At 72.8% G+C, this 56387-nt stretch carries 51 protein-coding genes and 2 tRNA genes (1 of these 53 running past the window's edge); 28 read left to right on the forward strand and 25 right to left on the reverse strand.

From position 1 onward, the window contains the following. The first annotated feature begins 2550 nt into the window (after positions 1–2550). The 3 genes from G339_RS0113330 (at position 2551) to G339_RS33570 (ending at position 5202) form a co-directional block, all read left to right on the forward strand. Positions 2551–2772: a hypothetical protein gene (locus G339_RS0113330; protein ID WP_019631582.1), complete on the forward strand. Its 222-nt coding sequence runs from the start codon at positions 2551–2553 to the stop codon at positions 2770–2772. Beyond that, a complete protein-coding gene (locus G339_RS0113335; RefSeq protein ID WP_019631583.1) occupies positions 2729–3601 on the forward strand; it encodes an AraC family transcriptional regulator in 873 nt (290 codons plus the stop codon). Before G339_RS0113330 ends, G339_RS0113335 begins: the two co-directional genes overlap by 44 nt. Before the next feature lie 692 nt (positions 3602–4293). Then, positions 4294–5202: a DMT family transporter gene (locus G339_RS33570; RefSeq protein WP_019631584.1), complete on the forward strand. Its 909-nt coding sequence runs from the start codon at positions 4294–4296 to the stop codon at positions 5200–5202. Positions 5203–5220: 18 nt separating this feature from the next. Here G339_RS33570 and G339_RS0113345 read toward each other — a convergent pair whose 3' ends face one another. Beyond that, positions 5221–5433, reverse strand: a complete 213-nt coding sequence (locus G339_RS0113345) for a hypothetical protein (protein ID WP_019631585.1) — start codon at positions 5431–5433, stop codon at positions 5221–5223. Between the two features lie 213 nt (positions 5434–5646). Here G339_RS0113345 and G339_RS40400 point away from each other — a divergent pair, with 213 nt between their 5' ends. Both G339_RS40400 and G339_RS0113355 read left to right on the forward strand, forming a co-directional pair. After that, positions 5647–5766 (forward strand): DLW-39 family protein, encoded by a 120-nt coding sequence (locus tag G339_RS40400; RefSeq protein WP_240489804.1) that lies wholly within the window; start codon positions 5647–5649, stop codon positions 5764–5766. 205 nt (positions 5767–5971) lie between these two features. Then, a tRNA-Ala gene (locus G339_RS0113355) sits at positions 5972–6044 on the forward strand. Between the two features lie 4 nt (positions 6045–6048). Here the strand turns inward: G339_RS0113355 and G339_RS0113360 are convergent. Then, on the reverse strand, positions 6049–7020 hold the full coding sequence (locus tag G339_RS0113360; protein WP_019631587.1) for a zinc-binding dehydrogenase: 972 nt from the start codon (positions 7018–7020) through the stop codon (positions 6049–6051). Positions 7021–7162: 142 nt separating this feature from the next. Here G339_RS0113360 and G339_RS0113365 point away from each other — a divergent pair, with 142 nt between their 5' ends. The 4 genes from G339_RS0113365 to G339_RS0113380 all read left to right on the forward strand — a co-directional run bounded on the left by G339_RS0113365 (position 7163) and on the right by G339_RS0113380 (position 12206). After that, complete coding sequence (locus G339_RS0113365; protein ID WP_019631588.1) at positions 7163–7732, forward strand: TetR/AcrR family transcriptional regulator; 570 nt, start codon at positions 7163–7165, stop codon at positions 7730–7732. Between the two features lie 48 nt (positions 7733–7780). Beyond that, positions 7781–8422, forward strand: a complete 642-nt coding sequence (locus G339_RS0113370) for a Crp/Fnr family transcriptional regulator (RefSeq protein ID WP_019631589.1) — start codon at positions 7781–7783, stop codon at positions 8420–8422. 90 nt (positions 8423–8512) lie between these two features. After that, positions 8513–9268, forward strand: a complete 756-nt coding sequence (locus tag G339_RS0113375) for a hypothetical protein (protein ID WP_019631590.1) — start codon at positions 8513–8515, stop codon at positions 9266–9268. 1 nt (position 9269) lies between these two features. Continuing rightward, entirely contained in the window at positions 9270–12206 is a 2937-nt protein-coding gene (locus G339_RS0113380) for a hypothetical protein (protein WP_026341411.1), read from the forward strand. A 22-nt stretch (positions 12207–12228) separates the two neighbouring features. Here G339_RS0113380 and G339_RS0113385 read toward each other — a convergent pair whose 3' ends face one another. Beyond that, positions 12229–13515, reverse strand: coding sequence for an ArsB/NhaD family transporter (locus G339_RS0113385; protein WP_019631591.1), 1287 nt, complete (start codon positions 13513–13515; stop codon positions 12229–12231). 13 nt (positions 13516–13528) lie between these two features. Further along, positions 13529–13984: a CBS domain-containing protein gene (locus G339_RS0113390; protein ID WP_019631592.1), complete on the reverse strand. Its 456-nt coding sequence runs from the start codon at positions 13982–13984 to the stop codon at positions 13529–13531. Between the two features lie 201 nt (positions 13985–14185). Here G339_RS0113390 and G339_RS0113395 point away from each other — a divergent pair, with 201 nt between their 5' ends. After that, positions 14186–14833 (forward strand): response regulator, encoded by a 648-nt coding sequence (locus G339_RS0113395; protein WP_019631593.1) that lies wholly within the window; start codon positions 14186–14188, stop codon positions 14831–14833. Here the strand turns inward: G339_RS0113395 and G339_RS0113400 are convergent. Beyond that, positions 14830–15780 carry a sensor histidine kinase gene (locus tag G339_RS0113400; protein ID WP_019631594.1) on the reverse strand — a complete coding sequence of 317 codons (951 nt, stop codon included), beginning with the start codon at positions 15778–15780 and terminating at the stop codon, positions 14830–14832. The genes G339_RS0113395 and G339_RS0113400 overlap by 4 nt on opposite strands. Positions 15781–16271: 491 nt before the next feature. Here G339_RS0113400 and G339_RS0113410 point away from each other — a divergent pair, with 491 nt between their 5' ends. Further along, entirely contained in the window at positions 16272–17792 is a 1521-nt protein-coding gene (locus tag G339_RS0113410) for a DEAD/DEAH box helicase (protein WP_019631596.1), read from the forward strand. 378 nt (positions 17793–18170) lie between these two features. Here G339_RS0113410 and G339_RS33575 read toward each other — a convergent pair whose 3' ends face one another. Together G339_RS33575 and G339_RS0113420 are read right to left on the reverse strand one after the other, a co-directional pair. Continuing rightward, entirely contained in the window at positions 18171–19058 is an 888-nt protein-coding gene (locus G339_RS33575; protein ID WP_019631597.1) for an acyltransferase, read from the reverse strand. Between the two features lie 123 nt (positions 19059–19181). Next, complete coding sequence (locus tag G339_RS0113420) at positions 19182–19601, reverse strand: hypothetical protein (RefSeq protein ID WP_157407642.1); 420 nt, start codon at positions 19599–19601, stop codon at positions 19182–19184. A gap of 209 nt (positions 19602–19810) precedes the next feature. Between G339_RS0113420 and G339_RS0113425 the strand changes: the two genes are divergently transcribed. Together G339_RS0113425 and G339_RS0113430 are read left to right on the forward strand one after the other, a co-directional pair. Next, the gene (locus G339_RS0113425) at positions 19811–20341 is read left to right on the forward strand and encodes a peptidylprolyl isomerase (protein ID WP_019631599.1); all 531 of its coding nucleotides are present in this window, start codon (positions 19811–19813) and stop codon (positions 20339–20341) included. 41 nt (positions 20342–20382) lie between these two features. Beyond that, positions 20383–21279, forward strand: coding sequence for a rhomboid family intramembrane serine protease (locus tag G339_RS0113430; protein ID WP_026341412.1), 897 nt, complete (start codon positions 20383–20385; stop codon positions 21277–21279). 168 nt (positions 21280–21447) lie between these two features. Here the strand turns inward: G339_RS0113430 and G339_RS0113435 are convergent, their stop codons facing one another. Further along, entirely contained in the window at positions 21448–21705 is a 258-nt protein-coding gene (locus G339_RS0113435) for a cell division protein CrgA (RefSeq protein WP_026341413.1), read from the reverse strand. A 285-nt stretch (positions 21706–21990) separates the two neighbouring features. Here G339_RS0113435 and G339_RS33580 point away from each other — a divergent pair, with 285 nt between their 5' ends. Genes G339_RS33580 through G339_RS0113450 form a run of 3 tightly spaced genes read left to right on the forward strand, consistent with a single transcriptional unit; the run spans position 21991 to position 23408 of the window. Then, entirely contained in the window at positions 21991–22620 is a 630-nt protein-coding gene (locus G339_RS33580) for a class E sortase (RefSeq protein WP_240489805.1), read from the forward strand. 9 nt (positions 22621–22629) lie between these two features. Next, on the forward strand, positions 22630–22818 hold the full coding sequence (locus tag G339_RS0113445; RefSeq protein WP_019631604.1) for a hypothetical protein: 189 nt from the start codon (positions 22630–22632) through the stop codon (positions 22816–22818). Then, the gene (locus tag G339_RS0113450) at positions 22818–23408 is read left to right on the forward strand and encodes an anthranilate synthase component II (RefSeq protein WP_019631605.1); all 591 of its coding nucleotides are present in this window, start codon (positions 22818–22820) and stop codon (positions 23406–23408) included. Before G339_RS0113445 ends, G339_RS0113450 begins: the two co-directional genes overlap by 1 nt. 265 nt (positions 23409–23673) lie before the next feature. Here G339_RS0113450 and pknB read toward each other — a convergent pair whose 3' ends face one another. From pknB to G339_RS0113485, 7 genes are read right to left on the reverse strand one after another with little or no spacing between them, the layout of a single operon-like run. Then, on the reverse strand, positions 23674–25491 hold the full coding sequence (gene pknB, locus G339_RS0113455; RefSeq protein WP_019631606.1) for a Stk1 family PASTA domain-containing Ser/Thr kinase: 1818 nt from the start codon (positions 25489–25491) through the stop codon (positions 23674–23676). Between the two features lie 22 nt (positions 25492–25513). Then, entirely contained in the window at positions 25514–26854 is a 1341-nt protein-coding gene (locus tag G339_RS0113460) for a serine/threonine-protein kinase (RefSeq protein ID WP_019631607.1), read from the reverse strand. Further along, the gene (locus G339_RS0113465) at positions 26851–28317 is read right to left on the reverse strand and encodes a penicillin-binding transpeptidase domain-containing protein (RefSeq protein ID WP_033323116.1); all 1467 of its coding nucleotides are present in this window, start codon (positions 28315–28317) and stop codon (positions 26851–26853) included. The genes G339_RS0113460 and G339_RS0113465 overlap by 4 nt, the downstream gene beginning before the upstream one ends. A gap of 16 nt (positions 28318–28333) precedes the next feature. After that, positions 28334–29920: an FtsW/RodA/SpoVE family cell cycle protein gene (locus G339_RS0113470; protein ID WP_019631609.1), complete on the reverse strand. Its 1587-nt coding sequence runs from the start codon at positions 29918–29920 to the stop codon at positions 28334–28336. Beyond that, positions 29921–31459, reverse strand: coding sequence for a PP2C family protein-serine/threonine phosphatase (locus tag G339_RS0113475; protein WP_033323068.1), 1539 nt, complete (start codon positions 31457–31459; stop codon positions 29921–29923). Further along, positions 31456–31950 (reverse strand): FHA domain-containing protein FhaB/FipA, encoded by a 495-nt coding sequence (locus tag G339_RS0113480; RefSeq protein ID WP_019631610.1) that lies wholly within the window; start codon positions 31948–31950, stop codon positions 31456–31458. Before G339_RS0113480 ends, G339_RS0113475 begins: the two co-directional genes overlap by 4 nt. 11 nt (positions 31951–31961) lie before the next feature. After that, positions 31962–32717 (reverse strand): FhaA domain-containing protein, encoded by a 756-nt coding sequence (locus G339_RS0113485; protein WP_019631611.1) that lies wholly within the window; start codon positions 32715–32717, stop codon positions 31962–31964. Positions 32718–32843: 126 nt separating this feature from the next. Here G339_RS0113485 and G339_RS0113490 point away from each other — a divergent pair. Next, positions 32844–32926: transfer RNA gene (locus G339_RS0113490), tRNA-Leu, on the forward strand. Positions 32927–32980: 54 nt separating this feature from the next. Here G339_RS0113490 and dapA read toward each other — a convergent pair. From dapA to G339_RS0113505, 3 genes are all read right to left on the reverse strand, one after another. Beyond that, the gene (dapA, locus tag G339_RS0113495; protein WP_019631612.1) at positions 32981–33850 is read right to left on the reverse strand and encodes a 4-hydroxy-tetrahydrodipicolinate synthase; all 870 of its coding nucleotides are present in this window, start codon (positions 33848–33850) and stop codon (positions 32981–32983) included. Between the two features lie 74 nt (positions 33851–33924). Then, positions 33925–35751, reverse strand: coding sequence for a sensor histidine kinase (locus G339_RS0113500; RefSeq protein WP_019631613.1), 1827 nt, complete (start codon positions 35749–35751; stop codon positions 33925–33927). Next, entirely contained in the window at positions 35748–36434 is a 687-nt protein-coding gene (locus G339_RS0113505; RefSeq protein ID WP_026341415.1) for a response regulator transcription factor, read from the reverse strand. The genes G339_RS0113500 and G339_RS0113505 overlap by 4 nt, the downstream gene beginning before the upstream one ends. Positions 36435–36576: 142 nt before the next feature. On the opposite strand from G339_RS0113505, the gene G339_RS0113510 reads away from it, so the two are divergent. From G339_RS0113510 to G339_RS0113520, 3 genes are all read left to right on the forward strand, one after another. Then, on the forward strand, positions 36577–37308 hold the full coding sequence (locus tag G339_RS0113510; RefSeq protein WP_019631615.1) for a L,D-transpeptidase: 732 nt from the start codon (positions 36577–36579) through the stop codon (positions 37306–37308). A 10-nt stretch (positions 37309–37318) separates the two neighbouring features. Next, the gene (locus G339_RS33585) at positions 37319–37606 is read left to right on the forward strand and encodes a hypothetical protein (RefSeq protein ID WP_019631616.1); all 288 of its coding nucleotides are present in this window, start codon (positions 37319–37321) and stop codon (positions 37604–37606) included. Between the two features lie 296 nt (positions 37607–37902). Continuing rightward, entirely contained in the window at positions 37903–38379 is a 477-nt protein-coding gene (locus G339_RS0113520; protein WP_019631617.1) for a hypothetical protein, read from the forward strand. A 10-nt stretch (positions 38380–38389) separates the two neighbouring features. Here G339_RS0113520 and G339_RS0113525 read toward each other — a convergent pair whose 3' ends face one another. The 3 genes from G339_RS0113525 to G339_RS0113535 all read right to left on the reverse strand — a co-directional run bounded on the left by G339_RS0113525 (position 38390) and on the right by G339_RS0113535 (position 42094). Further along, positions 38390–40162, reverse strand: a complete 1773-nt coding sequence (locus G339_RS0113525) for an ABC transporter substrate-binding protein (protein ID WP_240489806.1) — start codon at positions 40160–40162, stop codon at positions 38390–38392. A 153-nt stretch (positions 40163–40315) separates the two neighbouring features. Next, complete coding sequence (locus G339_RS0113530) at positions 40316–41395, reverse strand: inositol-3-phosphate synthase (RefSeq protein ID WP_026341417.1); 1080 nt, start codon at positions 41393–41395, stop codon at positions 40316–40318. A gap of 72 nt (positions 41396–41467) precedes the next feature. After that, complete coding sequence (locus tag G339_RS0113535) at positions 41468–42094, reverse strand: PadR family transcriptional regulator (protein ID WP_019631620.1); 627 nt, start codon at positions 42092–42094, stop codon at positions 41468–41470. A gap of 1419 nt (positions 42095–43513) precedes the next feature. On the opposite strand from G339_RS0113535, the gene G339_RS33590 reads away from it, so the two are divergent. The 4 genes from G339_RS33590 to G339_RS0113555 all read left to right on the forward strand — a co-directional run bounded on the left by G339_RS33590 (position 43514) and on the right by G339_RS0113555 (position 52009). Beyond that, on the forward strand, positions 43514–46099 hold the full coding sequence (locus tag G339_RS33590) for a transglycosylase domain-containing protein (protein WP_051107835.1): 2586 nt from the start codon (positions 43514–43516) through the stop codon (positions 46097–46099). An 816-nt stretch (positions 46100–46915) separates the two neighbouring features. Beyond that, the gene (locus G339_RS33595) at positions 46916–49072 is read left to right on the forward strand and encodes a transglycosylase domain-containing protein (protein ID WP_019631621.1); all 2157 of its coding nucleotides are present in this window, start codon (positions 46916–46918) and stop codon (positions 49070–49072) included. Between the two features lie 232 nt (positions 49073–49304). After that, a complete protein-coding gene (locus G339_RS0113550) occupies positions 49305–50723 on the forward strand; it encodes a glycosyltransferase family 87 protein (protein ID WP_019631622.1) in 1419 nt (472 codons plus the stop codon). Positions 50724–50815: 92 nt separating this feature from the next. Beyond that, the gene (locus tag G339_RS0113555) at positions 50816–52009 is read left to right on the forward strand and encodes a D-alanyl-D-alanine carboxypeptidase family protein (RefSeq protein ID WP_240489821.1); all 1194 of its coding nucleotides are present in this window, start codon (positions 50816–50818) and stop codon (positions 52007–52009) included. A 118-nt stretch (positions 52010–52127) separates the two neighbouring features. Here G339_RS0113555 and G339_RS0113560 read toward each other — a convergent pair whose 3' ends face one another. Beyond that, the gene (locus G339_RS0113560) at positions 52128–53060 is read right to left on the reverse strand and encodes a MerR family transcriptional regulator (protein ID WP_019631624.1); all 933 of its coding nucleotides are present in this window, start codon (positions 53058–53060) and stop codon (positions 52128–52130) included. Positions 53061–53197: 137 nt separating this feature from the next. Here G339_RS0113560 and G339_RS0113565 point away from each other — a divergent pair, with 137 nt between their 5' ends. Further along, the gene (locus tag G339_RS0113565; protein WP_019631625.1) at positions 53198–53644 is read left to right on the forward strand and encodes a guanyl-specific ribonuclease; all 447 of its coding nucleotides are present in this window, start codon (positions 53198–53200) and stop codon (positions 53642–53644) included. Then, positions 53641–54099, forward strand: coding sequence for a barstar family protein (locus G339_RS33600; protein ID WP_019631626.1), 459 nt, complete (start codon positions 53641–53643; stop codon positions 54097–54099). The genes G339_RS0113565 and G339_RS33600 overlap by 4 nt, the downstream gene beginning before the upstream one ends. A gap of 25 nt (positions 54100–54124) precedes the next feature. Here G339_RS33600 and G339_RS0113575 read toward each other — a convergent pair whose 3' ends face one another. The 3 genes from G339_RS0113575 to G339_RS0113585 all read right to left on the reverse strand — a co-directional run bounded on the left by G339_RS0113575 (position 54125) and on the right by G339_RS0113585 (position 55798). Then, complete coding sequence (locus tag G339_RS0113575) at positions 54125–54496, reverse strand: DUF4190 domain-containing protein (RefSeq protein WP_019631627.1); 372 nt, start codon at positions 54494–54496, stop codon at positions 54125–54127. Positions 54497–54681: 185 nt separating this feature from the next. Continuing rightward, complete coding sequence (locus G339_RS0113580) at positions 54682–55452, reverse strand: deoxyribonuclease IV (protein ID WP_019631628.1); 771 nt, start codon at positions 55450–55452, stop codon at positions 54682–54684. 46 nt (positions 55453–55498) lie between these two features. After that, on the reverse strand, positions 55499–55798 hold the full coding sequence (locus G339_RS0113585; protein WP_019631629.1) for a hypothetical protein: 300 nt from the start codon (positions 55796–55798) through the stop codon (positions 55499–55501). 200 nt (positions 55799–55998) lie between these two features. On the opposite strand from G339_RS0113585, the gene G339_RS39410 reads away from it, so the two are divergent. Together G339_RS39410 and rpsF are read left to right on the forward strand one after the other, a co-directional pair. Next, a complete protein-coding gene (locus tag G339_RS39410; protein WP_019631630.1) occupies positions 55999–56172 on the forward strand; it encodes a hypothetical protein in 174 nt (57 codons plus the stop codon). Positions 56173–56358: 186 nt separating this feature from the next. Further along, positions 56359–56387: the 5' end (the start) of a 30S ribosomal protein S6 gene (rpsF, locus tag G339_RS0113595; RefSeq protein ID WP_026341419.1), read on the forward strand. Its footprint extends 262 nt past the window's final position; only the first 29 of its 291 coding nucleotides appear in the window; it begins with the start codon at positions 56359–56361; its stop codon lies beyond the right edge, outside the window.

A 56387-nucleotide genomic window follows, 5' to 3' on the forward strand; every position in this document is an offset into this window, starting at 1 on the left:
AGCGGGCAGCGGGCAGCGGGCAGCGGGCAGCGGGCAGCGGGCAGCGGGCAGCGGGCAGCGGGCAGCGGGCAGCGGGCAGCGGGCAGCGGGCAGCGCGTGGGGTCGGCGGATGGAGATCGGCGTGCGGAGGCCAGCGCGCGGCTCGGCGGCGCAGCTCAGCGAGTGGGGAATGGCGGTGTGGAAGGCGCAAGGCGCGAACCCAAAGGCGCGAACCAGAAGCTAGAAGGCGTGGGCGCGGGAGTTGGGGAGTTGGCGGACGCGATGTGCAATGCGTGGCAGACGTAGCTCGGGACGACGAGCGGAAGCAACGCACGGAGTCCGGCAGCGCAGGCCAGCAAGCGGAAGTCGAGAGCCCGAGGGTCGGGGACGTGCGCGCGAGGACCTGCACGTTCACGTGCGGGTGCGGTCGATCACCGCACGCGGGCCCGGCGGGTGTCTGTCTGCGGGACGCTCGGCTTGCTGCGCTTGGTGAACGCGCTGCCGATCGTGCAGACGTCTTCGCTTCGGGCGGTGCGTCGCGAGCAAGGGACGTGTGCGGTCGGTGTCGCAGTCCGTCCTCGGCTCCGGCGGGCGCGTCGCGAAGGCTCATCAGATGTTCGGGCTCCGCTCGGCGTTGCCGCCGGATCATGCGCTCGGCACACGTACAGGCCCGGCGCCCGCCAGGCCGTCGAGCGTGAGGTGTCCGTCGCCGGCTGCAAGCACGTCGGGAGTTGGTGGTGTCTCGCTTCGGCGTCGCGTTCGCGGAACTCGAGGTCGTCGTCGGCCGGTCAGCGTGGATCGACAGGGCCTGGTGGGCTGCATGGATCGGCAGGTCTTCGCCGGTGGGCGTTAGATCCGGATTGTGGTGTGGCGGTGGATGGTGGCGTCCGGCGGCGTGGCGCGTGGTCGGGAGAGGGCGCGTCCGTGATCGTGATGGGGACGATTTTCTGGGGACAGCTCTGGGGACGAGCGGTGGACAGCCGTTGTCCACTGTTTGTCGATGCTGTGGACGTTCCTTGTCCACACCCTGTGGGCTACGCACGGTGACTGATCGTCACGGCTCATGTCGTTGCTGGTCAGATGGTTATCCACCGGGTTTCCCCACTGGTCGATGTCTTGGGATGAACCTGGGGACGAGCAGTGGACAGCGGTTCGGAGGGCGATGCACAGTCCTGTGCATCGAGTTATCCACAGGGTGTGGATGGCGTGGGTGGTGCCGGGACTGCTCCACAGGCTGGTGTCGGGCAGCGCCCAGATCGGTGTCTCGGCTGCGGAAAGCCCGTCCAACTGGGGATATCGCTGTGGAACGGCACGCCGTAACCGGCCGCTCAGCAGCACCGATGGATGTGGGCGAAGAAACACACAGCCTGTGGATAAAGTCGTCCACCGTCGCGGATGTGTCCCCGCTCTGGTGACGCCGCGAGCAGGCCGCCCGCTGGTCGAGTTGTCCCGGAGAGTCGATCATGCCGGAAAGGGGGAATCCTTCGGTGTGCCGTCCCCGACTCCCGCGCGGTCGGCCGTCCACCGAATCGGCCATCCACCGAACTTGGGAACAGAGGCTCGGCGGTGCATTGATCAGGACGCGGACGATCGGCTCACCCGTTGCCTCGGGCAGATGAGCCGCGCGCCGGTTTCCGGGGTCCGCGCGGTTTCACTGCGCGGAGTGGGCGCTTGCGTGCGTCGGGCTGTGCTGGACAGCGTCGACGTTCGTGTGCGCAGGGCCCTTGCCGGGCGAGGTCGGCGTTCGCGTGCGCGATGCTGTGCCGCACGGGGCGGATGTTCGCGTGCAAGGCTGCGGGCGGGCGGGGGGCTGGCGTTTGCGGTCGCGGGGCCGTACCGGACGGCGGCTGGGTAGTGGTCGACTCGAACGACTGACGCCAGCGCGCGAGTTTGCGCGGCTCGCCGAGAACGCGCAGTCCTCGTGCTTGTCCCGACGCGCGTGCGCAAGGTCGTGCAGGTCCGGGGACGGGTGCGGGTCGGAGGCGGAACGCGCCGCTGGTCCTGGCCCGACGCTCGCGCGTGCGCCGGGGAAGTAATGGCCAAAGGCCGGAAGTAATGGCCAAGGCCGAGCACCCCGTCCGGCATCTGTGGTTACGCGCGCGCTGCGGGCCGAGGGTGGGGACAGCGCCGGGGCGCGGGGGAATGGTGCGCGGGCAGGGCCGGGGCCGGGCCGGAACGGTGCGCGGGTGGGGGCGGGGAAGCTGTTCTCGGCGTGGTGCTGCTTCAGTCGGGCGGTGTGCGGGCGGGGGCAAGGCGGCGGTCCTGGCCGGGTTCATGACCCACATGCGCGTCGCGTCCACCGTCCAGGGCGCGTTCAACCGCGGGGCGGTTCGCTGCCTGTCACGGGTGTGGAGGTTGTTGGCTCTCCTGGGGAGAAGGTTGTCGGCGGTGGTGGGAGTCTTGGATGAGATTCGGTGGGTGGTGGGGTCGATGGCTCCTGGGGGTGTTGGTTTCCTTGGTCGGGTGAAGGGTGGAGCGGCGTCTTGCCGGTGGCGGCCCGAGGTGGTGACATGGCTCTGACCTCGTCAAATAGCGAACATATGTTCGAGTCGGTGGTAGGGTCACGGACTCATGGGGCAGCTTCTGAACGAGCCGGTCATCGCGGAGCACGACCCGGCCGGGCGGCTCACCGCGTATCGCTGGCGGGGCGCGCGGTACACGGTCGACGGCATCGTGAAGTCCTACGGGTCCGGTGTGTACCGGGTGCGGATCAGCGGGGCGAGCGGGCGCGCCATCGCGGAGCTCGGCCGTGACGCCGACCATTGGCGGCTCCGCCACGTCTTCCCCGCCTGACCGGGCGGTCTGGACGCGCGTCGCCGCGCTGCGCGGCGGTGCGCCCCTCGACCTGCTCGCGGCGCGCATCGGGCGGCGGCACTACGCGCCGCACGTTCATGACGAGTACGCGATCGGGGTGTGCGTCGAGGGCCGGGAGACGATGCGCTACCGGGGGGCGCGGATCTGCGCCGAGGCCGGATCGCTCGTCGTCGTTGAACCGGGCGAGACGCATACCGGTGGCCCGGCGGACGCGGCCGGGTTCGCCTACGTCGCGCTCTACCCGGACGCGGCGCTCCTGCGCGAGGCGCTGCCCGGACGGTATGCGCCGCATTTCCGTGACGGCGTGATCCGCGACCGCGGCCTCAGCGCCGCGCTGCGACGCGCGCACCTCGCCCTGCGGCGCGGCGACGATCCCCTTGAAGCGGAAGATCGTCTCCTCGCGATGCTCAACGCGCTCATAGGTCGGCACGCGGACGCCGGGACGGGGCCGACGACCTCGCCGGGACGGGCGCGCGCCGACACGATCGCGCGCGCCGTCGCCGAACGCCTCGCCGACGAGCCCGCGACGCCGCCGACGCTCCAGACGCTCGCGGCCGACCTCGGCCTGTCGCGCTACCAGGTGCTCCGGGCGTTCCGCGAAGCGCGGGGGATGCCGCCGTACGCGTGGCTCGCGCAGCACCGCGTCGCGCGCGCCCGCGCCCTGCTCGACGCGGGCCGCCGCCCCGCCGAGGCCGCCGCCGAGGCGGGCTTCGCCGACCAGGCGCACCTGACCCGCTGGTTCCGCCGCACCCTCGGCGTGACTCCTGGCGCCTACCGCGCCGCCGTCCTGAACCACGCCAGCCACTGACCCCACCGACGCCGCTCCGGGCGGGTCGGGCCGTCGGATGCTCGTGACGCCCGGTTGGGCGTCTGGGGTGCGCGGTCGCGTACTCGGGCCAGCGGTCGGCGGCCCCCTCGTGTCGGGTCAGCGACCCGCGAAAGCTGGTCCGGGTTCTCGCTCGCGTGACGCTTACGCCGACGCGTTGCACGACCGCGCCGGAACCGACCGGGTTCTCGCGGGCGCGTGTGACGTTTGCTCGGGTGCTCAGGCTGAGGGACCGCAGGCTCGGGTCAGCGGTGCGTGACGTCCCGGCCAGGTTTCTCCGGTCGGCGGCCCTTCGTGTGTCCGGGCCAGCGACCCGCGAGGGCCAGTCCGGGTTCTCGCGGGCGCGTGTGACGTTTGCTCGGGTGCTCAGGCCAAGGGGCCGCGGGTTCGGGCCAGCGTGTGTGACCGTCCCGGCTGGGTTCCTCCGGTCAGCGGGGCGGATCGGTGGTCCGGGACGACGGTCGCGGCGTTCGAGTGGATGACCCTCCAGGAGCCGCCCCCGTAGTTCGTCCGCGGGGGAAGTCGCGCGGTATCCGGTCCGCTGTGCTGACTGCTTCCGTTGGGGGATTTGGTGGGGAATGGGTGGTTGAGGGTTGCAATTGCGTTCAAGACTGGGTGGGCGTGGGGTGTGAGGGTTCGTCCTGGATGTGGAGGCTTGGTCTAGGAGGCGTGCGGTGAGTCGGCGCGGGTGGGTCCTGTTCTCGGTGATGTGCGTGCTGTGGGGGATTCCCTACCTGCTGATCAAGGTCGCGGTCGGTGAGGTCTCCGTGCCGATGGTCGTCTTCGCGCGCACGGCGATCGGCACGGTGCTGCTCCTGCCCGTCGCGCTCCGGGCCGGGGGCTTCCGGAAGGTGCGGGAGCACTGGCGGTTCGTGCTGCTGTTCGCGGTGCTGGAGATCCTCGGGCCGTGGGCGCTGCTGTCGGACGCCGAGCGGACGCTGTCGAGTTCGCTGACCGGGCTGCTGATCGCCGCGACACCGATCGTCGGCGTGCTGATCGGCCGCGCCACCGGCGACGCCGAGCGGCTGGGCCCCGTCCGGTGGGGCGGGCTGCTGCTGGGCCTGGCGGGCGTCGCGCTGCTGGCCGGCCCGCGGCTCGGCGGCGGGGACGTGCGGGCGCTCGGCGAGGTCCTGCTCGTCGTCATCGGCTACTCGACCGCGCCGATCGTCATGACGCGCCGCCTCGGCGACGTCCCGAGCCTGGCGATGACGACGTCGTGCCTGGGGACGGCCGCGCTCGTCTACGCGGCGCCCGCCGCGCTGACGCTGCCGGACGCGCTGCCGGACGGGCACGTCCTGGCCGCGCTCGGCGCCCTCGGCGCGGTCTGCACGGCGGTCGCGTTCGTCGTCTTCTTCGAGCTGATCCGCGAGGTGGGGCCGTCCCGCGCGCTGGTGTTCACCTACGTCAATCCGGCCGTGGCGGTCGTCGCGGGGACGGTGTTCCTCAGCGAGACGCTGACGGTCGGCATGGGCGTCTCGTTCGCGCTGATCCTGTGCGGCTCGGTGTTCGCGACGGTGCGGTCGGCACCGCGTCAAGCCGCGGCGGCGGCTGTGGGCGAAGCGCCGATCGAGGCCGGCGGCTGAAAGGCGTGTCGCTGCCCGCTACAGCCCGCAGCGCCATAGGACGATGATCAACGTGGCGACGACCAGCCCCGCCACGCCCGCGACGGTGCCGCCGAGCGCGATGAGCACGGCGCAGCCGGCGGCCGTGAGCAGCGCGGCCGACAGCATCTCGCCGCCGCCGCGGTCGTGTTCGGGCCGGTCGGGCGCGGCGATTTCCCGCTCCCAGAGTCGGAAGTCCTCGTGCGTGCCCACCCGTGGATTATCCGTTGGACGCCGGGGTTCGCGGAGGTGTCCGCGGCGCTACAGCACTGTCCGGATTGGACGTTCGGTCCGATAGTGCCGAGCGGGTGCGGAGCCGCGCGCATCGGTTGCTAGGCTGCGGAGAACCTGGGGGCGAAACTCGCGAGTGATCTCATCGAGATCCTCAGGATGGACTTCATAGTCGAAGGTGAAGGGGTCCCAATCGTGAAGAAGCTGCTTGTTCTCGCTGTGGTCGCTCTCGGTGGGTTCGCCGTCTGGCGCCGGCTCCAGCAGGACCGCGCCGAGCTGGACCTGTGGACCGAGGCGACGTCCTCCGACAACTGATCACGGTTCCGCCGAGAACCGAGGTCGAGGAGAGCGGCCCCGGCGTGACCGGCGCAGCGCGCGCCTGCCCGATCCCGCCGGGTCCTCTGCTCCGGTCTCGCGCGCGTTCCGTCCGACCGAGCCGCGCCGCCGGGTCCGCATCGCCGGATCAAGCCGCGCGGCCGGTTTCCGGTGCCGTGAATCCGGTACGCTGTCCACGTTTTCCGGGGCCATAGCTCAGTTGGCAGAGCACTGGCTTTGCAAGCCAGGTGTCCGGGGTTCGAATCCCCGTGGCTCCACCGATCAGGGGACGAGCTGGAGCGCGCCGACGACGGAGCGGTCCTCGATCCGCCGATGCGCCTCGGCGGCCTCGTCCAGCGCGTACGTCGCGTCGACGCGGGCGGTCACCGTTCCGTCCGCCGCCGCGCGCAGCGCTTTTTCGGCGACGGCGTGCCGTTCGTCCGCCGGGCCGTAGACGATGTTCCAGATGGGGCCGCTGACGGTGAGGCCGCGCGCGAGCAGGTTCATCGTGTCGAGCGGCGTCCACTCCCCGGACGCGAACCCGTAGATGCCGACGCGGCCGCGGCCCGTCGCGGCGGCGGCCAGGGCCTGTTCGCCGATGGTCCCGCCCACGGCGTCCACGACGACGTCCGCGCCGCCGCCCGTCGCGTCCTGGACGCGCTCGACCCAGTCGGGCCGGGAGTAGTCGACGGTGACGTCCGCGCCCGCGTCCGCGGCGGCCGCGAGTTTCGCGGCGTTCGACGCGGCCCCGACGACCCGCGCGACGCCCGCCGCCTTCGCGAACTGGACGAGCAGCGAGCCGAGCCGCCCGCCCGCGGCCGTGACGAGCAGGGAGTCGTCGGGCCGCACCCGCATCGCGTCGAGGATGCCGAGGGCCAGCGCCCCGGCGGACAGCACCGCGACGGCCTGCTCGGCGCCGAGGCCGTCCGGGAGCGCGTGGAGGTCGGCGGCGTCGGCCAGCGCGCGCTCGGCGTACCCGCCCCGGTCGCCGTGGGCGGCGGTCGCGACGCGGCGGCCGAGCCACGACGGGTCCACGTCCGGCCCGACCGCCGTGACGCGCCCGCCGACCTCGAACCCGGCGACGTAGGGCAGCTCCACCGGGAAGCGCCCGGACCGGATGATGGTGTCCGCGTAGAGGACTCCCGCGCGCTCGACGTCCACGACGACCTGGCCGGACGACGGCTCGGGCTCGGGCGCGTCCGCGAGCCGCAGCACGTCCGGCGATCCGTATTCGGACACTCGCACGACCTTCATGGTGACTCCTTCGCTGGATGGGCGGGGAGCCAGGCTGGCCCGCGCCGGGAAGCTCCCACAAGCGGCAGAGTCGAGCATCTGTCTCCATCGAGACACATCGCCGAAAATGGCTCGGTTCCGGCGTCCGGTAACGTCCAGCACCATGACGGCCCGGCCGGACGGACTGCGCGCCCGCCGCACGCGGAAACTGCTGCGGGACGCGCTGATCGAGCTGATCGAGGAGCGCGGCTTCGACCGGATCACCGTCAACCGCCTCACCGAGCGCGCGATGGTGAGCCGCGCGGCGTTCTACCGCGCGTACCGCGACAAGTACCACCTGGTCGAGCAGGTGTTCGAGGAGGCGCTGGACGTCCTGGTCGCGGCCGTCGCCGAGGACGACTGCGTGGACACGCGCGTCGAGCGCTGGATCGGGTTCTTCGAGCACGTCGGGGAGTACCGGCGGCTGTACGGCGCGCTGCTCGGCGACCGGGGGAGCCCGTGGTTCGCGGCGAAGATGCGCGCGACGCTGGAGCGGACGGTCGCGGGGCACTTCCCGGACCCGGCCGCCGACACGCTGACCCCGGCGCTCGTCGCGGCGATGTTCGTGCAGGCCATCACGTGGTGGCTGGAGAACGACCGGCCCGTCTCCGAACGCGAGATCGCCCTGCGGACGATCCGCGTATCGGCGGCCCTCCTCGCCGACGCGGGAATCGGCCGCCCGATAAACGGCTGACCTCCCGATTCCGATGGTGCGGTCCGGACCGCCGAGAGACAGTCGGGTGTGGTCCTCAGCGCGGAGACGTGGCGGCGGCTCACCGCGGACGCGCCCGCGCGGCGCTTCGCGGCGAACGACGTCCTCATGGCCCAGGGCAGCGAACCGGGCTTCGTCCTGTTCCTGGAGGCGGGCCGGGTGAAGGTCGCGCAGCACTCGCCGGGCGGCGACGTCGTGGTGCTCGCCGTGCGCGGCCCGGGGGAGATCATCGGCGACCTGTCCGCGCTCGGCGGCGGCGCGCGCTCCGCGACCGTCACGGCCATCGACGCCTGCGCGACCCGCGCCCTCACCGCCGAGCGGTTCCGCGCCCGCGTCACCGCCCTCGGCCTGCACGGCGAGCTGCTGCGGGGCACCATCGAGCGGTTCCGCGAGGACGAGCGGTGGCGCGCCGAGGCGGCCGCGCTGCCCGCCCGGCCGAAGGTCGCGCGGGCGCTGCTGCGGCTCGCGCTGCCGAACCCGGACGGCGGACTCGACGTCGGCCTCGACCAAGCCGAGCTGGGCCGGACGGTCGGCCTGTCGCGCGGCGTCGTCGCGGCGCAGCTCCGCGCGCTGCGCGCGGCGGGCGTCGTCGCGACCGGGCACCGCCGGATCGTCGTCCACGACCTGGACCGGCTCCGGGCGCTGGCCGCATCGGGTCAGGGGGATGTCTGATTTCGGACAGTCCCCGATCCGGAACCTTTGCAGAGTGGGCGGGCGCGGTGTCCCGGCCGCGCGTCCCCTGGAGAGCCACCGGAGAGCCACGTGGAAACGTTTCGCGCCCTGCTCGCGGTCGACGCGCGCGAGTTCAGCCGCCACCGCGACGTCCAACTGCCCGAACTGAACACCGAGATCTGGAGGATCGTCGAGGACGCGTGCGAGCGCGGCGGGATCGGACCGGTGTTCGCCGCCGCGCCGTTCCGGCAGGACACCGGTGACGGGCTGCTCGCGATCCTGCCGCTGGAGGCGATGGCCGCGCTCGCGGACTCGTTCCCGCGGCACCTGCAGAACGTCCTGGACGAGTCGGCGCCGGACCTGCGGACGCGGGAGATGCGGCTCCGGCTGCGCGCGGCGCTGCACGTCGGGCTCGTGGACGACCGGCGCCCGCGCTCCCCCGGCGTCTCCACCGCCGTCGTGGACGTCTGCCGGCTCCTGGACGCGCGCCCGCTGCGGGACGCGCTGACGACCAGCGACCCCGACGTCACCTACACGGCGTTCCTGTACTCCGCCGAGGTGTTCGCGAACTACGTGCGGGGCGGCCGGACGGGCCTGCGCGAAAGCCAGTTCGCCGAGGTCGGGGCGAAGGTGAAGCAGTTCGACCGGCCCGCGTACCTGTACGTCCCGAAGCCGTCGCGGCGCCCGGACCCGGGGGACTCGCCGGGGGACGGCCCCGGCGAGCCCGCGCCGACCCGGCCCGGCGCGGGGCCGGTCGTGGAGAACGTGCGGAACAGGAGCAAGAACTCCCAGGTCTTCATGGGCAACATGACGGGCGGCAGCATCGAGATGAACGGGCGGTCCTGACGTGGACGGCCCGTGGGTCGGCGACGTCCGCGTGGAGGCGGAAGGCTCGCAGAGCGTCGTCGGCAACTTCATCGACAGCACGGTCGTCCAGAACCTCAAGCAGTACGTGTTGCGCAAACCGTCGATGGTTCTGTCGAACGAGGCGATCGAGGACGGCCTGGCGTCCTACGTGCCGACGGCGAACCACGACGTGATCGTCGCCGCGCTGGCGGACCGCCGCGCCGTGGCGCTGGCGGGGCCGGACGGCTCCGGCCGGACCCTGGCGGGCATCGCCGCGATGCGGCAGCTCGTCCCCGGCCTGCGCGTCCGCCGGTTCGAGACCGAGGGCGAGGACGTCGAGACGATCCCGGACGAGCCGTGGGGCTACCTGCTGCGCGCGGCCGACGAGGATCCCGGCCGGGTCGGGCGCTTCCTGGAGGTCATCGAGGAACGCAAGGGCTACCTCGTCCTCGTCGGCGGCGAGGACGAGCAGCGGCCGTTCGCCGACGTGCTCCCGCCGCTGGCGGTCGAGCCGCCGCCCGCGCTGGAGGTGTACCGGCGGCGGCTGCTCCGGCACGCGCTCGGCGGCACCGGCTGGCCGGAGTGGCCGGCGGCGGCGCGGCTGCTCGCCACCGCGCCGCCCGCCGAGGGGCGGCGGCTGGCGGACGTCGTCGAGGCCGTCCACCGGAGCGGCGGCGACGCCGGCGAGGTCGAACAGGCGTATTCGAGCTGGACCGACCGCTTGGACATGTGGTTCAGGGAGAACCCGGACCCGCAGGACCGGGCGCTGCTCATCGTCGCGGCGGCGCTCGCCCCGGCCGACGAGACCAGCGTCTACACGGCGGCGCGGTCGCTGGCCCGCCACCTGGACGTGCGGCCGCCCGGCGGCGGACTGGCGTGGCGGCCGGCGAAGGGGCTCGCCGCGCTGCTCGACATGGAGAAGCGCGACGGCGAGCTGGAGTTCACGCGGTACGGGTTCGCAGAGTCGGTGATCCCGCACGTCCTGGACGAGTATCCGCTGACGCACTCGGACCTGTTCTCCTGGCTGGCGGAACTGCCGACGATCGACGTGACGCTGCCGAAGCGGCTGCGGCAGCGGCTCGCCGGGGTCTTCGCGGACCTGGCCGCCGACCACGGGCACGTCGAGGCGGTCCTCGACGCGATGCCGCGCTGGGTCGGCGCGGGCGGTTCGGACCTGGCGTTCGTCGCGCTGTCGCGGATCTGCGTGCATCCGCGCGCCGGCGGCCGGGTGCGCGGCCGGATGTACGACTGGTCGCGGGACGAGCAGGCGTCGGACCAGTTCCGCGCCGTCCTCGCGGAGACCTGCGGGGTGCTCGGCGAGGCGCTGCCGACGGTGGCGCTGACCCGGTTGAAGCATCTGGCGGCGTTCGGCGGCGCGGAGGTCCGCCGCATCGTCGCGGGCGTCGCGCTCGGCATCGCGGAGAAGGAGCCGGAGACCGTCCTGAACGCCGCGCTCGACTGGTGCGGGAGCGGCTGGAGCGCCGCCCCGCAGGCCGCGCGCCGCCGCGCGGTCGGCGCGCGGCTGTTCCTCGAACTCGCGGGGCGGGCGGACGAGCGCGGCGTGCCGGTGCCGCTGTCCCGCCGCCACGCGCCCCCGCGCCGCCTCGCGCGGGGCTGGCGCGCGGCCCTGACCGAGTGGGAGGCGAACCGCGACCCGCTGTTCTTCGACGTGGTGAACGCGTGGCTGGACGCGGCGGTCCTGGTCCCCGCGCTGGCGGAGGACGTCGTCGCGCCGATGCTCGCGGTCGAGGGCGGCGACCCCCGGCACGCTCGCGCCGAGACCGCGCTGTTCCTGACGGTCGCCCGCCGCATGGACGCGCGCGGCGCGCCGGTCGCGCTGCTCGGCGGCACCGCGGACCGCGCGCGGCTCGCCGCCCGGTGGCGCGCGGCGGCGGACGCGATGGACGACGACGTGCCGGTTCTGCCGGTGGCGGACTCCTGGACGGCCGCGGCCGCGGCGGTGCCCGACAGCGGCGCGCTCATCGTCGACGTCCTGCTGACGGCCGCGGAGTCGGCCGGGACAGCGGCGGGCGTCCGGCTGTTCCTGGCCGTGGCCGGGCGCGCGGACGCGCGGGGCGTCCCGGTCGTGCTGTTCGGCGGGGCCGCGGACCGCTCACGGCTGATCGCCCGGTGGACGGCGGCGCTGGACGCGTGGCCGCGGGACGCCCCGGTGCTGTCGGCGCTGGACGTGTGGGCGGCCGGGACGGCGTCGCCCGAAGCGGGTCCCGTCGTCGTGGACGTCCTGCTCACGGCGGCGGCGTCGGCGTCGAAGGTCGCGGGCGCGCGGTTCTTCCTGGCGCTCGCGCGGCGGACGGACGCCAACGGCGTGCCGACCGTGCTGGCCGACCCGTCCGCGGCGACGCAGGCCGGACGGGCACGGCTCGTCACGGCGTGGCGGCTCGCGCAGCGGAACTCCGGCGGGGAGTTCTTCGACACGGTGCGCGACTGGCTGGACGCGGCGGTGCGCGTGCGGGCGCTCCACCGGGTCGTCGTGAACATCCTGCTGACGGCGGCGTCGGGCGGCCCGGCGGCGAGTCCCGGCGGTGCGGCGCTGTTCCTGGCGGTCGCCGAACGCGTCGATCCGCAGGGCGCGCCGCTCGCCCTCGTCCACGACGCGGACGCGCTGACGGACGCGTGGCGCGCCGTGCTGGCGGACGACGCCGGGTCCGCGGCGGCGTCGCGGGTCCTGACGACGTGGTTCGGCGCGGGGGCCGCCGTCCCGGCGGTGCTGGAGACGGTCACCGACGTCCTCGTCGGCGCGGTGGCCGGGGACGTCGCGCGGGAACTCGCGCTGGTCAGCGCCGTGTCGGCGTGGGCGGGCCGCAGGCGGGACCGCCGGGCGGCGAAGGAGGCGGTCCTGGTCCGCCTCCTGCAGCCCCGGTGGAAGCGGTACGCGCTCATCGCGTGGATCACGGTGCGGGACGCCGCCGGGGGATGATCCCCGGCGGCGCCCCGCCGCGCTACGTGAAGTAGCGCAGGGCCACGTAGGCCCAGGCCATCGTCGTGCTGAGGAGGGTCACGACGATTCCGTAGCGGGTGAACTCCCAGAAGGAGATCCGGTTGCCGGTGCGGGCCGCGATGCCGAGGGCGACGACGTTGGCGCTCGCGGCGACGGCCGTGCCGTTGCCGCCGAAGTCCGCGCCGAGCGCGAACGCCCACCACAGCGCCTCGCCGGTCGCGGCGTCGGGCGCGCCCGCGACCAGGTCCTCCACGATGGGGGCCATCGTCGCGACGTAGGGGATGTTGTCGAAGAACGCGCCGAGCAGCGCCGAGCCGAACAGCAGGCCGGTCGCGGCGGCGAAGTGGTCGTCGCCGACGAAGTCCACCGTCCAGTCCCCGACGGTCCTGATGACACCGGTGTGCGTCAGGCCCGCGACCATCGCGAACAGTCCGGCGAAGAAGACGAGCGTCGGCCACTCGACCTCGGCGAGGGCGTCGGAGACGTCCTCGCGGGCGACGAGGATCATGACGCCCGCGCCGACGAGCGCGACGATCGACGGCTCGACGTGCAGGACCGAGTGCAGCGCGAACGCGGCGACGACGCCCGCCATGACGACGAGGCACCGCGCGAGCCGCGCCGGGTCGGTGATGGCGCGCCGCTCCTGGAGCGCCATGACCTCTTCGACGTTCGTCGCGTCCACCCGGAACGCCGACCGGAACAGCAGCCGCGTCAGCAGCACGAACGCGATGAACACGAGCACCACGACCGGCGCCATGTGGACGAGGAAGTCGTTGAACGTCAGCCCCGCGCGGCTGCCGATGATGATGTTCGGCGGGTCGCCGATGAGCGTGGCCGCGCCGCCGATGTTCGAGGCGAGCACCTCGGCGATGAGGTAGGGCTGCGCGGGCAGGCCGAGCCGTTTGCAGACGACGACGGTCACGGGCGCGACCAGCATGATCGTCGTGACGTTGTCCAGGAACGGCGACGCGACGGCGGTGATGGCCATCAGCATGACCATCAGCCGGTACGGCCGGCCGCGCGAGCGCTTGGCGGCCCAGATCGCGAGGAAGTCGAACGCGCCGGTCCGCCGCAGGATTCCGACGATGATCATCATCCCGAAGAGCAGGAAGATGACGTTCCAGTCGATGCCCGCGTGCTCGGAGAAGAAGATCTCCGCGCCGGGGACGAGGCCGAGGACGGCCATCGCCCCGGCCGCGACCAGCACGACCTTGACCTTGTCGACCTTCTCGGTGGCGATGAACGCGAACGCGACGACGAAGATGCCGAGCGCGAGCCCGCCGCTCATCGCGGCGCCCCCGTCAGCCGGGCTCGACCAGCGCGAGCTGCGCGACGAGCCGGTCCAGCAGGATCGCGCCGGTCAGGACGCCGGTCGCGTCGACCACCGCGACGAGCGGGCTGCGGGCGCTCGCCATGAGTCCCGCGACCTCCAGCAGCGTCGCGCCGCCGCGCACCGTGACGGGCCGGGTCTTGGGCGAGGCCAGGCAGTCCCCGACGGTCATCTCGCCGATCTCCTGCCAGAAGCGGTCGGCGTGGGCCTCGTCCACCGTCCGCGTCAGCGCCGCGTCCTCCTGATAGGCGCGCGGCACGACGAGGCGCAGGACCTGCGTGCCGGGCAGGACCTGGACGGGCCGGCGGGATCGGTCCACGACGATCAGTCCGGGCAGTCGGCCGAGCCCCATCACCCGGACGGCCCGCGCGACGGGGTCCGCGAGGGTCACGGTGGGGATCTGGACGGCGATGTCGCGTGCCTGCATGGCGTCCTTTCGGGCGGTGCCCGGTCTCAACGACGAGAATGACGGTGTCCTCCCAGGAGATTTCTCCCTTTCAAGCCTGGGTGAGACCGCTTCGTCCTTATATCGGGGCTGACACCCATATCCGCCGGTCGCGGGCATGCAGACGGCGCGGGGAGCGTTCCTGATGGACGGACGCCCGCCGCCCGACGAGACTGGGGGAGCATGAGCCCGACCCGCATCCTGCTCGCCGACGACCACGCGCTGGTCCGGCGCGGCCTCCGGCTGATCCTGGACGCCGAGCCCGACCTGACCGTCGTCGGGGAGGCCGCCGACGGGGCCGAGGCCGTCCGCGCCTACGACCCCGAGGCGGTCGACCTGGTCGTGATGGACATCGCGATGCCCCGGATGACCGGGCTCCAGGCCGCGCGGGAGATCACCCGGACGTCGCCGGACGCGCGGGTCCTCATGCTGTCGATGTACGACAACGATCAATACTTTTTCGCCGCGCTGAAGGCGGGCGCGTGCGGCTACGTCCTCAAGTCCGTCGCGGACCGGGATCTGCTGGAGGCGTGCCGCGCCGCGACGCGCGGCGAGCCGTTCCTGTACCCGGGCGCGGTGACGGCGCTGATCCGCGAGTACCTGCGCCGCGACTGGGCGGGCGACGCGCCCGACAGCGTGCTGACGCCCCGCGAGGAAGAGGTCATCAAGCTGATCGCGGAGGGCCACTCGGCCAAGGAGATCGCCGCGACCCTGTCGATCAGCGTGAAGACCGTCGACCGGCACCGCGCGAACGTCCTCGCCAAGCTGGGCCTGCGCGACCGGGTGGAGCTGACGAAGTACGCGATCCGCGTCGGACTCGTCGAGCCCTAGATCGGCACGGCCAGGCGGACGCGGGTGCCGCCGCCGGGCCGCGCGTCCACGGTCAGCCGCGCGCCGACGAGCAGCGCGCGCTCGCGCATCCCGCTGATCCCCGCGCCCTCGCGGCCGGGCGGCCCCGAGCCGTCGTCGGCGACGGTCAGCACGGCCGCGCCGTCCTCGACGGCCAGCGCGAGTTCGGCGCGCCGCGCGCCGGAGTGCCGGGCGACGTTCGTCAGGCTCTCCTGCGCGACCCGGTAGACGACCAGTTCCGCGTCCGCGCCGAGGTCCGGGACGTGCTCCAGCCGCCGCTCGACCGCCAGCCCGCCGGTGGAGAAGTCGCCCGCGAGGGCCGTGAGCGCGCTCGTCAGCCCCAGGTCCTCCAGCACGCCGGGCCGCAGCCGCCGCGCGACGCGCCGCACCTCGACCAGGCTCGCCCGGACCTCCTCCTGGACGGCGGCGAGGTCGTCGGACAGGTCGGCCGGGGCGCGGTCGGCCAGCGGTTTCAGCGCGAGCAGCACGACGGTGAGCGTCTGCCCGATCTCGTCGTGCAGCTCGCGCGCGATGCGGCTGCGCTCGCTCTCCTGCGCCGCGAGCACGTGGGCGGTGCGCGCGCCGCGTTCGGCCTCGACGCGGTCGAGCAGCGCGTTCAGCGTCGCGACCAGGTCCGTCAGGTCGCCCTGGCCGCCGACCGCGAGCCGGTCCCCCGAGTGCAGCGCGCCGACCCGCGCGACCAGCGCGTTCAGCCGGACGAGCGGCGCGAGGCTCGACCGCAGCAGCAGCGCGTTCGCCGCGACCATCAACGCGAGGCCGCCGGTGAGGACGGGCAACTCCCCCGCCAGCACCGGCGACGACACGGTGGCGGGGGACAGCGCGAGGATCGTCGTCCCGGCGACGAAGATCACTCCGTTGCTCGCCAGGATGCGCCAGAACAGCGCGGACGCGGGGGTGCGGGTGCTCATGATCTCCCCACCGTACGCGCGGGGTCAGGGCCGCCCGCGGCTCCCGAGGACGCGTCTGGCGAGCCGGTACGCGGTCAGCAGCGCGACGAGGAGCACGACGATCAGCGCCGTGCTGATGGCGACGTCCACCACCCGGACCTCCCTTCCCTGCGGCGGTTGCGCGGTTCGCCGGGCCGGGAGGGAGCGCGGCTGATCTCGGGTATGACGGTCGAACGGAACGTACCCGTAGGTTCCGCACGCGGAACCGAACCGATCGTCAAGACCGGGTCGACGGCTGCTCGAAAAGAACGGTCGTACCGCCCCAAAATGGGGCCGCGCGCAGCGGGAAGCACGACTTTCCGCCGGGACGGGGCATAACCAGACCCCGCCCCGACGTTAGACTGGACGAATCACTCTTACGACGCTGAACGCGTCCGGCTCGTCCTTGCGGCCCACAGACACTCGGTCGTGGTGCCTTTCGAGAGACGTGCCCCCCTCTCGGAAGGTATTGCGTGACCAACGTTCCTGCTGCCCGTGACCTCGACGCGTCCACCGACGCCACGGTCCCGTCCTTCGCCGAGCTCGGCCTGCCCGCCGAGCTCATCGCCGCGCTCGCCCGCCAGGGCATCGACGCGCCGTTCCCGATCCAGGCCGCCGCCATCCCCGACGTCCTGGCCGGCCGCGACGTGCTCGGCCGCGGCAAGACCGGCTCCGGCAAGACCCTCGCCTTCGGGCTCCCGCTGCTCGCCCGCCTGTCCGGCCGCCGCGCCGCGGCCAAGCGCCCCCTCGGGCTCGTCCTCGTCCCGACCCGCGAGCTGGCCCAGCAGGTCCAGACGAACCTGGAGCCGCTCGGCCGGTCCCTCGGCCTGCACTTCAAGACCGTCATCGGCCAGACGTCGATGTTCAAGCAGATCGACGCGCTGCGCCGCGGCGTCGAGATCCTCGTCGCCACGCCCGGCCGCCTCAAGGACCTCATGCGCCAGGGCGCGTGCGACCTGTCCGACGTCGAGGTCGTCGTGCTGGACGAGGCCGACCACATGGCCGACATGGGCTTCCTGCCCGACGTCACCGACATCCTCGACCAGGCCAAGCCCGGCGGGCAGCGGCTGCTGTTCTCCGCGACGCTCGACCGCGACGTGGACGTCCTGGTCAAGCGGTACCTCAACGACCCGGTGACGCACGCCATCGGCCCGGTGGACGAGTCCGTCGACACGATGGACCACCACCTGCTGCTCGTCGCGCCCAAGGAGAAGGGCACGATCACCGCCGAGATCGCCAACCGCGAGGGCCGGACGATCCTGTTCGCCCGCACCAAGCACGGCGTGGACCGGCTCGCCAAGCAGCTCACCGACGTGGGCGTCCGCGCGGCGGGCCTGCACGGCGGCAAGAGCCAGGGGCTGCGCACCCGGACGCTGCACGAGTTCCGCGAGGGCTCCATCAACGTCCTGGTCGCGACGGACGTCGCCGCGCGCGGCATCCACGTGGACGACGTGTCGCTGGTCATGCACGTCGACCCGCCCGCCGACCACAAGGACTACATGCACCGCGCGGGCCGCACGGCGCGCGCGGGCGAGAAGGGCACCGTCGTCACGCTGGTGCTGCCGCACCAGGTCCGGTCGACGTCCGCGATGACGCGCCGCGCCGGGATCGAGGCGCCGCGCACCCGCGTGGCGTCCGGCGACGACCGGCTGGTCGCGCTGACCGGGGCGCGCATCCCGTCCGGCGTGCCGATCGAGGAGCCGCTGATCCCCGAGCGGCCGCGCCGCGCCGAGGGCCGGGGCGGGCGTCCCGGCGGACGCCGCGGCCGGTACAACGGCGGCGGGCGGCGCGGCGAGCGCCGCGAGGGCGGCTTCGACGGCCACCGCGACGGCGACCGGCAGGGCTCGGGCGACCGCCAGGGCTCCGGCGAGCACCGCGCGTACGGCGGCGACCGGCGAGGCTCCTACGGCGAGCGCCGCGGCGGCGGCTTCGCGGGCCGCCGGAACGGCACCCGCCGCGAGGGCGGCGACCGCAGCCCGGCCCGCTCCAGCTAAGGAACACCCCGAAGCCCCGGCCACCCGGCCGGGGCTTCGGCATGTCCGCGCTCGGACCGCGCCCCGCAGCCGCCGTCCGTCCGCGCGCCCCGCGTCCGCGTCGGGCACGGCGTGCGGCCCCTGCCTGTCTTCCACAGCGTCGCGCGTGTTCCGCCCGTGTCAGGCGTCGCGCGGTTCCCGCCCGTCGGGCGGCGCCGTCCGGCACTGCGCCGCGTCCGCGTCCGGCGCGGCGTGCGGCTGCGCTGTGTCGCCACCGCGTCGAGCGTGCTGTGCGGGTGGCGGCGACCGCGTCGGGTGCGCGGTGTTCGGGCCGCGCTGAGTTCGCCAGGCGCGGGGCGATGGTTCAGGAGCGGCGCGCGGGGTTCGCGGCGGGCCGGGTCAGTGGGATTCTTCGAACGGGTCGGGGTCCTCGGCCAGTTCGGCGGCGGCGCGTTCGACGGTGCGTTCGGCCTCGAGCTCGACGGCCTGCTCGGCGAGGCGGGCGCGGTCCTCGGCGCGGAGGCGGTCGGAGAGGATCTGGAGCCCCGGCATCCCGTCCATCGCGAGCAGCGCCAGCTCGTCGGCGGGGACCGCGGTCTGGCCGCGCAGCGGCGGCTGCCAGCCCAGTTCCGGGTCGTGGCTCCGCAGGATCTTGGCGGGGACGCCGCCGATGACGGCGTGGTCGGGGAACTCGCCGCGCACCACCGCGCCGCCCGCGACCGCGACGTTCCGGCCGAGCCGCGTGCCCGGCAGGATGATCGCGCCGGTGCCGATCCAGCAGCCGTCCCCGATGACGACGGGGTTGTTCTCCGGCCACTGCCGCCCGATGGGCATCCCGAGGTCGCCGTAGGTGTGGTTCTGGTCGGTGATGTAGACGTTCGGGCCGGTGAAGACGTCGTTGCCGATCTCGATCGACTGGTGCCCGACGATGTGCGTCCCGCGCCCGAGGGAGCAGCTCCCGCCGATCCGCACGATGACGTCCGGGCCGAGGTCCAGGCCCGGGACGAACCCGGCGGAGATCGTGACGTGCGTGCCGACGAGGGTGTGGTCCCCGATCGAGATCCACGGCTCGCCGTAGATCGCGCCGATCGGGAAGCCGATCGCGGCGCCCTCGCCGAGGTAGGCGAACCGGCGTCGCCCCGGGGTCTGCGGCGTGATCTCGCCCTGCCGCTGCATCCACTCCCAGCCGCGGTGGACGGCGGAGTGCAGCCCCTGCCGGACCCGGCGCTTCAGCCGGGCGCCGACCTCGGCGCCGAGGGATTCCGCCCGGCCGCGATTCGCTGACATGCGTTCACGGTACCGGTTGGGCATAAATGTCGGTATCGGGGCATTCGGCGGCCGAACGGCGGAGAGCCCGGCCGGACGGCCGGGCTCCCGGATGCACTGCCGCCGGACGGACCGGCGGCCCGATCAGGACGACGCGGAAGCGCCGCCCCCCGTGCTGGAACCCGTGTTCGAGTCGGAGCCCGCGACCGGTTCGGGCTCGGTCGTCGACTCGTCGAACGGCTCGGTGTTGGCCCGCCGGGTCATGACCGCACCGGCCAGCCCGACGATCGCCGCCACCGCCAGCCCGGTGAACATCACCCGGCGCACCCGGCCGCGCCGCCGCTCCGGCGGCTCGACGCGCTGCGCCGTGTCGGCGAGCAGCGCGCTGACGCGCGGCCCGAGCTCGTCGTCGACGTACTTGGCGGCGCGCTCCAACTGGGGAGCGCTCCAGGCGCGGGCGGCCAGCAGCCGGTCGGCCGTGACCTCGCGCGTCTGGCGCGCCGCCGGGCCGATCCGGTCCGCGGCGACCGACGCGCCCTGCCGGGCGGCGTCCACCCCGTTCATGACCGTTCCCTGGGCCCGGTCCAACGTGGCGCGGACGTCCGCCTTGCGCTTGCCGCGGTTACTCAATCTGAGGGACACGCTAACCTCCCTGTTTGCGAGGTCCTGTCCTGCAGCCTTCCCCGCGGACGGGTGGTAAACCCTGCGGGGGTGGTCACGCGGTGACGCGGCGCGACCGAACCCGATCCCACCAACGAGGAGGCGGCCCACCAGTGGCTGAGGAAATCTTTGCGACGCTGAACACGACGGCCGGCAAGATCGTCGTCCAGCTCTATCCCGAGCAGGCCCCCGAGACCGTGGCGAACTTCGTCGGGCTCGCCGAGGGCGGCAAGCCGTGGACGAACCCCGCCACCGGCGAGAAGTCGGAGGCGCCGCTCTACAACGGCACGATCTTCCACCGGGTCATCCCGGACTTCATGATCCAGGGCGGCGACCCGCTCGGCAGCGGCCGCGGCGGCCCCGGCTACCAGTTCAAGGACGAGTTCCACCCGTCCCTCAAGTTCGACCGCCCGTACCTGCTGGCGATGGCCAACGCCGGGCCCGGCACCAACGGCTCGCAGTTCTTCATCACGACGAACGTGCAGAACACCCGGCACCTGACCGGGCGTCACACGATCTTCGGGAAGGTCATCGAGGGCACGAACGTCGTGGACGCGATCTCCGCCGCGCCCACCGGTGCGATGGACCGCCCGCAGCAGGACGTCGTCATCGAGTCGGTGACGATCGAGCGCCGCCAGTCGTAGTACAGGGTGAGACCCGACCCCGGCGCCGATGGAGCCGCTCCATGACCTCTGATTCCCCGCCCGCCCCGGAGACCTCGGTCCCGTACTGCTACCGGCATCCGGGGCGCGAGACGTATGTGCGCTGCGTCCGGTGCGACCGCTACATCTGCCCGGAGTGCATGCGCGAGGCGGCCGTGGGCCACCAGTGCGTCGAGTGCGTGAACGCGGGGGCGTCGGCCGTCCGGCAGCCCAGGCGGATGCCCGCGCCGGGCCGCGGCGGCGCGTGGGCGCCCGTCGTGACGTACACGCTGATCGGCCTGTGCGTGCTGGCCTACGTCGGCGAGATCGCGTCCGCGCGGTTCTACGTCGAGTTCCTGACGGTCGGCCTCGGCCAGATGCCGGGCGGCGACATCGCCGGCGTCGCGACCGGCGAGGTGTACCGGCTGCTGACGGGCACGTTCCTGCACCAGCGGCCGAACGGCGACCCGGTCGCGATCATCCACATCCTGTTCAACATGTGGGCGTTGTGGGTGACCGGCCCGTGGCTGGAGCGCGAGCTGGGCCGGGCCCGGTTCCTGGCGCTGTACCTGCTGGCGGGGCTCGGCGGGTCCGTCCTGCTGTACGTGGTGGACCCGTTCGGCGCCGCCGTAGGCGCGTCCGGCGCGATCTTCGGGCTGTTCGCCGCGTTCTTCGTGCTCGGGCTGCGGCGCGGGATCTCGGTGCAGCCGATCGTCCTGGTCCTGGTCCTGAACCTGGTGCTGACGTTCTCCAACAGCAACATCTCGTGGCAGGGGCACATCGGCGGCCTGGTCGTCGGGGGGCTGATCGCGGCGGCCTACGCCTACGCGCCGCCGCGGCTGCGGGGCGTGGTCGGGGTCGCGGCGCCGGTCGCGGTGGCCGCCGTGCTCGTCGCGGCCGTGCTGGTGAAGACGGCCGGGATTCCGGGGGGCTTCGTCTAGCGGACGGTCCCGTCCGGCGGGGGGACGGGCATGTGAAGGGACGCCGTCACCGTGGGGTGGCGGCGTCCGTTCGCGTCAACCTGTGGACAGACCTGGGGATAACTGCCCGGACATCCCCAGCCTGTGGAAAACAATGGTGGATTCGTCCGAAGCGCGGCGGGGTAGGAACTAACGCCACCGCGTCGCCGCGACCAAACCCATGATGATCAGCGCGAAACCGATCGCCAGGTTCCAGTTGTGCAGGCTCGTCATCCCCGGCACGTTGGTGCCGGTGCTCGCCGTCACGTAGAACACCGCGATCCACAGCAGCCCGACCAGCCACAGCGTGATCATCAACGGGGCGAGCCACCGCGGGCTGACCTCGGGGGCCTTCGACTTCTGCGGCGGCGTGTAGACGGCCTTCTTGCGCACTTTGGACTTGGCCACGGTGAGATCGGTCTCCTCGGGGGCTGTAACGGTCATCCTGCCGGGCTGCGTCCGTATCCTGCGGAACGGACCCGCCGACACGACACGCGAGCGCCGCATCGCTTCGCGACCCGCGCCCGGAAGTTTCGCCTTCGGCTCACTTACGGGCGCAGTTTACGCGCTCGCGCGTCTGTTGTGTCGAGCGCGCGCCCCCGCACGCCCGCGCGGGCGGAGGCGGGCGTGCGGACGGGCTCCGCGCAATACCCTGATCTTTCCGGAACGTGCGGCGCGGTGAGGGGGACGTCGGTGCGGGTGGCCATCCGCGGGCTGGGCGAACTGTGCGTCACCGCCGGACTCGTCCTGATCCTCTTCTTCGCCTACGAGCTGTGGGGCACCGGCGCGTACACCGCCCAGCAGCAGGACCGCCTCGACGCCGCGCTCCGCAAGTCCTGGACCGCGCCGAAGGTCACCACCGAGAAGGTCTCCCTCGGCCAGGGCCTCGCCCTGATCCGCATTCCCCGGCTCGGCAAGAAGTACCACTACGTGGTCATCGAGGGCGTGTCCCGCGCCGACCTGCGCAAAGGACCGGGCCACTACCCCGGGACCGCGCTGCCCGGCGGCGTCGGGAACTTCGTCGTCTCCGGGCACCGCACGACGTACTCCGCGCCGTTCAACCGCGTCGGCGAACTCCGCTCCGGCGACAAGATCCTCATCGACACCCGCGAGGCCCAGTACACCTACGAGGTCACCGGCCTGAAGATCGTGAAGCCGACCGAGGTGGACGTCACCGCGCCCGTCCCGTTCCACCCCGGCCGCAGGGCCACCGAGCGGCTGATCACGCTGACGACCTGCCACCCCAAGTACTCGGCGGCGCGGCGGCTCATCGTGTTCGGCGAGCTGACCGAGACCCGGCCGCGCACCGCCGCCGACCGCTAGGAGCCGCCCGTGTACCTGTGGATCTGGCGACGCCTGCCCGGCGACGCGCGGACGAAGGCGCTCGTCGCCGCGCTGGCCCTCGCGGCGGCGGGGCTGCTGCTCTGGTACGTCGTGTTCCCGTGGCTGGAGCCGAAGACGCAGTTCGACCACAGCGTCATCGGCGGGGACCCGTCGCCGACCGCCACGCGGGGCCGGTGATGGGCGTCCGCGTGCTCGTCGTGGACAACCACGACAGCTTCGTCTTCACGATCGTCCAGTACCTGCGGGAGCTGGGCGCGGACTGCGACGTCCGGAGCCGCCCGGACGTCCGCGCCGCCGACGCAGACGGCGCGGACGGCGTCCTGCTCAGCCCCGGCCCCGGCCACCCCGCCGACACCGGCGTCTGCCTCGACCTGGTCCGCGCGGCGGAGCGCACCGGCCGCCCGCTGCTCGGCGTCTGCCTCGGCCACCAGGTGATCGCGCACGCGTTCGGCGCGGTGGTCGGCCCGGCCCCGGAGGTCGTCCACGGCTGGGCGGGCCGCGTCCACCACGACGGCGCGGGCGTCTTCCGGGACGTCCCGGACGGGTTCACGGCCACCCGCTACCACTCGCTCGCCGTCGATCCCCGGACGGTCGCCGCCCCGCTGGATGTGACGTCGCGCACGGTGGACGGGGTGGTCATGGGCGTCCGCCACCGGGACCGCCCGCTGGAGGGAATCCAGTTCCACCCCGAGTCCGTCCTGTCGGAGCACGGCCACCGCATCCTCGGCAACTGGCTGATGACCTGCGCGAACACCGCCGTCCGCTGACCCGCGCCCCCGCCCGGACACCGGTACCTGAAATTTCTACGGAAACCTGTAACACCCGGTGCGCCGTGCCCGAAGACCGGTTGAGGGCTTCCACCATTGCCCCCGAGTGGCGGAAGCCCTCCTTTCGTTCCCGGACGCGTGCGAACCCGGGGCGGCCCTCCTTCGTCGTACAACCGGGGGGAGCCTGGGGTGGGTCTCCCCCCGCGCAAGGCGAAGGCCCGGTCCCCCTTCCGGGGGCCGGGCCTTCTCCGTGTCCGCGCCGCGCCTACGGGTGGCGGAACCCGCCGTTCCCGCCCGGGTTCCCCGGCAGGCCCGGAGACGTCGGCGGCTGCTCGGTCTGCTGCGGCACCACCATGATCGTCACCGACTCGCCCGGCGTCGCCTGCGAACCGGGCGGCGAGTTCTGCTGCCACACCCAGCCCGGCTGCACGTTCGTGCCCTCCGGCGGCGCGGCCTCCTGGACGTCGCACTTGAGGCCGAGCGACTTGAGCTGCGTGCAGGCCGTCTTCTGGCTGCGGTTCGTCAGCTCGGGAATCGTCACCAGGTTCGCGCCCGACGAGACGTACATCGTCACCGTCGCGCCCTTCTTGGCCTTCGACCCGCCCGTCGGGTCGGTGCGGATCACCGAGCCCTGCTGGACGCTGTTGGACTTCTCCTGCTTGATCTCGACCTCGAAGCCCTTGGCCTCCAGCATCTGCTGCGCCGTCGCCGAGGACTGGCCCCGGACGCTCGGGACCTCCACCTCCTCGGGCGGCTTCGGCCCCCGCGACACCGTCAGCGTGACCTCGGTGCTCTTGTCGACCTGCGTGGTCGCGGCCGGGTCGCTGTCGATGACCTTGCCCTTGTCGACGTCGCTGCTGTACTCGCGCTTCACGTCGGCCGCGACGCGCAGCCCCGCGCGCTCCAGCTCGGCCTTGGCCTCGGCGACCGTCATGTCGGCGACGGCCGGGACGGCGACCTTCGTCGGCTCGTCCGGCCCGCCGCTGGACAGCAGCAGCCCGATCGCCGCCGCGGCCGCGATCACGACGACGGCGACGGCGACCCAGATCGCCGCCTTCTTGCCGTTGCCGCCGCGCTCGGGCTCGTCGTCGTAGCGGACGGGCGGCAGGTCGTCGTACCCGGTGTGCGCCGGGCGCTGCATCTGCGTCCGGCCCGGCCCGCCCGGCACCCCGCCCATGACCTGCGTCGCGGGCGGGTGCTGCGCGCCCATCATCATCGTGGACGCCGCCGTGGACGCGACCGGCTGCCCGTGCAGGACGCGCTGGATCTCCTGCCGGAACTCCGTCGCCGTCTGGTACCGGTGGTCGGCGTCCTTCGCCATCGCCTTGAGGACGATCGCGTCCGCCCACTGCGGGATGTTCGGGTCGATCTGCGACGGCGGGACGGGCTCCTCCCGCACGTGCTGGTACGCGATGGCGACCGGCGAGTCGCCGGTGAACGGCGGCCGCCCGGTCAGCAGCTCGTACAGCACGCACCCGGTGGAGTAGATGTCGCTGCGGGTGTCGACCCGCTCGCCCCGCGCCTGCTCCGGCGACAGGTACTGCGCGGTGCCGATGACCTGCGCGGTCTGCGTCATCGTCGAGGCCGAGTCCGCCATCGCGCGCGCGATGCCGAAGTCCATGACCTTGACCTCGTGCTGCCGCGTCAGCATGACGTTCGCCGGCTTGATGTCCCGGTGGACGATGCCCGCGCGGTGGCTGTAGTCCAGCGCGCGCAGGATGCCGTCGGTGATCTCCAGGGCCTTCTCCGGCCGCAGCGCGCGGTTCTCCCGCAGGAGGTCGCGCAGCGTGCTGCCGTCCACGTACTCCATGACGATGTACGGGATGGAGTTGTCCCCGATCATGTCCTCGCCGGTGTCGTACACGGCGATGACCGACGGGTGGTTCAGCGAGGCGGCCGACTGGGCCTCCCGCCGGAACCGCTCCTGGAACGTGGGGTCGCGGGCGAGGTCGGACCGCAGGGTCTTGATCGCCACCACTCGATCGAGGCGCAGGTCGCGCGCGCGGTACACCTCGGCCATGCCACCGCGTCCGATGACGGTGTCGAGCTCGTACCGGCCGCCGAGCAGCCGAGGTTGACTCATATCCGATCTTTCCCTCGTACCTCTACGCCTGATCCTCCGAACCTAGCTCCCCGCTCCGGGTGGGCGAGGGAGACGGGCTCCGAGTTGACGGAGTCGTGGTCGTCTCCGTCGGGGTGGGTGTCGTTCCCGGGGCGGTGGGCGTCGCCCCCGGGCTGGTCGTGGTCGATCGCGGTCGGGGCGAAGCGCTCGCGCCGGGCGACGTCCTCGTCGGGGCCGGGCGGGCACGCCGGGTCGGCGGGTTCGGTTCCGGTGGCGCCGAGGGTACCCGTGCGCGCGGCGGCCGGAGCGCCGGGGTGGCCGGTTCGGGCTCCGCCGACGTCGAAGGGGCCGCCGACGTGCTCGGCGTTCCCGAGTCCCCGACGAGCCCGGCCGAGATCGGGCCGCTCAGCATGGACCCGGCCGCCACGGCGGCGAGCACGGTCGCGCCGGCGGCGACCGGCAGCGGGCCGGGCACGGCGCGCCGGCGCCGGGCCTTCCTCGGGGTGAGGGTATCCGGTGCGGTCTCTCCGTCAAATCGCGGCCGGGGGACGCGCGGCGCGTCCGGGTGCGGCGCGCCGCCCCGCAGCCGCCGGAGCCGCCGCGCGACGAGCGCCGCGCCGGCCGGGCGCGCCGCGGGGTCCTTGGCCAGCAGTTCGGCGACGAGCGCGCGCACCGGCGCGGGGACGTGCGGCGGCAGCTCGGGCGGTTCCTCCTGCACGTGCCGGTACGCGATGGCGACCGGCGTGTCCCCGTCGAACGGCGGCATTCCGGTCAGGCACTCGTACGCGACGACGCCCAGCGCGTAGAGATCGGACGCGGGCGTCGCCCGGCCGCCCGACGCCTGCTCGGGCGACAGGTACAGCGCGGTGCCCATCACGACGCCGCTCTGCGTGTCGGACATCCCCGCAGGCCCGCGCGCGATGCCGAAGTCGGTGATCTTGACGGTGCCGTCCGGGCCGACCATCAGGTTCGCGGGCTTGACGTCCCGGTGGACGATCCCGGCGGCGTGCGCGGCGGCCAGCGCGTCCGCCGCCTGCGCGAGCACGTCCAGCGCCGCCGCCACCGGCAGCCCGCCGCGCCGCGCGAGGACCGCCGCCAGCGGCTCCCCCGCCAGCAGTTCCATCACCAGGTAGGGGCGGCCGTCGTGCTCGCCGGTGTCGAAGACCTGCGCGATGGCGCCGTGCCGCAGCGCCGCCGCGAACCGCGCCTCGGCCGCGAACCGCGCGCCCGCCGCCGGGTCCAGCGCGAACGCCGGACGCGGCAGCTTCACCGCGACGTCCCGGGCGAGCGCGTCGTCGCGGGCCCGCCAGACCTCGCCCATCCCACCGGTCGCCAGCCGGTCCAGCAGCCGGTACCGGTCGTTCAGGACGAGGCCGGGCGTCACTTCCGCACCTGAGCCAGGATCTGCGCGGCGAGCGGACCCGCGCCCGACGCGCCGTCGCCCGTGCCCTCGGTCACGACCGCGAACGCGTAGCGCGGGTTGTTCATCGGGCTGAACCCGACGAACCAGCGGGCGTTGGGGATGCCCGCGCCCTGCTCCGCGGTGCCCGTCTTGCCCGCGATGCCCTGGCCGATGAGGTTCTTGGCGGTGCCCTCGTTGACGACGGCGCGCATCATGTCCTCGAGCTGGTCGGCGGTGCCGGACTTCATCGCCTGCGAGAACAGCTTCGGGTCGGCCTGGTACACCGTGGACTGGTCCTTGGTGGTCACCTTCTGCACCAGGTACGGCTGCATGATCTTGCCCTTGTTGGCGACGGCCGCCGCGACCATCGCCATCTGCAGCGGCGTGGCGCGCACGTTCTCCTGGCCGATGCCGGAGCGGGCGGTGCCGTCCTTGCCGGTGTCCACCTTGTTGCCGTCCGCGCCGACGAACGAGATCGGGACGTCGCTCTCGGCGGGCTTCAGCATCGGCTCGATGTTCCACTTGCGGTTGAACCCGAACTTGCTGGACTCGTCGTGGAGCTTCTGGATGCCCGCGTCCAGCGCGATCCGGCCGAACGCGGTGTTGCAGGACTCGGCGAACGCGCCGAGCATCGGCGCGGTGCCGCCGCAGCTCCCCGAGTCGTGGGAGTTCGGCAGCGACTTGCCGGACTCGGGCAGGATCAGCGGCCCGGTGTTCACCGGCGTCGAGCTGGACATGCCGAGGTCGTCCATCGCCATCGCCGCGACGACCGTCTTGAACGACGAGCCGGGCGGGAACGTCTGGCTCATCCCGTTGTCGATCAGCGGCTGGATGACGCCGCGCATCCCGTCGAGCTGCTGGAGCTTCTTGGCGCCCTGCTCGCCCGTCTGCGGGGCGACGTCGTTGGGGTCGTACGAGCTGGACGAGGACAGCACCTTCACCGCGCCCGTCTTCACGTCGATCACCGCGGCCCCGGCGCGGCGGCTCGTGTTGTTCTTCAGCAGCCGGTACGCCAGCCGCTGCGCGGCCGGGTCGATCGACAGCTCGACGTTCGCTCCCTCGGGCTTCTTGCCGATGAACATGTCGAACCAGCGCTGGTGCGTGATGCGCTTGTCCGTGCCGCTGAGCAGCGCGTTGTAGGCCAGCTCGACCTTCGACGCGCCGCCGTTGAAGTACCCGGTGACGGGGGAGAACACCATGCCGTCCACGTACTTGCGGCCGTACTTGGGGTTGTCCTTGCCCGTCGGGTACGAGCTGGCCAGCACCTCGCCGGACGCGGTGATCTGCCCGCGCGGGTTGTTGAACACGTTGAGGTACTGGCGCGTGTTGGCCGAGTCGGTGCGCAGTTTCTCCGCCTGGGAGCCCTGCACGTAGTTGACCTGGACCATCAGGCCGAAGAACAGCAGCATCCCGAAGATCGCCACTCGGCGGATCGGCTTGTCCATGTTCACGGCGCGGGGGTCACCTCGTGCTCACGATCTGGGTCATCCCCTCGTCCTGGATGGCCTGCGGCGCGGGCTTGCGCGCGTCGTGGCTCATCCGGACGAGGATGGCGATCAGAATCCAGTTGGCCATCAGCGACGAACCGCCCTGGGACAGGAACGGCGTGGTGAGACCGGTCAGGGGGATCAGTTTCGTGACGCCGCCGACGATGACGAACACCTGCAGCGCCACCACGAACGAGACTCCGCCCGCGAAGAGTTTCAGGAACGGATCTCGCGCGGCGACCGCCGTCTTCATGCCGCGTTGGACGATCAGCGCGTAGACGAGCAGGATCGCCATCAGGCCGGTCAGGCCCAACTCCTCGCCCATCGAGTCGAAGATGAAGTCGCTGAACGACAGCGGCGTCCGCCACGGCTCGCCCTGGCCGAGGCCGGTGCCGAGCACGCCGCCCTCGCCGAGCGCGAACATGCCCTTCATGAGCTGGGCGCTGTCGGAGTACTCGCCGCCGAGCTTGTCGCAGGCGGTGAACCCGGGGTACGAGCTGCCCGCCGCCTTCGCCTGCTTGTAGAGGTCGGTGTCGGGGTTGACCGGCACGACCTTGCCGCTGTCGAGCAGGCAGCCGCCGTCGAAGTACGGCTTGGGGTTCTGCCAGATGTCGATGCGCTGGTTGACGTGCCCCATGAACGGGAGCTGCGTCGCGACGAACACGCCGACCGCCAGCAGCCCGAGCCCGATGACGACCCACGACACGCGCTGCGTCGCGATGTAGAGCATCGAGATGAACAGGCCGAAGTACAGCAGCGCGGTGCCGAGGTCCTTCTGCATGAACAGCACGCCGAGCGAGAAGAACCAGATCACCAGGATCGGGCCGAGGTCGCGGGCGCGCGGCAGGCTGATCGGGCCGACCTTCTTGCCGATCAGCGACATCGCCTGCCGCTTGTTCACCAGGTACCCGGCGAAGAACACGACCAGCAGCAGCTTGGCGAACTCGCCCGGCTGCACCGAGAACCCGGCGACGCGAATCCACACCCGCGCGCCGTTGATGGACGCGCCGATGCCGGGGACGATCGGCAGCAGCAGCAGGATGATCGCGCCGAGGCCGATGATGTACGTGTAGCGCTGCGCCGTCTTCGGGGTGAACGAGAACTTCGCGTCCGGCCGGTCGGTGTCGCGCATGATGAGCACCGCGGTCACGAACAGCGCGATGCCCACGAACGTCCACATGAGCTGGCCGCCGGCGTTGGCCTCGTCGGAGATCAGCTTCTTGCCGGCCATCTCCGCGACCTTGTGGTCGCGGCTGGTGTCCAGGTCCAGCCGGTAGATCATCGCCAGGCCGAGGCCGTTCAGCGCGACGGCCAGCGGCAGCAGCAGCGGGTCCGCGTACGGCGCGAACTTCGCCTGCACCACGTACGCGGCCATCGCCAGGACCACCAGGCCGCCGCCGTAGACGAACAGCCCGCTCGGGATGTTCCCGTCGCGGGCCAGTCCGACCTCCGCGAACGCCGACAGCGTCAGCACCATCGCGAACGCCAGCAGCGCCAGCGACGCGGCGTTGCGCCGCTGGTAGGGCAGGTACGCGCGGATCTGGTCGCCGAGCGAGTTCATCTACGACTTACCCCCGCCCGGGCAGTCCTTCAGGGACGGGGACGAGGACTTGCACTCGTCCCGGTGCTTCGCCAGCTCCGCCAGCTTCGCGCGGGCCTCCTCGCCGCTGGTGAACTGCAGCTTGCCGCCCCGGACCGCGTCCGCGTCTCCCTTCGGCAGGTCCGCCAGCTCGATGCCGCCGTCCTGGACCTTCTTCTCCTGGCAGTTCTGCTGCTTGCGGCCCCGCACGACGACGACCTTGCCGCCGTCGTCGACGATCGCGTGGCGGCACACGGCCTGGCGCAGCTCCTCCAGCGCGGCCGGGCCCTTCACCGTGTACTTGGACTTCACGGCCTGCTGCCGGTCCTGCGGGAGGTCGGCCACCGCGATCGGCGGACGGGGCTGCTCGGACGCCTTGGACCACAGGCCGGGGAACTGCTGCGTCGTGCCGCGGTACAGCACCACGACGCCCTTGTCCTCGCCGACGAAGTAGCCGCTGCGGATGTTGAGGACGGTGAACGTGCCGACCGCCGCGATGCCGACGACGACCACGCCGAGCATGACGATCAGCCACGTCCAGCGGCGCGGCGCGCGGCCCCGCCCGGCGCGGGACGGCCGCTGCGGAATCCCGTCCGGCATCGTCACGCCGGGCGGCGGCGCGGCGGGCGCGGGCGGCGGGTCGTCCACCGCCACCGGCGGCTGCGGCATCGTGTCGCGGAGCTGCGCCGCGCGGGACGCGGGCGTGTCCGGCGGCGGCGTCGCGCCGCCGAGGTCCGGCGCCGCGGCCGCCGCGGCCGCGCCGACCGCCTGGCCCGCCGCCGCGCGCGGCTGCTGCTGGCCGAGCTCCACGACGTCCGCGACGACGCAGGTGATGTTGTCGGGGCCGCCGCCCCGGTTCGCGAGGTCGATGAGCTGGCGGACGGCCTGCTCGGGCTCCGCCGAGTCCGTCAGGACCTGGAAGATCGTCTCGGCGGTCACGACGCCGGACAGGCCGTCGCTGCACAGCAGGTAGCGGTCGCCGATGCGGCCCTCGCGCAGCGACAGGTCCGGGTCGACCTCGCCGCGGCCGTCCAGCGCGCGCAGCAGCAGCGAGCGCTGCGGGTGCGACGCGGCCTCGTCCGGGCTGATCCGGCCCTCGTCCACCAGCGACTGCACGAGCGTGTGGTCGTGCGTGATCTGGTAGAGGCTGCCGTCGCGCAGCAGGTAGGCGCGCGAGTCCCCGATGTGGACGAGCGCGACCTGGTCGTCGGCCCACAGCATCGCGGTGAGCGTCGTGCCCATGCCCTGCAGCGACGGGTCGGACTCGACGATCCGGTGCAGATTGTCGTTGGCCGTCCGTACCGTGTTCTCCAGCGCCGCCAGCAGCTCGGCGGCGGGCAGCCGCGTGTCGAGCTTGCGCAGCGCCTCGATGGCGGCGGCGCTCGCGATCTCGCCGCCGACGTGGCCGCCCATGCCGTCCGCCACGGCCAGCAGGTACGAGCCGGCGTACGCCGAGTCCTCGTTGCCCTCGCGCAGCATGCCCACGTCGGACCGCGCGGCGTACCGGATTCCGAGCGTCATTTGCGCAGCTCGATCACGGTCTTGCCGATGCGCACGGGGACGCCCGGCGGGATCGGCATCGGCCGCGTCACCTTCGTGCGGCCCAGATACGTTCCGTTGGTCGAACCGAGATCTTCCACGATCCACTGACCGTTCTGCGCGTAAAGACGGGCATGTCGGCTCGAAGCGTAGTCGTCGGTCACCATCAGCGTCGCGTCGTGCGCGCGCCCGATGGTGATCGGCGCGTCGGTGAGGTTGATGACGGTCCCCGACCGCTCACCCTGCACCACGACCAGCTTGGTCGGCGCGTTGCCGCCGCCGCGCGGCGTCCGGGGGGGCTTGGGCGCGCGCGGCGCCTTCTGGGGCCGCGGCGCGGCCGCCCGCTCGGCGGCCTTCGTCGCGGCCTTCGAGCCGAACAGGTCGGCCCGGATCACGCCGACGGCCGCGATGACGAACAGCCAGAGCACCGCGAGGAACGCCAGCTTGATCAGCGTGAGGGTGAATTCGGACATCGGAGTGGGGGTTACTCCCTATCGCGGCGGAAGACCAGGGTCGTCCGGCCCATCGTGACCCGCGACCCGTCGACGAGCGTGACCCGCCGGATCGGTTGTCCGTTCACGAAGGAACCGTTGGTCGACCCTAGATCCACGAGGACGATTTCGGGGCCTTCTACGCGTATCTCGGCATGATGCCGTGATACTCCGGGATCGACCAGTCTCAGGTCGCAGTCGGTGCCGCGGCCGAGCAGCGTCACGGGCGTCGCGATCTCGTACGTGCGCTGCGTCGCGTCGGCCCCCTCCACCGCCGTCGTGACCAGCAGCCGCGGGTGCCCCCCGAACGCGCCGCCGCGGCCGCCCTGCGGGACGTCGCTCACCGGCTGGCGGATCTCGCCGCCCTCGACCGTCGAGCCGCGGATCACGCCCGAGCGGATGCGGAACATGCCCGTGGCGAGATCGCCCGCGTTCTCGAACCTGACGCGCACCGGCCCCACGAAGGAATACCCCTGCTCCTTCGCGTACTCCCGCGCGAGATTCGCCAGCTCCTGGCTCAGGCTGTCGGCGTAGACCTGCAGCCGCTGCCCGTCCTGCTGGGAGATCTCGACGACGAAGTCGTTCGGCACCAGCGTCCGGCCCTGTGCCACGATCGCGGCCCGATCGTCCATCTCGCGCTGCACAGCACTGGCCACCTCGACCGGCTGGAGCTCGGACTTGAAGACACGAGCGAAGGTCCCTTCGACCATGCCCTCCAGCCGTCGCTCGAAGCGCTGAATGACGCCCACGGGCACCTCCCTTCCCCACTGGTAGACGATCGTATAGGTGCGAAGGTTCTCCCGAGGTACACGGATACCTATCCACTCCACGGCCCGTGCTAGTCTCTTCGAGCACCCCCCAGGGGGCCGACACTCGGGCGAGTGGCGGAACGGCAGACGCGCACGGTTCAGGTCCGTGTGTCCGAAAGGATGTGAGGGTTCAAATCCCTCCTCGCCCACTTCTTCTGGAACATCACGACGCGACCCGCGATGAACGCGGGTCGCGTCTTTCGTTATGCGAGGACGGTGCGGATCGCGTCGAGCTGGTCGGGCGTCGCGGGCGTGTTCGGGAGGCGCGGCGGGCCCGCGCGGTGGCCGGTGAGTTCGAGGGCGGCCTTCGCGAAGGGGACGCCGCCGGTGGCCTCGATGACGGAGTACAGGGGGACCAGGTCCGTGTGGACGGCGCGGGCCGTCGCCAGGTCGTCCGCGCGGGCGGCCCGCACCAGGTCCCGGACGCGGCCGGGGACGGCGTGCGCGGCGACGCTGACGACGCCCGCCGCGCCGACCGAGAGCCACGGCAGGGTCAGCGGGTCGTCGCCGCACAGGTACGTCAGGCCCGTTTCCGCCATGACGCGCGAGCCGAACAGCAGGTCGCCGCGCGCGTCCTTCACCCCGGCGACGCGCGGGTGCTCGGCCAGGCGGCGGTAGGAGTCCAGGTCGATGGGGATGCCGGACCGGCGGGGGATGTCGTACAGCATCACCGGTAGGCCCGTCGCGTCGGCGACGGCACGGAAGTGGGCGACGACGCCGTCCTGGGAGGGCCGGGAGTAGTAGGGCGTCACCGCGAGGACTCCGTGTGCGCCCGCCTTCTCGGCCTGCCGCGCGAGTTCGGCGGAGTGGCGCGTGTCGTAGGTGCCCACGCCCGCGGTCACGGTGGCACGGTCACCGACCGCCTCCAGGACGGCGCGGAGGAGGACGGTCTTCTCGGCGTCGGTCGTGACCGGTGACTCCCCCGTGGTCCCGCTGAGCACCAGGCCGTCGCAGCCGGAGTCCACCAGGTGGGCGGCGAGGGCGGCGGCCGCGTCCGGGTCGAGGTCGCCGTCCGCGTCGAACGGCGTGACCATCGCCGTCGTGGTCGCGCCGAAGGGGGTGCTGTCGGTCATGGTCCGTCCTCGCTGGCCGTTCGGTTCCGTGGTGGGCCGAACGTACGCGCACACCCGCGCGGGCCGCGCGGCATTTATCGGCGGGACGGCAGGCGCAGGGTGAACGTCGTGCCCTCGCCCGGCGTGCTCGACGCGGTCACGGCGCCGCCCTGCGCCTCGGCGAGCGTCTGGACGATCGCCAGGCCGAGCCCGCTGCCGCCCGTGCGGCGGTTGCGGGACTTCTCGGCGCGCCAGAAGCGGTCGAAGACGTGCGGGAGCGCGTCCGCGTCGATGCCGACACCGGTGTCCGCGACGGCCACGAGCACGTCGCCGCCGTCCGCGCGGGCGCGCAGGGCGACCGTGCCGCCCGCCGGGGTGAACCGGATCGCGTTCGCGGTGAGGTTCCCGACGGCCTGGCGCAGCCGGACGGGGTCGGCGAACGCCTCGGGGTCGTCCTCGACGGAGACGGTCAGCGTCAGCCCGGCGGCGTCGGCCTGCGCGCGGTGCGCCGTCGCGACCTGGTCGAGCAGGTCGGCCACGGCGACGGGCTCGGGGTGCAGGCGTAGCCGCCCGGCGTCGGCGAGGGCGAGCTGCTGGAGGTCGTCCACGATGTGCTGGAGCAGCAGGATCTCCTCGATCAGCGACGCGGTCAGGGCGTCGTCCAGCTCGGCCACGCCGTCGTGGGTCGCCTCCAGCCAGCCCCGGACGTTGCTGAGCGGCGTCCGCAGCTCGTGCGACACGTCGCTGATCATCTCCCGGCGCTGCCGCTCGGCGCGCGCCAGGTGCTCGGACATGTCGTTGAACGCCGCGCCGAGCCGGCCGATCTCGCCGTCCCCGCCGCGGACCCGCGCGGCCGCGTCGCCGTCGCGCATCCGCTGCGCGGCGGCCGTCAGCGCCCGGATCGGCCGGACGAGCCGCGCCGCGAGCAGCGCGCTGACGCCGCCCGCGAGCGCCAGCACGACCAGCGCGGCCACGGTGACGCGGACGAGGCCCGCCCGCGTCAGCCGGGTGGTCGGGGCCGCGTCGTCGCCCGCGTCCCCGATGAACAGCAGCGCGGCGGGCGCGACGTACGGCTTGAGCTGCGCGCGGCGCTCGGCGGCCACGCAGTCCGCGGGCTGCCCCGCGACGGGGCGGTCCACCGCCCGGCGGGCCGTGCTCGTCCACGTCCCGTCGAGGTAGAGCCGGACACGGGCCGCGCCCGCGCGCACCAGGCACTTGTTGACCTGGACGTTGAGCGTTTCGAGCGCCGCTTCTTCCGCGGGCGTCGGCGTGTCCTGCTCCAGCTGCGGGCACGTCGTCGGGGTCGCGGACGGCATCGGCTCGGCCGGGCCGGGGGCCCGGAGCGGCGGGACCTCCGGGGCGTCCGGGACGTCGACGGGCCCCGACCCCGGCGCCCGCACGGACGGCCGCCCGCTCAGCCCGTACACGACGCGGTAGTCCGAGCCGTCGCGGTTCAGGCACGCGGCGGTCCGCTCGGCGGTCTTCCGCAGCCGGTCGCGCACGGCGGCGGGCAGCCCGAACGGCCCGACCGCGCGCGGGTCGATGCGCGACCCGGCGGACCCCGCCAGCGACACGTCCACCCGCAGCGGGTCCACGACCGCCGACGCGCGCAGCGGCAGCCGCGTGCCGGGCCCGGCCGTGTCCGCGATGGGCGCGCGGTCCTCGGTGGTGAGCGCGACGCGGCGGCCCGTCGTGCTCGCCAGGCGGCGGACGGTCGCGGCGACGCCGTCCCAGTCCGGGTGCGTCGCGGCGTAGCCGAGCAGCGCGTCGTTGACGCGGGCGTCGTCGGCGAGCGTCCGGCCCTGCTCGCGGCGGATCGCGCCGGAGGTGTTGCGGGTGGTGAGCCACGCCGTCGCGGTGATCGAGCACAGCGCCACCGAGATCGTCGCCAGCAGGATGCGCGCGAGCAGGCTGTGCCTCATCGGTCGGCGGCCAGCTTGTACCCGACGCCGTAGACGGTGACGAGCCGGACGGGCCGTCGCGGATCGGGCTCGATCTTCTTGCGCAGGTTCTTCACGTGGACGTCGATGGTCCGGCTCCCGATGAACCCGCCGTAGCCGTGCAGCCGCTCCAGGAGCTGTTCGCGGGTGAACACGCGCTCGGGCTCGGCCGCGAGCACTTCGATGATGCGGAACTCGGCGGGCGTGCAGTCCACCGGGCGGCCGTCCGCCGTGACGGTGTGCCGAATCGGGTCGACGACCAGCGCGCCGACCTCATGGACCGGCGGCCGCTCGGCGGCGGGCCGCGACCGGCGCAGCAGCACGCGGACGCGGGCCATCAGCTCGCGCGGACTGTACGGCTTGGTGACGTAGTCGTCCGCGCCGAGATCGAGGCCGAGCAGCAGATCGTCCTCGGTGGCGCGGGCGGTGAGCATCAGCACCGGGACATCGGACTCGCGGCGCAGGACGCGGCACACGTCCAGGCCGTCCACACGGGGCAGCATCACGTCGAGGACGAGCAGGTCCGGGCGGGAGCTGCGGGCCGCGTCGAGCGCCGCGCGGCCGTCGTGGACGACCCGCACGTCGTGGCCCTCGCGGAGCAGGTAGCGGCGGACCAGCTCGGCCTGCTTGGGATCGTCCTCCGCCACGAGGACAGCGGCGCACACGTCCGTTACCTCCGGAAAGTCGGTGATCAGCCGGTCCGAGAGTAGGCGACCGGGCGCGCCGCGGCACCGGGACGGGACGGCCACACACGACCTTCACGGCGGCCTCGCAGGATCTTCACATCCGTCCGCCAGCATCGCCGCCATGCCTTCGACCCGTGCCCGCGCCGCCGTCCCCTGGCTCGGCTGCGCGCTGCTCGCCACGGCCGCCTGCGGGACGTCCGGCGGTGGGACGCCGCACCGCGCGGCCGCCGCCGACCGGCCGACCGCCGCACCGGCGGGGGCCGAGATCGCCACCGTCCGGGGGACGTCGGTCGTGATCCGCCGCGAACCCGGCGGCGCGACCTGGCGGACGCTGTCCAGCCCGAACGACTACGGGGCGCCCCGGGTCCTCCTGGTGGACGCCGACCGCGGGGACTGGCTGAAGGTGTACCTGCCGCTGCGGCCCAACGGCAGCACGGGCTGGGTCCGCGCGTCCGACGTCACGCTCACGCGGACGACCCGGCGCGTGGAGATCGACCCGCGCGCGTTCCGGTTCACCGTCTACGACGGCGACCGGGTGCTGCGCACGGGGAAGGTCGCCACGGGGACCGGCGGCACGCCGACCCCCGCGGGCCGGTTCTTCTTCACCGAACTGGTCCGGCCCGCCGACCCGCGCGGCGCGTACGGCGCGTACGCGTTCGGGCTCAGCGGCTACTCGCCGACGCTCAGCAGCTTCGGCGGCGGTCCCGGCCAGATCGCCGTCCACGGCACGAACGCGCCCGGCCGGCTCGGGTCGCGCGCGAGCCACGGCTGCATCCGCGTCGGCAATCCCGACATCACCTGGATGGCGCGCAACCTCACGCTCGGCACCCCGGTGGACGTCCTCTCCTCCTGAAAGGTTTCCCATGCGCCTCAAGACCCTGATCATCGGTGGATTCGCCGCGCTCGCGCTCGGCGGCGGCCTCGCCGGGACCGCGACCGCGTCGTTCGCGGACGGGCCCGCGACTCCCTCCGCCTCCCCCGCGCCCTCGAAGTCGCGGCCGCCCGTGAACGCTCCGCTGCCCGCCCCGTCCGCGAGCCCGCGCGAGCGGTGCCCCAAGCCGCGCGCGGGGAAGAACGCGCCGCCGCGGAACTGCGTCAGCCCGGCGCGCCCCGCCCCGGCGCTGCCCGGCCACCCGACGTACACGGGCTGACCGCCCAACGGCCGCGCGCGGCTGACCGTCTGGCGGCCGTGCGCGGGCGGACTCTCCGGCGGGCGTACGCGGGCGGATTGTCCGGCGGGCGTACGTGGGCTGACCGCCCGGCGGCCGTGCGCGGACTGACCACCCAACGGGCGTGCGGGCCGAGCGTCCGGCGGCGGTGTGTGGGCGGGTGCGGGCGGGGGCCGTGCCCGCCCCTGGCGGGGTTTTCGGCGAACAGGTACGAACGGCGGCAGGACGGTCGGCCGCGCGCCGCGCGGGCGGCCCGGCGGCTCCCGGAGGTCCTGGACGTGGAAGCCCTGGCCAACGGCGATCCCCGGCGCGTCGGCCGGTACCGGATCGAGGCGCGGGCTCGGCCGCCGCGGTATGGGGACGTCTACCTCGGGCGCTCGCCGGGCGGACGCCCGGTCGCCGTGAAGGTCGTCCGGCCGGAACTGGCCGCCGACGCCGCGTTCCGCCGCCGCCTCGCGACGATCGGCCCGGACGGCATCACCGTGCTCCACACCGGGCGGGAGAAGCGTTTCCCCTGGTCGGAGGTGGCGCGCGTCAGCGTCTACCGGAACAGGCGCGGCTGGATGCTCGCCGTGCTCCCCGCGCCGGGCGTCGCGCTGCCGAGCGGTGTGCGGCTGCTCCGGCCGTTCCGCGACAGGACGCAGGACTTCACGTGGATCGTGCTCGCCCCCGTCAACGAGCTGCGCGGCGGCCACCAGCGCGTCAGGACCGCCGTGGCCGCCCACACGGGCGACCGCTGGCTCGGCACCCGCTGATCAGGCACGGTCAGTCGGTGAGCCAGAGGAGCGAGTAGTCGTACGTCGCGGCGGTCGGCAGGAACTGGGTGTTGCGGACGCGCGTGGAACGGAACACCGTCGCCGAGCGGTCGAGCAGCGGGATGATCGCCGCGTCCGCCATGACGCGCTCGTCGGCGCGCCGCCAGAAGTCGGCGGCGGCACGCGCGTCCGGCGCGGTCAGCGCCTGGTCGATGAGCCGGTTCACCGCCGCGGACTCGTACCCGCCGAAGTTCGTGGAGTTCGGGCCGCACACGCGGCCGTCGAGCAGCGGCTGCAGCACCGAGCGGCCGTTGTTGCCGTACCAGTCGGGCGTCCAGCCGGGCGCGGCGATGTCCCAGTGACCCTCGCGGGCCTGCGCAGGGTCGGAGATCGTCGAGCGGTAGAAGTTCCCGCCGCTGTCCGCGCGCAGCACCGTCGCGACGCCGCACGCCTTGAAGTTCGCGGCCAGGGATTCGGCGATCTTCTGGTGGACGCTGTTCGTCCGGTACGGGAACACCAGCGTCAGGTTCGGGTGCCCGGCGGCGGCGAGACGGCGGCGGCACTCGGCGGGATCGCCCGCGTCGCCCGGCGTCGGATACTGATTGGCGGGCGCGTATCCGGAGTTCCCCGGCGGGATCACCGTGTGCAGCGGGCGCGCCACCGACGGGCCGCCGACGAGCTTCACCAGCGCCGACCGGTCCACCGCGTACTCCAGCGCCTGCCGCACGTCCCGCCGCGCCAGCGCCCCGCCGTTGTTCGGGCTGCGCGTGTTGAACGCGACGTACGGGCTGTTGTTCGGCGCGGCCAGCACCGCGAAGCGCGGGTCGGAGCGGACGCGCGGCAGCGCCGACGTCGGGACCGGCTGGTCCCACGCCAGGTCCGCCGCGCCCGTCTCGATCTGCTGCTGCACGCTCTCCGGCGAGTCCGTCCCGAACGTGATCCGGATCAGCCGGACGTGCCGCTGCCGCAGCGGATCGGTGCCCGCGCTCCACGCCGGGTTCCGCGCGAGCACGATGGACCGGCCCGGCTCGTACGAGCGGATGCGGTACGGCCCGTCCGACAGCGTGTTGCGCCGGAACTCCGGGCTGTCGGGGACGTACCGGTCGTACTCGGCGGGCGCGGCGGCCGTCGCCTGGAGCGTCAGCAGGTTGACGAAGTCGCTCGCGGGCCGCACCAGCCGGAACACGATCGTGCGCGGCCCGTCCGCCCGGACGCCCTCGATCCGGTGCGTCCGCTGGAAGGCCGCCATCGCCGCCGCGTCCCGGCCGTCCACCCGCCCGAACGCGCGGCAGTACTCCGCCATCCCGCGCAGCGTGCTGACGAAGTACGCCTTCGCCGACGACGGCGACGCCGGGTTGCACAGCCGCTTGAAACCGCGCACGAAGTCGTCCGCGGTGACCTCGCGCGGCGGCCCGGTGCTCCACCGCACGCCCGGCCGCAGCCGCAGCCGGTACGTGCGGCCGTCCGCGGAGACGTCGTGGTTGTCCTTGGTGGGGACGCGCTCGGCGACGTCCGCGCGCACCGGGATCGTCGCCGCGATGTCGTTCGCGGCGCGCGTGCCGAGCAGCGTCCGGGAGAACAGCCGCGTCAGCCCGTACCCGCCGACGCTGTTGACGCTCGCCGTGTCGAGATGTTCGATGTCGGAGGAGCCGACGACGCGCAGCGTGCCGCCGTCCCGCGGGGGACCGGCGTCCGCGCCCGCCGAATCGTCGGTGCTGCACCCGGTCAGGACGAGGGCGAGGCAGGCCAAACCCGCCGTCGCCCTGCGCATGTCACGCGTCATCGCACGCCTCCGCTGCGGTACGGTCCACCATCACCCGCAGTGCCACAGTAAGGCCAGAGCGTAATAACGGCCGCTACATCCCCATTTTCTTCGGGGAAATCCGAAGGCCCCCCGGCGTGCCGGGGGGCCTTGTGGACGGAGGTGCGTCCGGGGTCAGCGCTCCACGTCGCCGCGGATGAACGCCTCGACGGCCTCACGGGCCTGGTCGTCGTTGTACTGCTCCGGCGGCGACTTCATGAAGTACGAGCTGGCCGACAGGATCGGGCCGCCGATCCCGCGGTCCTTCGCGATCTTCGCGGCGCGCACCGCGTCGATGATGACGCCCGCGGAGTTCGGGGAGTCCCAGACCTCCAGCTTGTACTCCAGGTTCAGCGGCGTGTCGCCGAAGGACTTGCCCTCCAGGCGGACGTACGCCCACTTGCGGTCGTCGAGCCACGGCACGTGGTCGGACGGGCCGATGTGGACGTCCGCCTTCGCCATCTCGTGCGGGATCTGGGAGGTGACCGACTGCGTCTTGGAGATCTTCTTGGACTGGAGGCGCTTGCGCTCCAGCATGTTCATGAAGTCCATGTTGCCGCCGAAGTTGAGCTGGTACGTGCGCAGCAGCTCGACCCCGCGGTCCTCGAAGAGCTTGGCCATCACGCGGTGCGTGATCGTCGCGCCGACCTGCGACTTGATGTCGTCGCCGACGATCGGCACGCCCGCCTCGGTGAACTTCGCGGCCCACTCGGGGTCGGAGGCGATGAACACCGGCAGCGCGTTCACGAACGCGACCTTGGCGTCGATGGCGCACTGCGCGTAGAAGCGGTCCGCCTCCTCCGAGCCCACCGGGAGGTACGACACCAGGACGTCGACCCGGGCGTCCTTCAGCGCCTGCACCACGTCGACCGGCTGGGCGTCGGACTCCTCGATCGTGTCGAGGTAGTACTCGCCGAGGCCGTCGAAGGTGTGGCCGCGCTGCACGATGACGCCGGACGGCGGGACGTCCGCGAACTTGATCGTGTTGTTCTCGCTCGCGTGGATCGCCTCGGAGAGGTCCATCCCGACCTTCTTGGCGTCCACGTCGAAGGCCGCCACGAACTCGACGTCGCCGACGTGGTAATCGCCGAACTGAACGTGCATGAGGCCGGGCACCCTGGTCTCGGGGGCCGCGTTCTTGTAGAACTCGACACCCTGGACGAGCGAAGAGGCGCAGTTGCCCACACCAACGATGGCTACGCGCACCGAACCCATCCGGTTGCTCCTTCTCTTCTAGGGAACATGTGGTGTTTCTTCACCCGTCCCCGAGGGGGCCGGGCCGCGACTTCAGCGGCCCGTCTCCCGAGGCATGTCCTGAGTCGTATTCGACGTTCTTGCTTGTTCCTGCTCCGCCCGCTCGCGCCCGATCAGCTCGTTGAGCCACCGGACCTCGCGTTCGACGGACTCCAGCCCGTGGTTCTGGAGTTCGAGCGTGTACGTGTCGACGCGCTCGCGGGTCCGCGCCAGCGCGGAGCGGACGCTCTCGAGGCGCTCCTCCAGCCGGCTGCGGCGCCCCTCCAGGATGCGCAGGCGGACGTCGGCCCGGGTGTGCGAAAAGAAGGCGAAGTGAACGCCGAACCCCTCGTCCTCCCAGGACGCCGGCCCCGCCTCGGTCAGGAGGTCCTGCAGACGCTCCTTGCCCTCGGCGGTGAGCTTGTAGACGATCTTCGAGCGCCTGCTCTGCAGCGGCAGCGCGGCGGTGGTGCCGTCGCGGTCCTCCGGGCGGTCCTCGGTGATCAGCCCCTTGGCGAGGAGCTGCTTGAGGCACGGGTACAGCGACCCGTAGGAGAAGGCGCGGAACATGCCGAGCAGGGCGTTGAGCCGCTTGCGCAGCTCGTACCCGTGCATCGGAGCCTCGTGCAGCAGGCCGAGGACGGCGAGTTCGAGTACTCCCGCGCCCTTCTTGCCCGCCATGCCGCGTCTCGCTTCCGCAGTGCCGATGTCTCGTCTTGATGTATCGAGCGAATGTATCGACTCGATACATCTGAAAGATACGTACTGCCGCGAGTCCTGGCAAGTCACCCGGCCTGTGACGGGGGTCGCGGGGGTACTCTCCCGGCACGTTTCCGCTGGTCAGGGGTTAGAAACAGGGGAATATGGGGCTTATCGGGGCAAAATATGCCAGGGTTGGGCACGGTCCCTGGGCGGGCTCCGGCCCTCGGGGGACCGGGCGGGTCAGCGTCGACCGGCTCGTGGACCGGTTCGTGGGCCGGCCTGCGGTGGTCGGCTCGTGGCGATCGGCCTGTGGCGATCGGCGCTTGTCGGCTGGTCCGTGGCGAGTCGGCTTGCGCTGACCGGCCGTGGGCGATCGGCCCCCGGTGATCAGCCCGTGGCGATCGGCGCTTGTCGTCCGGCGCGTGCGGGCCGTACCGGACGGACACGCCCGACCCGCGCCGCACGCTCCCCTCCGGGCGGCGCGCGTCCGGACTCGCGGGGTTCACCCGTGCGACACCCGCCCCTCGCCCAGCGGTCGGGCCAAGTACCCTTCCGGACGACGGAGCCCCGAAGTCCCCTGTCGATCGAGGTCGCGTGAGTAATCCAGGCCAGCCCCGACCAGAACCCGGGTCGCCGCGGCCGGGCGCCGGAGACCAGCAGCCCCGGCCCGGCCGGGCCGGCGAGCCGACCGGACCGCCGCCCGCCGCGCCCCGCCCCGGCGACGGCGCGCCGGGCGCACCGGGCGGATTCCCGGGCGTGCCCCCGGCGGCGCCCGCCGGTCCGCCCCGCCTCAGCGACCCGGCCCCGGCCCGCCCCGCGCGCGGCGCGATGCCGCTGGGCGCGCCGGTCGGCGGCCCGGGCGGACCCGAAGGCCCATCCGGGCCGGGCGGACCCGGCTTCCCTTCCGGTCCGGGCGGTTCGGGCGGCCCATCTGAGCTGGGGGGTTCGGGCGGCCCTTCCGGGCTGGGCGGTCCCGGCACCCCTGCCGGGCCGGCCGCCCTCGGCGGTCCGAGCGGGTCAAAGGACTCCGCTGGTCTTGGCGGTCTTGGCGGTCTTGGCGGACCCGGCGCTCCGGGGCCGCGCGGCGGCGGCGTCGGCCCGAGCGTCCCCGGCGGCCCGAGCGTCCCGGTTGGTCCGGGCGGTTCTGACGGTCCGAGCGGGCCGGGTAAGACGAGTGGCACCGGTGGTCCAGGTGGATCTCACGGCGCCGGCGGACCGAACAAGCCGGGCGGGCCGGGTGCTGCTCCCGGCGGTCCGGTCGGCCCGAACGGTCCGGGCGGGCCGCAGGGTTCCGGCGGCCCGGGTCGATTCGGCGCTCCCGGCGGTCCGCCGGGCGGCGCGCCCGTCCCGGGCGGACCCGGTCGTTCCGGCGGCCCGAACACGCCGGGGCAGTTCGGCATGCCCGGCAACTTCGGCGGCCCCGGTGGCGCTGGCGGTCCGGGCGATACTGGCGGGCCGGGTGGCCCAGGCGGTCCGAACGGTCCCGGTGGTCCCGGTGGCCCCGGCGGGCCTGGTCGTCCTGGCGGTCCCAACGGTCCCGGCGGGCCTGGCCGTCCCGGTGGGCCGGGCGGTCCGGGGAACTTCGGTGGTCCGGGCGGGCCAGGCGGCCCGGGCAACGGCGGTCCCGGCGGTCCCGGCAACGGCGGTCCGGGCGGGCCTGGCGGCCCCGGCGGCCCGAACGGTCCCGACGAGCCCAAGAAGTTCCGGCTGGCGGGTTTCCTGCGGTCGCGGGACACCGGCTGGCGGCGCTACCTGCCGTCGTGGAAGGTCGTCCTCGGCGGCTTCGGGCTCGGCGTCGCCGGGCTCGCGACGCTCGTCGGCGTCGCGTACGCCAAGACGCCCGTCCCGGACACCGGCAACGCGGACGCGACCAAGACGTCCGCGATCTTCTACTACGCCGACGGCAAGACCGAAATCGGCCGCCTCGGCAAGAACCGGGACCTGATCACGCTCGACAAGGTGCCCCGGCACGTCCAGGAAGCGGTGATCGCCGCCGAGAACCGCAGCTTCCGCACCGACAGCGGCTTCTCGGTCACGGGCCTGAGCCGCGCGGTGTGGAACAACCTGACGGGCGGCGACACGCAGGGCGGCTCGACGATCACCCAGCAGCTCGCGAAGAACTACTACCTGACGGACAAGCGGACGATGAGCCGCAAGTTCAAGGAGCTGTTCATCTCGCTGAAGCTGGAGGACAAGCTCGGCAGCAAGGACAAGATCCTCGAGCTGTACCTGAACACGATCTATTTCGGGCGCAACGCGTACGGCATTGAGGCGGCGTCGAAGGCGTTCTTCGGCGAGCACGTCGGCCGGCTGACCCCGGACCAGGGCGCGCTGCTCGCCGCCGTCATCAACCAGCCGGGCCGTCTCGACCCGCGCAACGACGACGCGAAGATCCGCGAGCAGACCAAGGCGCGGTACCTGTACGTCCTGGACGGGATGCGCCAGGCGAAGGCCATCACGCAGGCGGACTACGACAAGTACGCCCAGAAGGTCCCGACGACGAAGCCGATGGGCGGCCCGGAGGTGTTCGGCGGCCAGCGCGGCTACATGATCAAGCGCGCGCTGACGGAGCTGGGCCGCCAGGGCATCGACGAGAAGACCGTCGTCGAGCAGGGCATGCACGTCTACACGACGTTCGACAAGAAGAAGATGGACGCGGCGAAGCGGGCCGTCGAGAAGACCGTGCCGGGCGTGAACCCGAAGAAGCTGAACAAGCAGCACGTCCAGCTCGGGCTCGTGTCGGTGAACACGCGCAACGGCGAGGTCGAGGCCATCTACGGCGGGTCGAATTACCTCGACGACTCCTATGACAACGTCTGGCTCGGCTCGGCGCAGGCCGGTTCCGCGATGAAGCCGTACACGCTCGCCGCCGCGCTGGAAAAGGGCTACAGCCTCAAGAGCCTGGTCGAAGGACGTTCCGGTCTCTACTTCGACGGCAACGGGAACGTGGTCCCCAAGGGCAAGGGCCAGGGGCCGATTCCCAACAGCCATTCGTCCAAGGGCGGCATCGACCTGCTCCAGGCGATCAAGGAATCGACCAACAGCGCGTTCTACCAGCTCGCGGGCAAGGTCGGGGTCGCGAACATCGCGAAGGCGGCGGAGAGCGCGGGCGTCGCGTCGCCGATGGTCGAGCCGTACGCGAAGAAGGGGCAGCTCGGCCTCACGCTCGGCATCAACGACATCCGCCCGGTCGAGCAGGCCGCCGGGTACGCGACGTTCGCGAACGGCGGCACCTATTACCAGCCGCACGTCGTCCGGGATGCGAAGACGCGTGAGGGACGACGGGTCAAGGCGCTGAGCTGGGAGAAGCGGGAGGACGCCTTTCCGGCCGACGTCACCGCCGACCTCACGTACGCCCTCCAGGGCGTCGTGAAGCCGGGCGGGACGGGCGTCGCGGCGGCGCTCCCGGACCGTCCCGTCGCGGGCAAGACCGGGACGACGGACAACAACGTCGCGAGCTGGTTCATCGGCTATGTGCCGAAGATCTCGACGGCCGTCACGATGTATAACGAGAAGAAGAAGACGCTGATGATCAATGGCGCGGTCGTCGAAGGCGGCAGCGTCCCGGCCCGCATCTGGCACGCGTACATGGCCAAGGCGACGGCGGGCACGCCCGTCGACCAGTTCCCGCCCCCGGCGAACGTCGGCACCCCGCAGAAGTGGGCGGAGCGCTACAAGCCGCCCAAGCACGACGACCGCCCGGAATGGTGCGACGGGCCGCTCGGCGGCATCGACCCGCGCTGCAAGGGCGGCAACGGCGGCGACCACGGGAACAAGCCGCCCTGCACGTCGCCGATCGGGAACGCCGACTGCGACACCAACAAGCCGCCGTCCAACCCGCCGCCGTCGTGGTGGTGCTCGCTGCACCCGGACAACCGGCAGTGCCGCAACGGGCGGCCCGGCCGTCCCGGCTTCCCGGGCTGGCCGAATTTCCAGCAGGACGTTCGACGGATACCCCTCGATGTGGAACGACGAGCCCGCTGAACGCGGCGCGCCCCCGGGCCCCGGTCCGGCGGGCGCGCGGCGCGTCGGTCGGCCGGGCGGGGTCGCCGCGACGATTTCGGAACGGTCCCACGGACCGGCGGACCTTTCCGGCGGTTCCGGCGGCCCGGCCGGACCGGGCCCGGAAGCGACGGTCCCGATCGTCCGTCACCGGGCGATATCGCCTGGTCGCACGGGTCTTGACCCCTCGGTGCCACATGGGCAGTACCCTCGGACGACGCACAGCCGTACCCCAGTTGATGAGGTCGCGTGAGTAACGGAAGCCAATTCGGACCCGAATACGGGGGCCCCCGCGGACAGGGCCCCCGCCGTCCCCCGGCGGACGGGACCGGTGGACCCGGACGCCCCGGCGCCCCCGGCGGCAACCCGGGCGACTCCCCGACGCCCGGGCGCGCGCCGCGTCCGGGCGGGCGTCCCGCGCGGCGCGGCGGCGGCGGTCGGCGGGCCGCCGGTCAACGCGGCGCCGGCCAGCGCGGCGGACCCCCGGGCGGCCGACGCCGGGCGGGCGGCCCTCAGCAGCGCAGCAACACTCCAGGCGTTCCCGGCGCACCGGGCGGGCCCGGCCGTCCCGGCGGCCCGGGCGGCCCTGGCCGTCCGGGCGGTCCCGGCGGGCCGGGCGGGCCGCGCGGAGGCGGTCCAGGCGGGCCGCCCGGTGGTCCCGGTGGCCCGAAGGGTCCGGATGACGGCTTCTGGGGCGACGACGACGAGGGTCGGCGGTCCAAGAAGGACAAGAAGCCCCAGAAGACCGGTTGGCGGCGCTACGTCCCATCGTGGAAGACGTCGCTGGCCATCTGCGGTGTGCTGATCCTGGCTCTCGCCTCGCTCGTCGGCGTCGCCTACTGGAAGACGCCGATCCCGGCGGCGACGCAGGCGGCGGCCGTCGCGCAGGAGTCGGTCATCTACTACGACGACGGGAAGACGCCGCTCGCGCGCATCGGTACCAAGCGCGAGGACGTCAAGCTCAAGGACATCCCCGACCACGTCCAGAAGGCGGTGCTCGCCGCCGAGGACCGCGGTTTCGAGCACGAGCCCGGAGTTTCGCCGACCGGTGTCGCCCGCGCCCTTTTCAAGACGGCGACCGGCGGTGACGTCCAGGGCGGTTCGACGATCACGCAGCAGCTCGCGCGCAACTATTACGCGGGACTCAGCCAGGAGCGCAGCGTCAGCCGAAAGCTCAAGGAGATCCTGATCTCCATTCGGCTGGGCAACGAGCGCAAGAAGGACGAGATCCTCAACCTGTATCTGAACACGGTCGCGTTCGGCCGCGACTCGTACGGCATTCAGGCGGCGGCCCGCGCCTACTTCCGCACCGACGTGAAGCACCTGAAGGTCAACCAGGCCGCGCTGCTCGCCGCGATGATCCAGCGGCCCGGCTACTTCGTGACGACCGGCCCCGACAGCCAGCCCGCGAAGAAGGCGCTCATCTACCGCTGGAACTACGTGCTCGACGGCATGGTCAAGGAAGGCTGGCTGAGCGAGGCCGAGCGGGCGCAGCAGAAATTCCCGCAGACGGTGAAGGTCTGGAGCGACGTCCAGAACACCGGCCAGACCGGGTACCTCGAACAGCGCGTCCGCAACGAGCTGGCGGCGCTCAACATCAGCGACCAGGACCTCGCGCGCGGTGGTTTCCGCATTTACACGACCTTCAACGAGGAGCTGCAGAACTACACGCAGAAACTCGTCAAGCAGGTCAAGGCCGAGAACAACCTCGACGGCCTGATCCACTTCGGGCTCACGGCCGTCAATCCGAAGACCGGCGGCGTGGTCGCCGCCTACGGCGGCCCCGGGTTCACCAAGCAGCAGTTCGACGACTCGTTCCAAGGCGCGGTGCAGCCCGGTTCGTCGTTCAAGCCGGTCGTGCTGGCGACCGCGCTGGACCAGGGAATCAGCCTGAACACGACGGTGAACGGCGCCTATCGGCGGGTCTTCCCGGGCGGTTATGCGCCCACGAACGACTCGACGTCGGAGAACGGCGTCTACAACCTGGTGCAGATGACGCAGCACTCCATCAACACCGCCTACGTCGACCTCGGCCAGAAGGTCGGCCTCGACAAGGTCGTGACGATGGCGAAGAAGATGGGAATTCCCGCCGACACGCCGGAACTGAATGCGAACCGCCTGTCGCTGCCGCTCGGTCCCTTCGACGTCACCTCGGTGAACATGGCGTCCGTCTACTCGACGTTCGCCAACGAGGGCAAGCACATCCCGGTCCACGTCATCAGCAAGATCACGGACGCCAAGGGCAACATCATCAAGCGGCTGCCGTACAAGGAGAAGGAGGTCTTCTCCCCCGAGGTCGCGGGCGACGCCACCAAGGCGATGCGCGCCGTCGTCACGTCCGGCACCGGTACGAAGGCCAGTCTCGGCGCCCGGCCCGTCGCGGGCAAGACCGGTACGACCGACATGAACAGGTCGGCCTGGTTCGTCGGCTACACGCCGCAGCTCTCGACGGCGGTCGCGATGTGGCGCGAGACCAAGGACGGGAAGAAGCGGCTGTCGCTGAAGGGCATCGGCGGCTACTCCCAGATCTACGGTGGTGACGTCCCCGCGATGACGTTCCAGCGCTTCATGACCAAGGCGCTGGAGGGCAAGGAGATCGAGCAGCTCCCGCCGCCCGGGAACGTCGGCACCGTCGCGGACTGGGCCGCGCCCAAGCCGCGCGAGACGACGAGCACCAAGCCGACGCCGGAGACGACGCCGAACTGCCGCCCGGGCGAGGACGGCGAGACCGCCGACGGCAAGCCCTGCAAGGTGGTGCCGACCGCCCCGACGACGCCGACGACCCCGACGTCGCCCCCGGCCACCGGCCAGCCCTGCAACATGATGGGACGGCCGGACGGCTGCAACCCCAACCTGCCGCCGGGCGATCCGGCCCCGGGCTGGTGGTGCGCGCAGCACCCGGGCAACGCGGCGTGCAAGGACGAGGAACCGGACGGCCCCGGCAGCGGCCGCTGACCGCCTCCCGTTCCCGTGCCCCGGCCCCCAACGGCCGGGGCACGGTCGTGTCCGGCGACGGCACGGCCGTGCCCTATGCCGTGCGCGGTCTCCCGCGCTCAGGTCGCAGGGACGGCCATGCCGCGTCCGGCCGAGTCTGCGGCCGAGCATTTTCGTGTCCGGGTCGTGTTGATCTGTCCTCGGGTCGGGCGGGCGGTCGTCCAGGCGGCGGTGCGCCCCTAGTCTTGCTGGCATGGCCTCGCCGAACCCCGTTCCGTCGCCCGCCCCCGGCCGCGCGGCGCGGCTCGTCCCGGTCCTGACCGGAGCCGCCGCGCTCGTCTGCCTGCTCGGCTGGCTGCAGAAGCAGCCGTGCGCCCGCGCCGGGTTCGACTTCGTGAAGACGACGACGAACGGGTGCTACACCGACGTCTACCCGCTGTACTTCGCGCGCGGCCTGTCGGACGGGAAGGTCCCCTACTTCGACTCGTTCAGCGGCACCGACATCCACTACGTCGAGTACCCGGTGCTCAGCGGGTTCTTCATGCAGGTCGTGGCGCTGCTGGTGAAGCCGTTCGGCGTCGGGGACCGGGGCATGGCGTTCTACGACGTCACGGTCGGGCTGCTCGGGCTGCTCGCCATCGCCGCCGTCCTCGCGACCGCGTACGTCGCGGGCCGCCGTTCGCTGCGGGCGGGCCTCATGGTGGCGCTGTCCCCGGCGCTGCTGCTCACCGCGTCGATCAACTGGGACCTGCTGGCCGTCGCGCTGTCCGCGCTGGCGCTGTGGGCGTGGTCGGCGCGCCGCCCGGCGCTGGCGGGCGCGCTGCTCGGCCTGGCCGTCGCGGCGAAGTTCTACCCGCTGCTGTTCCTCGGCCCGCTCGTGCTGCTGTGCCTGCGGGCGGGACGGTTCCGCGCGCTCGGCCGCCTCCTCGCCGGGACGGCCGCGTCCTGGCTGGTCGTGAACGTGCCGGTGATGCTGTTCGCGTGGGACGGCTGGTTCGAGTTCTACCGGTTCAGCCAGGAGCGCGGCATCGACTGGGGCTCGATCTTCTTCGTCCTGCAGGACCACGGGCTGTCCGCCGCGACCGAGCACGACACGCTGAACCTGCTGGGCACGGGAACGTTCCTCGTGCTCGCCGCCGGGATCGCGGTGCTGGCGCTGTGCGCGCCGCGCCGCCCGCGGCTGCCGCAACTCATGCTGCTGGTCCTCATCGCGTTCATGCTGCCGAACAAGGTCTGGTCGCCGCAGTACGTCCTGTGGCTGCTGCCGCTCGTCGTGCTCGCGCGGCCGAAGCTGCCCGCGTTCGTGCTGTGGCAGGCCGGGGAGGTCGTCTACTTCTTCGGGATCTGGTGGTACCTGCTGTCGGTGACGCTGCAGAGCGAGGGTTCGGGCCTGTCCGCGACGCTGTCGGCGGCGGCGCACCTGCACGCGCCCGAGGGCGGCGTCTCGCAGTCCGTCTACACGCTCGCGCTGCTGGCCCGCTTCGCGACGGTGGCGCTGCTGGCGGTGCTCGTCGTGGTGGAGATCCTGCGGCCGTCGTCGGACGCGGTCCGGACGGACGGCGCCGACGACCCGGCGGGCGGCGTCCTCGACGGCGCGGAGGACCGGTTCAGCCTCGCCCGCCTCCGCGCCCCGTCGCCGCACCGCGAACCGGTGACGTCCGCCGCGCCCTGACCCGCCCGGCGAACGTGCGCGCCCGGTGCGCGCCGGGTCAATTTCTCGGAACCGGCGTGTGACCCGCGAACCGCCAGGGGACGCAGTTGATCATGCGCCGCGTCCTCACCCTGGCCCTCGCCGCCGTCCTGCCCGTCACCCCGCTCGACGCCCCACCCGCGACCGCCACCGGGCCCACCGGCGAACAAACCGCCCCCAGCGCACCGCCCCCGCAGTCCACCCGAACCGCGCACCTTGAGCGGGCGGCGCGGACTCAGCACCCCGCGCAGGCCGGCGGCCACCCGGCCCCGGCCGCGCGAACCGCGCGGGTTGGGGGAGCGACGCAGGCTCGGCGCACCGTGCAGACCGGCGGCTACGCGACGCAGGCCGCGTGGATCGCTCAGGTCAAGGGGGCGATGCGGACTTGGCGCGCGGCGCAGACCGGCGGCCGCCCGGCGTCAGCCGAAAGAACCGCGCGGGTCGTGAAGAGCGGGCCGGGTCTGGGGTCCGCGCCTGCGGCGGGGGCCGGGCGTGCCGCGGTCGGGGCGCGGACGGCGCATATCGGCGCGACGGCCGGGCTGCTGTACGACGCGACGGCCGGGCGGACGCTGTGGGCGCGGCGGTCACGGGTGCGGCGGCCCATCGGCAGCATCGCCAAGGTCATGACCGCGCTCGTCGTCCTGCACGAAGGCCGCCTCGACCGGAAGATCCAGATCAAGGCCCGGCACCGGAAGTACTCCGACTCGCGCGGCGGCTCGTCGGCGGCCCTGCGCGTCGGGGACCGGATCAGCGCGCGCGAACTGCTGTACGCGCTGCTGCTCCCGTCCGGCTGCGACGCGGCGGCGGCGCTCGCGGACGCGTACGGGCCCGGCCCGAAGCGATTCCTCGCCAAGATGAACGCGCTGGCCCGCGCGTTCGGGCTGACCGACACCGACTACCGCGACGCCGCCGGACTGCCCCCGCACCCCGGCGCGTCGACCGCGCGCGACCAGGTCGTCCTCGCGCGCCGCGCGCTGCGGTCCCGGACGTTCGCGCGGATCGTCCGGCAGACCGCCCACGTCCTGCCCGGAACCCGCGACCACCGCCGCTACGTCTGGCGGACGACGAACGCCCTGCTCGGCACCTACCCCGGCATGACGGGCATCAAGACGGGCTACACCAAGGCGGCCGGCTACAGCCTGCTGTTCTCGGCCCGCCGCCGCGGCCGGACGCTCATCGGCATCGTCCTCAACAGCCGCGCCCGCTTCGTGGACGCCCGCAAGGCCCTGAACTGGGGCTTCGCCCGCAGATCCGGACGTTCCACGTGAAACATCCCCCACAGCACGTCGTCGCGCGCACCCCCGTGCAGGGACCTCGCGCGCGACCCTCGCGCGGAGCCCCGCGTGGGCCGTCCGAACATGGACGCCCCACGCGGGACCGTGCGCCTCACACCCGCGACCGCAGCGCCTCGATCAGCCACGTGAACGCGCCCGAGGACGACGGGAACGGCCCGTACCCGTTGATGCGCCCGATCAGCCGCCAGTAGTGCTCGGCGCGCGGGTCGTTGCCGATCTCCGCGCGCTCCAGGAGCCATCGGCGGAACCCCGCGTCGTCGGCGCGGCCGTACGCGTCGGCGAACAGCCCGACCAACTCGTCCAGGACCGGCCCGGCGGCGGCCGAGCCGGGCTCGATCCCGGCGGCGACCGCCGCGTCGGCGCGCTCCCGCACGGCTTCCCCGAGCGCGCGCTCGTCCACGGAAGCGGCGTCCGGGCGCGCGGCCTCCGCCGCCTGGTACTCGGCCATCCGCCGCACGCTGCGCCGGAAGTCCTCGTCGCGGACCAGGTCGGCCAGCTCGATCCACGCTTCGAGCTGGTCGGGCCCGGGGTCGTCCGGCAGGTCGGCCGCCGCCGCGCGCATCGCGTCCGGCAGCTCGGACGGGACGTCCAGCCCCGCGAACGTCGCCTCCACGAAGTCGGTGATGATCTGCCGGCGCTCCTCGTCCGACAGCTCGGTGATCTTGTTCATCAGATGGGTCTCCTCGGGTCCGGGATCGCGGCGGGCCACCGCGCGCAGCACCGCCCGCCGCAGCCGCAGCGTCCTGATCTGGACGTCCACGGCGTCGGCGTGCGCCGCGGCGACCTCGCCGATCGTGCTCTCCCGGTCGAGGACCCGCCGGATGGCGGGCAGTCCGAGGCCGAGGTCGCGGAGCGTGCGGACGAGGTCGAGCCGGGCGGCCGCCGCGGCGTCGTACAGGCGGTAGCCCGCGTGCGTGCGGGCGGACGGCGGCACGAGCCCGCGGTCGGAGTAGAACCGGATCGTCCGGACCGGCAGCCCGGTCCGCCGGGCCAGGTCCCCGATCGTGAACAGCGCGTCGTCCATGCCCCCGACCTTCCGGCCTCCACCCGGTGGAGACTCAAGTCCCTTACTCGGTCGCGACGTCATGCCTGGTCAACGCGTGGGCGGTGCGCCCGGCGGAAACGCTGTGCGACGATCGCCGAAAGTCTGGGGGATGCACCATGACCGCGAACACCGTACGGGCACTGCGCGGCGCGCTCGCCGCGGCCGTCCTGCTGGGCGCCGGGGCGTGCGGGACGGACGGCGGCCTGAGCGCCGCCGACGGCCGCACCGGCGTCCGCCACTCCGCGACGGCGGCGGCGCCGACCCGGTCGGGCTCGCTGCCGGAGGTCTCGCCGGACAAGCTGCCCAAGGAGGCGGTGGCGACGCTGAAGCTCATCGACGAGGGCGGCCCGTTCCCGTATCCGAAGGACGGCGTCGTCTTCCAGAACCGTGAGCGGATTCTCCCGCGCGAGCCACGCGGTTATTACCACGAGTACACGGTCCCGACCCCGCATTCCAAGGACCGGGGAGCGCGTCGGCTCGTCTCCGGAAAGAACGGCGAGCGCTACTACAGCGGCGACCATTACCGCAGTTTCGTCCGCGTCCTGTGGAAAGGCCACCGGTGACGGACGCGCACCGCCTCGTCGCCGACGTCGTCGCGGGACGGGTGAAACCCGGCGTCTACCAGTGGCGGTCGGCGGCGGCCGGGCGCGGGACCTGGCGCGAACCGGCGGAACGCGCGGGCTGGCGCACGTTCTACCTGGACGGCCACCTCATCCGGAACCGGGCCGCGTTCCTGCGCCACTGCGCGGAGACGTTCGCGTTCCCCGACTGGTTCGGCCAGAACTGGGACGCCCTGGAGGAATGCCTGCGGGACCTGTCCTGGCTGCCCGCCGCGAACGGCTCCCTGGTCGTCTACGACGCGTGGACGGAGCTGGCCGGGAGCGACGAGCCGGTCTTCCGCACGGCCCTGGCCGTCTTCGGCGAGGCCGTGGAGGCGTGGCGCGACACGGCGACCCCCATGACGGTGCTGCTGCCGAGCGCCGCCACGGAGGTCGCCGGGGTGCCGAAACTGGCCTGAACCGCGCCGGAATCCGGGCCGGACGTCAGTACGTCGAGCCGCTGCTCGCGCCGAACAGCGCGATGGCCCCGATGAAGTAGCAGATCCAGACGATCAGCCAGATGCCCGTGACGATGTAGCCGAGGACGAGCCCCGCGACGGCCATGCCGGAGCCGCCCTCGCCGGTGCGCTTGATCTGGCTCTGCGCGACGTGTCCGAAGATGATCGCGAGCACCGAGGTGAAACCGCAGAACAGGATGCCGATGAGCCCGAGGATCATCGACGCCGTGGCCATGCCGTTGGTCGCCGGCTGGACGGGCGGGCCGCCGCCGTAGTAGTGGTGCTGGACGGGCGCGGGCTGCTGCGAGTACTGGCCGTAGGGGTCGTGCTGACCGTAGGGGTCGTACGGGTTCGACATGGGCATCCTGATCGGGTCGCGCGCCTGCCGCCGTTCGCCGGACGCGTGCGCTGGGGGGCTGGATTCCGGATTATGCCAGTGTGACGTGCCGGAAGGTGTTTGTCGCCCCCCGGCCTACCGTGATGTTAGATGCGGGGTCCGTCACGCCGGTTCCCCGCGCGCCGGAAAATCCGGAGGCGGCCCGATCAGGCCAGATTGCCGCGGAGCCAGGAGATGTCGTCGGCCTGCCCGGCGGACGGCGTCTCCACGACGACGGGCGCGCCCGCCCCGCGCACGACGGCCAGGATCAGCTCGGGGTCGATAGTGCCGCTGCCGAGGTTGGCGTGCCGGTCCGCCCCGGACCCGAACGCGTCGCGGCTGTCGTTGCAGTGGACGAGGTCGATGCCCCCGGTGATCGCCTTGATGCGGTCGACCGCGTCGACCAGTTCCTCGCCCGCCGCGTGCGCGTGGCAGGTGTCGAGGCAGAACCCGACCTTGGAGTCGATGTCGGTGACGCCCGACAGCACCTCCCACAGCCGCGAGATCCGCTCGAACTTGCGGGCCATCGCGTTGCCGCCGCCCGCGGTGTTCTCGATGTAGATCGGGATCGGCGTCTCCAGGCGCTCGAACACCTTGCGCCAGTTCTCGAAGCCGTTCTCGGGGTCGTCGTCCTTCAGGACGTGCCCGCCGTGGACGATCAGCGCCCGCGCGCCGATCCCGGCGGCGGCGTCGAGCTGCTGCTGCAGGAGCTTGCGGCTCGGGATGCGGATGCGGTTGTTGGACGTCGCCACGTTGATGACGTACGGCGCGTGGACGAACACGTCCACGTCGGAGTCCCGGACGGCCTCGATGCCCTCCGGCAGCTCGGGCTTCTTCCAGCCCTGCGGGTCGCCGAGGAAGAACTGGACGACCTCGGCCCCGCGCTCGCGGGCGCTCTCGATCGGCCGGGTCTGATCGACGTGGGCTCCGATGCGCATGCGTCCGAGGGTATCCGGGCCCACGCCCGGTGCGTCACACGGAAGCTCACATGGAGAAGCCGCCGTGCCGCAGCGCGAAGCCCGCCCCGACGAACGAGCCGACCATCCCGATCACGTTCAGCCACCGCTGGCCGGTCGTCACCGACATCATCTGGTTGTAGAGCGCGACGGGCAGGCCGATGATCCCGAGCACCAGCCCGGCGAAGTGCGTCGCCGAAACGAACCCGAGCACCAGGGCCGCGAGCCCGACGACGAGGGCGATCCCGGCGATGGCGTTGTGGCGGGCCGTGATCCGCCGGTACTCGGCGGCGCGCGAGCCCGCGGCCCCGGTCGTGTGCTGCGTCATCCGGACACCTCTTTCCGACGAAGGACGCCGGCGCGGCGCGCTGTCCCGCGCCGGTTCAGTAGAGATGCCCGAAAGATCCGTCGTCAATCGGCGGCGCCGCGGAGGAAGTGTCGGCGGCACCCGGTAACGTCGAACACGGATTCGAGGATGAGGGTCTCGCCCCCGAGGGGAAGCGGGGACGAGCCGGGAGGTGTTCGCACGTGAGGGAGAGTGAACTCGCGGTCATCGGCGACGCGGAGCTCGTCGAGGAACTGTCGATGCTGACGACCCAGGCCGCCAGGATGCGCGCCCGGATGGCCGACATCATGGCCGAGTTGGAGCGCCGCCGGAACCGGTCCGGCTGCGGGCAGGCCCGCACCGCGGCGCGGCACTAGAGCGTCCGCGCCCGCCGCGACGTGCGCGGACCGCGCCCGGCCACCGCGGGACAGTTGGTAGCCTGTACCGGTCCCGCGGCAGGTCGCCCCCATCCGGGGTCGGTCGGCCCGCCGCGGCGGACGCAAGAGCCCTCCTGTCACGGAGAGACCGTGACCGCATCAGTCCAGAGGAGGTAGGGACACAGCATGCGTCGTTACGAACTCATGACCATCCT

Origin of the sequence: Actinomadura atramentaria DSM 43919 (assembly GCF_000381885.1) — a bacterium.
In the GTDB taxonomy this organism is placed as follows: Bacteria; Actinomycetota; Actinomycetes; order Streptosporangiales; family Streptosporangiaceae; genus Spirillospora; species Spirillospora atramentaria.

Excerpts from the sequence above, each read along its gene's own strand:
- dapA (WP_019631612.1), bottom strand. The coding sequence starts at position 33,850 with ATGACCGACAGCACCCCCTTCGGCGCGACCACGACGGCGATGGTCACG.
- G339_RS0113530 (WP_026341417.1), bottom strand. The coding sequence starts at position 41,395 with ATGGGTTCGGTGCGCGTAGCCATCGTTGGTGTGGGCAACTGCGCCTCT.
- G339_RS0113550 (WP_019631622.1), top strand. The coding sequence starts at position 49,305 with ATGGCCTCGCCGAACCCCGTTCCGTCGCCCGCCCCCGGCCGCGCGGCG.
- G339_RS0113560 (WP_019631624.1), bottom strand. The coding sequence starts at position 53,060 with ATGGACGACGCGCTGTTCACGATCGGGGACCTGGCCCGGCGGACCGGG.
- G339_RS0113500 (WP_019631613.1), bottom strand. The coding sequence starts at position 35,751 with ATGAGGCACAGCCTGCTCGCGCGCATCCTGCTGGCGACGATCTCGGTG.
- G339_RS0113430 (WP_026341412.1), top strand. The coding sequence starts at position 20,383 with ATGACCTCTGATTCCCCGCCCGCCCCGGAGACCTCGGTCCCGTACTGC.
- G339_RS0113510 (WP_019631615.1), top strand. The coding sequence starts at position 36,577 with ATGCCTTCGACCCGTGCCCGCGCCGCCGTCCCCTGGCTCGGCTGCGCG.
- G339_RS0113360 (WP_019631587.1), bottom strand. The coding sequence starts at position 7,020 with ATGAAGGTCGTGCGAGTGTCCGAATACGGATCGCCGGACGTGCTGCGG.
- G339_RS0113365 (WP_019631588.1), top strand. The coding sequence starts at position 7,163 with ATGACGGCCCGGCCGGACGGACTGCGCGCCCGCCGCACGCGGAAACTG.
- G339_RS0113465 (WP_033323116.1), bottom strand. The coding sequence starts at position 28,317 with ATGGACAAGCCGATCCGCCGAGTGGCGATCTTCGGGATGCTGCTGTTC.
- G339_RS0113535 (WP_019631620.1), bottom strand. The coding sequence starts at position 42,094 with ATGGCGGGCAAGAAGGGCGCGGGAGTACTCGAACTCGCCGTCCTCGGC.
- G339_RS0113400 (WP_019631594.1), bottom strand. The coding sequence starts at position 15,780 with ATGAGCACCCGCACCCCCGCGTCCGCGCTGTTCTGGCGCATCCTGGCG.
- G339_RS0113555 (WP_240489821.1), top strand. The coding sequence starts at position 50,816 with ATGCGCCGCGTCCTCACCCTGGCCCTCGCCGCCGTCCTGCCCGTCACC.
- G339_RS0113575 (WP_019631627.1), bottom strand. The coding sequence starts at position 54,496 with ATGTCGAACCCGTACGACCCCTACGGTCAGCACGACCCCTACGGCCAG.
- G339_RS33575 (WP_019631597.1), bottom strand. The coding sequence starts at position 19,058 with ATGTCAGCGAATCGCGGCCGGGCGGAATCCCTCGGCGCCGAGGTCGGC.
- G339_RS0113330 (WP_019631582.1), top strand. The coding sequence starts at position 2,551 with ATGGGGCAGCTTCTGAACGAGCCGGTCATCGCGGAGCACGACCCGGCC.
- pknB (WP_019631606.1), bottom strand. The coding sequence starts at position 25,491 with ATGAGTCAACCTCGGCTGCTCGGCGGCCGGTACGAGCTCGACACCGTC.
- G339_RS0113420 (WP_157407642.1), bottom strand. The coding sequence starts at position 19,601 with ATGAACGGGGTGGACGCCGCCCGGCAGGGCGCGTCGGTCGCCGCGGAC.
- G339_RS0113525 (WP_240489806.1), bottom strand. The coding sequence starts at position 40,162 with ATGACGCGTGACATGCGCAGGGCGACGGCGGGTTTGGCCTGCCTCGCC.
- G339_RS0113480 (WP_019631610.1), bottom strand. The coding sequence starts at position 31,950 with ATGTCCGAATTCACCCTCACGCTGATCAAGCTGGCGTTCCTCGCGGTG.
- G339_RS0113450 (WP_019631605.1), top strand. The coding sequence starts at position 22,818 with ATGGGCGTCCGCGTGCTCGTCGTGGACAACCACGACAGCTTCGTCTTC.
- G339_RS0113565 (WP_019631625.1), top strand. The coding sequence starts at position 53,198 with ATGACCGCGAACACCGTACGGGCACTGCGCGGCGCGCTCGCCGCGGCC.
- G339_RS0113385 (WP_019631591.1), bottom strand. The coding sequence starts at position 13,515 with ATGAGCGGCGGGCTCGCGCTCGGCATCTTCGTCGTCGCGTTCGCGTTC.
- G339_RS33590 (WP_051107835.1), top strand. The coding sequence starts at position 43,514 with ATGCCCGGCAACTTCGGCGGCCCCGGTGGCGCTGGCGGTCCGGGCGAT.
- G339_RS0113470 (WP_019631609.1), bottom strand. The coding sequence starts at position 29,920 with ATGAACTCGCTCGGCGACCAGATCCGCGCGTACCTGCCCTACCAGCGG.
- G339_RS33585 (WP_019631616.1), top strand. The coding sequence starts at position 37,319 with ATGCGCCTCAAGACCCTGATCATCGGTGGATTCGCCGCGCTCGCGCTC.
- G339_RS0113390 (WP_019631592.1), bottom strand. The coding sequence starts at position 13,984 with ATGCAGGCACGCGACATCGCCGTCCAGATCCCCACCGTGACCCTCGCG.
- G339_RS0113585 (WP_019631629.1), bottom strand. The coding sequence starts at position 55,798 with ATGACGCAGCACACGACCGGGGCCGCGGGCTCGCGCGCCGCCGAGTAC.
- G339_RS0113475 (WP_033323068.1), bottom strand. The coding sequence starts at position 31,459 with ATGACGCTCGGAATCCGGTACGCCGCGCGGTCCGACGTGGGCATGCTG.
- G339_RS0113580 (WP_019631628.1), bottom strand. The coding sequence starts at position 55,452 with ATGCGCATCGGAGCCCACGTCGATCAGACCCGGCCGATCGAGAGCGCC.
- G339_RS0113395 (WP_019631593.1), top strand. The coding sequence starts at position 14,186 with ATGAGCCCGACCCGCATCCTGCTCGCCGACGACCACGCGCTGGTCCGG.